Source organism: Mesocryomonas lacus, assembly GCF_055730105.2.
Genome location: NZ_JBUZWF020000005.1, coordinates 115344 through 170976 on the forward strand (window position 1 = coordinate 115344; position 55633 = coordinate 170976).

At 65.3% G+C, this 55633-nt stretch carries 52 protein-coding genes and 2 pseudogenes (2 of these 54 only partly in view); 27 read left to right on the forward strand and 27 right to left on the reverse strand.

Translation table 11 applies throughout. From position 1 onward, the window contains the following. From ACZLZQ_RS17680 to ACZLZQ_RS17690, 3 genes are all read left to right on the forward strand, one after another. A protein-coding gene (locus ACZLZQ_RS17680; protein WP_472950491.1) for a GntR family transcriptional regulator crosses the window boundary here: on the forward strand, positions 1 to 169 show its 3' end. The gene continues 530 nt to the left of window position 1, outside the view; the window shows 169 of its 699 coding nt (coding positions 531-699); its start codon lies off the left edge, out of view; its stop codon occupies positions 167 to 169. After that, complete coding sequence (locus ACZLZQ_RS17685) at positions 166 to 1482, forward strand: M20/M25/M40 family metallo-hydrolase (RefSeq protein WP_472950492.1); 1317 nt, start codon at positions 166 to 168, stop codon at positions 1480 to 1482. Before ACZLZQ_RS17680 ends, ACZLZQ_RS17685 begins: the two co-directional genes overlap by 4 nt. A 62-nt stretch (positions 1483 to 1544) precedes the next feature. Next, entirely contained in the window at positions 1545 to 1964 is a 420-nt protein-coding gene (locus ACZLZQ_RS17690) for a DUF3830 family protein (protein ID WP_472950493.1), read from the forward strand. 273 nt (positions 1965 to 2237) lie between these two features. Here ACZLZQ_RS17690 and ACZLZQ_RS17695 read toward each other — a convergent pair whose 3' ends face one another. Further along, positions 2238 to 2759 (reverse strand): SH3 domain-containing protein, encoded by a 522-nt coding sequence (locus ACZLZQ_RS17695; RefSeq protein WP_472936308.1) that lies wholly within the window; start codon positions 2757 to 2759, stop codon positions 2238 to 2240. 393 nt (positions 2760 to 3152) lie between these two features. On the opposite strand from ACZLZQ_RS17695, the gene ACZLZQ_RS17700 reads away from it, so the two are divergent. Continuing rightward, on the forward strand, positions 3153 to 4040 hold the full coding sequence (locus ACZLZQ_RS17700) for an alpha/beta fold hydrolase (protein WP_472950494.1): 888 nt from the start codon (positions 3153 to 3155) through the stop codon (positions 4038 to 4040). A 33-nt stretch (positions 4041 to 4073) separates the two neighbouring features. Here ACZLZQ_RS17700 and ACZLZQ_RS17705 read toward each other — a convergent pair whose 3' ends face one another. The 3 genes from ACZLZQ_RS17705 to ACZLZQ_RS17715 are packed head-to-tail and all read right to left on the reverse strand — an operon-like array spanning position 4074 to position 7015. Next, positions 4074 to 4736 (reverse strand): class II aldolase/adducin family protein, encoded by a 663-nt coding sequence (locus ACZLZQ_RS17705; protein WP_472950495.1) that lies wholly within the window; start codon positions 4734 to 4736, stop codon positions 4074 to 4076. Continuing rightward, the gene (locus ACZLZQ_RS17710; protein ID WP_472950496.1) at positions 4733 to 6016 is read right to left on the reverse strand and encodes a four-carbon acid sugar kinase family protein; all 1284 of its coding nucleotides are present in this window, start codon (positions 6014 to 6016) and stop codon (positions 4733 to 4735) included. Before ACZLZQ_RS17710 ends, ACZLZQ_RS17705 begins: the two co-directional genes overlap by 4 nt. A gap of 54 nt (positions 6017 to 6070) precedes the next feature. Next, positions 6071 to 7015, reverse strand: a complete 945-nt coding sequence (locus ACZLZQ_RS17715) for a DMT family transporter (RefSeq protein ID WP_472950497.1) — start codon at positions 7013 to 7015, stop codon at positions 6071 to 6073. A 74-nt stretch (positions 7016 to 7089) separates the two neighbouring features. Between ACZLZQ_RS17715 and ACZLZQ_RS17720 the strand changes: the two genes are divergently transcribed. The 7 genes from ACZLZQ_RS17720 to ACZLZQ_RS17750 all read left to right on the forward strand — a co-directional run bounded on the left by ACZLZQ_RS17720 (position 7090) and on the right by ACZLZQ_RS17750 (position 14863). Next, positions 7090 to 8325: an aminotransferase class III-fold pyridoxal phosphate-dependent enzyme gene (locus ACZLZQ_RS17720; protein ID WP_472950498.1), complete on the forward strand. Its 1236-nt coding sequence runs from the start codon at positions 7090 to 7092 to the stop codon at positions 8323 to 8325. A 94-nt stretch (positions 8326 to 8419) separates the two neighbouring features. After that, positions 8420 to 9130, forward strand: a complete 711-nt coding sequence (locus ACZLZQ_RS17725) for a GntR family transcriptional regulator (RefSeq protein WP_472936314.1) — start codon at positions 8420 to 8422, stop codon at positions 9128 to 9130. 168 nt (positions 9131 to 9298) lie between these two features. Next, a complete protein-coding gene (locus ACZLZQ_RS17730; RefSeq protein ID WP_472950674.1) occupies positions 9299 to 10855 on the forward strand; it encodes an ABC transporter substrate-binding protein in 1557 nt (518 codons plus the stop codon). A gap of 97 nt (positions 10856 to 10952) precedes the next feature. Beyond that, a complete protein-coding gene (locus ACZLZQ_RS17735) occupies positions 10953 to 11975 on the forward strand; it encodes an ABC transporter permease (RefSeq protein WP_472950499.1) in 1023 nt (340 codons plus the stop codon). Further along, complete coding sequence (locus tag ACZLZQ_RS17740) at positions 11972 to 12844, forward strand: ABC transporter permease (RefSeq protein WP_472936316.1); 873 nt, start codon at positions 11972 to 11974, stop codon at positions 12842 to 12844. The genes ACZLZQ_RS17735 and ACZLZQ_RS17740 overlap by 4 nt, the downstream gene beginning before the upstream one ends. Further along, the gene (locus ACZLZQ_RS17745) at positions 12841 to 13845 is read left to right on the forward strand and encodes an ABC transporter ATP-binding protein (RefSeq protein ID WP_472950500.1); all 1005 of its coding nucleotides are present in this window, start codon (positions 12841 to 12843) and stop codon (positions 13843 to 13845) included. Before ACZLZQ_RS17740 ends, ACZLZQ_RS17745 begins: the two co-directional genes overlap by 4 nt. Continuing rightward, on the forward strand, positions 13838 to 14863 hold the full coding sequence (locus tag ACZLZQ_RS17750; protein ID WP_472950675.1) for an ABC transporter ATP-binding protein: 1026 nt from the start codon (positions 13838 to 13840) through the stop codon (positions 14861 to 14863). Before ACZLZQ_RS17745 ends, ACZLZQ_RS17750 begins: the two co-directional genes overlap by 8 nt. Positions 14864 to 14947: 84 nt before the next feature. Here the strand turns inward: ACZLZQ_RS17750 and ACZLZQ_RS17755 are convergent, their stop codons facing one another. The 7 genes from ACZLZQ_RS17755 to urtA form a co-directional block, all read right to left on the reverse strand. Further along, positions 14948 to 15277, reverse strand: coding sequence for an FmdB family zinc ribbon protein (locus tag ACZLZQ_RS17755; protein WP_472950501.1), 330 nt, complete (start codon positions 15275 to 15277; stop codon positions 14948 to 14950). 1 nt (position 15278) lies between these two features. Continuing rightward, positions 15279 to 16511 (reverse strand): formamidase, encoded by a 1233-nt coding sequence (gene fmdA / locus ACZLZQ_RS17760; RefSeq protein ID WP_472936319.1) that lies wholly within the window; start codon positions 16509 to 16511, stop codon positions 15279 to 15281. Positions 16512 to 16568: 57 nt separating this feature from the next. Continuing rightward, positions 16569 to 17258, reverse strand: a complete 690-nt coding sequence (gene urtE / locus ACZLZQ_RS17765; RefSeq protein WP_472950502.1) for an urea ABC transporter ATP-binding subunit UrtE — start codon at positions 17256 to 17258, stop codon at positions 16569 to 16571. A gap of 10 nt (positions 17259 to 17268) precedes the next feature. Next, positions 17269 to 18015: an urea ABC transporter ATP-binding protein UrtD gene (gene urtD, locus ACZLZQ_RS17770; RefSeq protein ID WP_472950503.1), complete on the reverse strand. Its 747-nt coding sequence runs from the start codon at positions 18013 to 18015 to the stop codon at positions 17269 to 17271. Positions 18016 to 18026: 11 nt separating this feature from the next. Beyond that, positions 18027 to 19172: an urea ABC transporter permease subunit UrtC gene (gene urtC / locus ACZLZQ_RS17775; RefSeq protein WP_472950676.1), complete on the reverse strand. Its 1146-nt coding sequence runs from the start codon at positions 19170 to 19172 to the stop codon at positions 18027 to 18029. Between the two features lie 8 nt (positions 19173 to 19180). After that, positions 19181 to 20107, reverse strand: coding sequence for an urea ABC transporter permease subunit UrtB (gene urtB, locus ACZLZQ_RS17780; RefSeq protein WP_472936322.1), 927 nt, complete (start codon positions 20105 to 20107; stop codon positions 19181 to 19183). An 85-nt stretch (positions 20108 to 20192) separates the two neighbouring features. Continuing rightward, positions 20193 to 21464, reverse strand: a complete 1272-nt coding sequence (gene urtA / locus ACZLZQ_RS17785) for an urea ABC transporter substrate-binding protein (protein ID WP_472950504.1) — start codon at positions 21462 to 21464, stop codon at positions 20193 to 20195. Positions 21465 to 21775: 311 nt separating this feature from the next. Between urtA and ACZLZQ_RS17790 the strand changes: the two genes are divergently transcribed. Both ACZLZQ_RS17790 and ACZLZQ_RS17795 read left to right on the forward strand, forming a co-directional pair. Next, positions 21776 to 25147 carry a hybrid sensor histidine kinase/response regulator gene (locus ACZLZQ_RS17790; protein WP_472950505.1) on the forward strand — a complete coding sequence of 1124 codons (3372 nt, stop codon included), beginning with the start codon at positions 21776 to 21778 and terminating at the stop codon, positions 25145 to 25147. Next, positions 25137 to 26036 carry a response regulator gene (locus ACZLZQ_RS17795; protein WP_472950506.1) on the forward strand — a complete coding sequence of 300 codons (900 nt, stop codon included), beginning with the start codon at positions 25137 to 25139 and terminating at the stop codon, positions 26034 to 26036. The genes ACZLZQ_RS17790 and ACZLZQ_RS17795 overlap by 11 nt, the downstream gene beginning before the upstream one ends. A 718-nt stretch (positions 26037 to 26754) precedes the next feature. Here the strand turns inward: ACZLZQ_RS17795 and ACZLZQ_RS17800 are convergent. From ACZLZQ_RS17800 to ACZLZQ_RS17815, 4 genes are all read right to left on the reverse strand, one after another. Further along, complete coding sequence (locus tag ACZLZQ_RS17800; protein WP_472950507.1) at positions 26755 to 27225, reverse strand: DUF2269 family protein; 471 nt, start codon at positions 27223 to 27225, stop codon at positions 26755 to 26757. A 4-nt stretch (positions 27226 to 27229) separates the two neighbouring features. Then, complete coding sequence (locus tag ACZLZQ_RS17805; RefSeq protein WP_472950508.1) at positions 27230 to 28471, reverse strand: SDR family oxidoreductase; 1242 nt, start codon at positions 28469 to 28471, stop codon at positions 27230 to 27232. Further along, positions 28468 to 28893, reverse strand: coding sequence for a hypothetical protein (locus ACZLZQ_RS17810; protein WP_472950509.1), 426 nt, complete (start codon positions 28891 to 28893; stop codon positions 28468 to 28470). The genes ACZLZQ_RS17805 and ACZLZQ_RS17810 overlap by 4 nt, the downstream gene beginning before the upstream one ends. Positions 28894 to 28964: 71 nt before the next feature. Continuing rightward, complete coding sequence (locus ACZLZQ_RS17815; protein WP_472950510.1) at positions 28965 to 29489, reverse strand: GbsR/MarR family transcriptional regulator; 525 nt, start codon at positions 29487 to 29489, stop codon at positions 28965 to 28967. A gap of 269 nt (positions 29490 to 29758) precedes the next feature. Between ACZLZQ_RS17815 and ACZLZQ_RS17820 the strand changes: the two genes are divergently transcribed. Next, entirely contained in the window at positions 29759 to 30196 is a 438-nt protein-coding gene (locus tag ACZLZQ_RS17820) for a hypothetical protein (RefSeq protein ID WP_472950511.1), read from the forward strand. A 180-nt stretch (positions 30197 to 30376) separates the two neighbouring features. On the opposite strand, the gene ACZLZQ_RS17825 is transcribed toward ACZLZQ_RS17820, so the two are convergent. Next, positions 30377 to 31288, reverse strand: a complete 912-nt coding sequence (locus ACZLZQ_RS17825; protein WP_472950512.1) for a DMT family transporter — start codon at positions 31286 to 31288, stop codon at positions 30377 to 30379. A 318-nt stretch (positions 31289 to 31606) separates the two neighbouring features. Here ACZLZQ_RS17825 and ACZLZQ_RS17830 point away from each other — a divergent pair, with 318 nt between their 5' ends. The 3 genes from ACZLZQ_RS17830 to ACZLZQ_RS17840 are packed head-to-tail and all read left to right on the forward strand — an operon-like array spanning position 31607 to position 34645. Continuing rightward, positions 31607 to 32725 carry an ABC transporter substrate-binding protein gene (locus ACZLZQ_RS17830; protein ID WP_472950513.1) on the forward strand — a complete coding sequence of 373 codons (1119 nt, stop codon included), beginning with the start codon at positions 31607 to 31609 and terminating at the stop codon, positions 32723 to 32725. Positions 32726 to 32774: 49 nt separating this feature from the next. After that, positions 32775 to 33827, forward strand: coding sequence for a FecCD family ABC transporter permease (locus ACZLZQ_RS17835; protein ID WP_472950514.1), 1053 nt, complete (start codon positions 32775 to 32777; stop codon positions 33825 to 33827). After that, positions 33824 to 34645, forward strand: a complete 822-nt coding sequence (locus ACZLZQ_RS17840; protein ID WP_472950515.1) for an ABC transporter ATP-binding protein — start codon at positions 33824 to 33826, stop codon at positions 34643 to 34645. The genes ACZLZQ_RS17835 and ACZLZQ_RS17840 overlap by 4 nt, the downstream gene beginning before the upstream one ends. 80 nt (positions 34646 to 34725) lie before the next feature. Here ACZLZQ_RS17840 and ACZLZQ_RS17845 read toward each other — a convergent pair whose 3' ends face one another. The 5 genes and pseudogenes from ACZLZQ_RS17845 to ACZLZQ_RS17865 form a co-directional block, all read right to left on the reverse strand. Further along, positions 34726 to 35028: an ATP-binding cassette domain-containing protein gene (locus ACZLZQ_RS17845; RefSeq protein WP_472950690.1), complete on the reverse strand. Its 303-nt coding sequence runs from the start codon at positions 35026 to 35028 to the stop codon at positions 34726 to 34728. A gap of 155 nt (positions 35029 to 35183) precedes the next feature. Next, a pseudogene (locus ACZLZQ_RS17850) lies at positions 35184 to 35327 on the reverse strand (ATP-binding cassette domain-containing protein); the annotation flags it as partial. 202 nt (positions 35328 to 35529) lie between these two features. Beyond that, a pseudogene (locus tag ACZLZQ_RS17855) lies at positions 35530 to 36129 on the reverse strand (ATP-binding cassette domain-containing protein). Between the two features lie 2 nt (positions 36130 to 36131). Further along, complete coding sequence (locus ACZLZQ_RS17860) at positions 36132 to 36425, reverse strand: ABC transporter permease subunit (RefSeq protein ID WP_472950677.1); 294 nt, start codon at positions 36423 to 36425, stop codon at positions 36132 to 36134. A gap of 325 nt (positions 36426 to 36750) precedes the next feature. Next, positions 36751 to 37680 carry a LysR family transcriptional regulator gene (locus ACZLZQ_RS17865; protein WP_472950516.1) on the reverse strand — a complete coding sequence of 310 codons (930 nt, stop codon included), beginning with the start codon at positions 37678 to 37680 and terminating at the stop codon, positions 36751 to 36753. A gap of 106 nt (positions 37681 to 37786) precedes the next feature. Between ACZLZQ_RS17865 and ACZLZQ_RS17870 the strand changes: the two genes are divergently transcribed. From ACZLZQ_RS17870 to ACZLZQ_RS17880, 3 genes are read left to right on the forward strand one after another with little or no spacing between them, the layout of a single operon-like run. Next, on the forward strand, positions 37787 to 38542 hold the full coding sequence (locus ACZLZQ_RS17870; RefSeq protein WP_472950517.1) for an SDR family NAD(P)-dependent oxidoreductase: 756 nt from the start codon (positions 37787 to 37789) through the stop codon (positions 38540 to 38542). A 34-nt stretch (positions 38543 to 38576) separates the two neighbouring features. Then, positions 38577 to 39179: an NADPH-dependent F420 reductase gene (locus ACZLZQ_RS17875; RefSeq protein ID WP_472950518.1), complete on the forward strand. Its 603-nt coding sequence runs from the start codon at positions 38577 to 38579 to the stop codon at positions 39177 to 39179. Between the two features lie 59 nt (positions 39180 to 39238). Further along, a complete protein-coding gene (locus ACZLZQ_RS17880) occupies positions 39239 to 39643 on the forward strand; it encodes a limonene-1,2-epoxide hydrolase family protein (protein ID WP_472950519.1) in 405 nt (134 codons plus the stop codon). Between the two features lie 359 nt (positions 39644 to 40002). On the opposite strand, the gene ACZLZQ_RS17885 is transcribed toward ACZLZQ_RS17880, so the two are convergent. The 4 genes from ACZLZQ_RS17885 to ACZLZQ_RS17900 all read right to left on the reverse strand — a co-directional run bounded on the left by ACZLZQ_RS17885 (position 40003) and on the right by ACZLZQ_RS17900 (position 43424). Continuing rightward, a complete protein-coding gene (locus ACZLZQ_RS17885) occupies positions 40003 to 40764 on the reverse strand; it encodes an SDR family oxidoreductase (RefSeq protein ID WP_472950520.1) in 762 nt (253 codons plus the stop codon). A 207-nt stretch (positions 40765 to 40971) separates the two neighbouring features. Then, positions 40972 to 41955, reverse strand: a complete 984-nt coding sequence (locus tag ACZLZQ_RS17890) for a hypothetical protein (RefSeq protein ID WP_472950521.1) — start codon at positions 41953 to 41955, stop codon at positions 40972 to 40974. Between the two features lie 119 nt (positions 41956 to 42074). Then, positions 42075 to 42218, reverse strand: coding sequence for a DUF1127 domain-containing protein (locus tag ACZLZQ_RS17895; RefSeq protein ID WP_472950522.1), 144 nt, complete (start codon positions 42216 to 42218; stop codon positions 42075 to 42077). Between the two features lie 219 nt (positions 42219 to 42437). Then, complete coding sequence (locus ACZLZQ_RS17900; protein ID WP_472950678.1) at positions 42438 to 43424, reverse strand: DUF3616 domain-containing protein; 987 nt, start codon at positions 43422 to 43424, stop codon at positions 42438 to 42440. Between the two features lie 279 nt (positions 43425 to 43703). Here ACZLZQ_RS17900 and ACZLZQ_RS17905 point away from each other — a divergent pair, with 279 nt between their 5' ends. Further along, positions 43704 to 44003: a hypothetical protein gene (locus ACZLZQ_RS17905; RefSeq protein WP_472950523.1), complete on the forward strand. Its 300-nt coding sequence runs from the start codon at positions 43704 to 43706 to the stop codon at positions 44001 to 44003. Positions 44004 to 44067: 64 nt separating this feature from the next. Here ACZLZQ_RS17905 and ACZLZQ_RS17910 read toward each other — a convergent pair whose 3' ends face one another. Then, a complete protein-coding gene (locus ACZLZQ_RS17910) occupies positions 44068 to 44391 on the reverse strand; it encodes a thermonuclease family protein (protein WP_472950679.1) in 324 nt (107 codons plus the stop codon). Positions 44392 to 44683: 292 nt separating this feature from the next. Here ACZLZQ_RS17910 and ACZLZQ_RS17915 point away from each other — a divergent pair, with 292 nt between their 5' ends. Next, positions 44684 to 45679 (forward strand): DUF808 domain-containing protein, encoded by a 996-nt coding sequence (locus tag ACZLZQ_RS17915; protein ID WP_472950524.1) that lies wholly within the window; start codon positions 44684 to 44686, stop codon positions 45677 to 45679. Between the two features lie 1017 nt (positions 45680 to 46696). Here ACZLZQ_RS17915 and ACZLZQ_RS17920 read toward each other — a convergent pair. Continuing rightward, positions 46697 to 47029, reverse strand: coding sequence for a BLUF domain-containing protein (locus ACZLZQ_RS17920; RefSeq protein ID WP_472950525.1), 333 nt, complete (start codon positions 47027 to 47029; stop codon positions 46697 to 46699). Between the two features lie 1249 nt (positions 47030 to 48278). On the opposite strand from ACZLZQ_RS17920, the gene bcsN reads away from it, so the two are divergent. The 5 genes in view from bcsN to ACZLZQ_RS17945 are tightly spaced (at most 23 nt apart) and all read left to right on the forward strand, a layout consistent with a single transcriptional unit that may run on beyond the window. Further along, positions 48279 to 49199, forward strand: coding sequence for a cellulose biosynthesis protein BcsN (gene bcsN / locus ACZLZQ_RS17925; RefSeq protein ID WP_472950526.1), 921 nt, complete (start codon positions 48279 to 48281; stop codon positions 49197 to 49199). Then, positions 49193 to 51391, forward strand: coding sequence for a UDP-forming cellulose synthase catalytic subunit (bcsA, locus tag ACZLZQ_RS17930; RefSeq protein WP_472950527.1), 2199 nt, complete (start codon positions 49193 to 49195; stop codon positions 51389 to 51391). The genes bcsN and bcsA overlap by 7 nt, the downstream gene beginning before the upstream one ends. Beyond that, positions 51388 to 53841 carry a cellulose biosynthesis cyclic di-GMP-binding regulatory protein BcsB gene (locus ACZLZQ_RS17935; protein ID WP_472950528.1) on the forward strand — a complete coding sequence of 818 codons (2454 nt, stop codon included), beginning with the start codon at positions 51388 to 51390 and terminating at the stop codon, positions 53839 to 53841. The genes bcsA and ACZLZQ_RS17935 overlap by 4 nt, the downstream gene beginning before the upstream one ends. 23 nt (positions 53842 to 53864) lie before the next feature. Further along, a complete protein-coding gene (locus tag ACZLZQ_RS17940) occupies positions 53865 to 54899 on the forward strand; it encodes a family 8 glycosyl hydrolase (protein WP_472950680.1) in 1035 nt (344 codons plus the stop codon). Continuing rightward, positions 54896 to 55633, forward strand: partial view of a polyadenylate binding domain-containing protein gene (locus ACZLZQ_RS17945; protein ID WP_472950529.1) — the 5' portion only. Its footprint extends 1635 nt past the window's final position; 738 of the gene's 2373 nt are visible here — the first part of the coding sequence; the start codon lies at positions 54896 to 54898; its stop codon lies off the right edge, out of view. Before ACZLZQ_RS17940 ends, ACZLZQ_RS17945 begins: the two co-directional genes overlap by 4 nt.

Below are 55633 nucleotides of genomic sequence, written 5' to 3' on the forward strand. Positions count from 1 at the left end.
GCTCTACGAGCTCTCCGGCCTGCCCTCGCGCTTTCGGCCGGACACCGAGGAGCACATCGCGATCATCGACGCGATCCGCGCCGGCGACGCCGAGCGGGCGCGCGCCGCCATGCAAGGCCATATCCGCAGCCTGACCCAGGACGTGCTGGCCGCGATGGCCAAGCTATGACCCTCGACAGGGCCGTGCGCGATCGCATCGCCAGCGCATCGGCCGCCGCCGAAGCGGCCAGCGTCGACTTGCTGTCGCGGCTGATTGAGGTCGGGCGTGGCGGCCGCGAGGCGATCGATGCGCTGATCCTCGGCGAATTCGAGGCTCTTGGACTAACCGTCGAAACCCTAGATTACCGGCCCGAAGATGTTCCGCTGGTGTCGGAGTTTGCGGCGGCGACAGTGGATGCCGCCACCCCCGCGCGCTGCCTGATCGCCCGAACCGGCGACGCCGCCGCGGAAGGCGGGCGAAGCCTGATCCTGTTCGCCCATCCCGACCCCGAGCCCTTTCGTCCCGAGACCGCCTGGCGCCAGGATCCCTTCGCCCCGGCCATCACCAACGGCCGGATCTCGGGCTGGGGCGTTGCCGACGACCTCGCCGGCATCGCCATCCTGCTGCAGAGCGTCGCCGTGCTGCGGCAGGCCGGGCTCTCGCCCGCCGCCCCCTTGTCGCTGGTGTCCGCGCCGTCGAAGAGCCATCGCCGGGGCATTGCCGCCGCCCTGCATCACGGGCTCGACGCTGACGCCGCTATCTACCTGCACCCGGCGGAATCCGGCAGAGGCCTGGACGAGATCAAGGCCTTCGCGCCCGGACAGATCGAGTTCGCCGTGTCGGTGCGCGGCCTTCTGCCGGAGACGAACGAGCCGGCGCATACCGCCTTCGCGCATCTGGCCGTCAATCCGTTCGACGCCATGCTGCCCATCCTGGAGGAACTCCGGCGCCTCGACGCGGCGCGAGGGCGGACGGTGCGGCATTCCCTGCTGCAGGAGGCCATCGGCCGCTCGACCAACCTCTTCATCACCCATTGCGAGTACGGCGCGGTCGGCGGCTCGCCGCGCGTCGGACAGGCCTGCTGCATCCGGGCGGCCATCTCGCTGGTGCCGGGCGAGGCGCTGGAGGATGTGAAAGCGCAGATCGCCGCCGCGGTAAGCCGCGCGGCGGAGACGAGCGACTGGCTGAGAGAGCACCCGCCCGAGATTTCCTGGATCGCCGGCGTCAGCGCCGCAGAGACCGACCGCTCGTCGGCGCTCTATCGGCTCGTCGCCGGCGTGCTTGAAGGTGCCGGCGCGCGGCCCGTGGTCAATCCGCTGCACACGTCGAGCGACATTCGCAATCCGATCGTCCAGAGGGGCATTCCGACCGTCGGCTATGGTCCGCTCTGCGGCGGCCTGACCATGGCTGGCGGCCATGACGAATGGGTCGATCTGCCGGATTACCTGCGCACGATCGCTGTCACCGCCGAGATCGTCGCCGCCTGGTGCGGCACGAGATAGCCGGCCGAGCGTAGACGCATCACGTCCACCTTCCACCCATAAACTAAGCCCAGAAGGACAACATGACCATTCCCCTCAAGATCACCGCCGGCGGTTTCGTCTTCGACGCTCGCCTCGAAACCGAGCTCGCGCCCAAGACCTCGGCCGCCTTCCTCGAACGCATGCCCTTTGAGAGCCAGATCGTGCACGTGCGCTGGAGCGGCGAAGGCGTGTGGGTGCCGCTCGGCGACTTCGACTTCGGCGTCTCCTACGAGAACCACACGAGCTATCCCGCTCCCGGCCAGATCCTGCTCTATCCCGGCGGTATCAGCGAAACGGAAATCCTGCTTGCCTATGGCGGGGTCGCGTTCGCCTCGAAGATGGGGCAACTCGCTGGCAACCACTTCATCACCCTGACGTCCGGCCTCGATCAACTGCACGAACTCGGGACCACCGTCCTCTGGAAGGGCGCCCAGCCGATCCGCTTCGAACGCGTGGTCTGAAGGACCTCATTTCGATGAGCCGAGGCCGCCCGCCGTACTGAAGGAGCGCTCGAGATCGAAGGCGTCCATGTCGAGGCGCACGAAGCAGTCCACCTCCCGTCCCTCCAACGCGCCAATACCGGAAAGCGCGGTGGCTTCAATCGCAGCGACGAGGGCTTCGCCTGCCGATCACGGCATCTACCTGTATGCCTTCGCCCCAAACTTTTATGATGGCGTCGACCAGCAAAGAAGCACTGGGATGGCGGGCCTTCACACCCGCCATCCCAGGTCGGTTCAGTCGCGATAGAAGCGACGATCGTCCCGATCCCAGCGTCCACCGCGGCGGTCGCCGCGGTCCCAGTCGGGACGGCGATCCCAGTGGCGGTCCCGGTAGGCGCGCCGGCCGTCCCAACGGTCCCAGTTGCCGCGGTCGCGGTAGAACGACCGGTCGCGATAGTTGTCGTCCCAGTAGCGTCCGAAGGAGTAGCCAACGATCGGCGCACCGATACGGCCGACGACCTCGGGTCCGGTGTACCGGCGCCCGACGTCGACCACGGCGATGTAGTTTGAGGACATCCAGCCGCGGAAGCCACGGAACCCGACATCGCACCAGGAGCGGGTTTCCAGGCAACCGAACACGCGGACGTCCTCGCCGCTGCGAACGACGTCGACGGCAGGGTACTGCGTCGAGGGACCGGCGCGCAGGTTGACGTTGGTGGTGGCGATGGCTGTTGCCGTGGCGGCCTCGGCGGCATTGAAGCCTAGGACCGCAGCTGCGACGGTCATGGCAGCCAACAGGGTAGATTTCTTTCGCATGGGGGCGTCTCCGCAGTTCGTTTCAGAGCGAGCTTTAAGCCATACCGAACCTGAACCGTTCCCGAACAAAGGGCCGTGCTAGCGGCCGGTCCGCAGCCTCGTCGGTGATCCCCTTGAGCCAGCGTTCACCCCTCACTTGCGGGGGCACACCGCATAGCGACGGTCGGGATCGACGCCATTAACGAACTGGGGGTAAGCGCGACGAGGGCCGTCTTTCGCTAACGGGTTTGCCGGGAACAAAGGCCGGCAAACGGCAAAGCCCTGCACCACGTGGAGAGCCCAACGTCTTTAGGGAACGAAACGAAGGAAGCATCCTTCGTCTGTCACGCCCACGGCAACGCCGTCAAAACGGCTTCCTCAGGATCCGCGCAAGCGGTTCGACGACGAGACCCCATGCCCCAGACCCGTATCGTCGCCGTCGGCGACATCTCGCTTTCAGCTGGCGAATGCCCCGCAGATCCGAAACAGGCCGGCATGCCGCTGCTGTTCGTGCACGGTGCCGTCCAGACGCGCCACATCTGGGATGCGCAAATCGAAGCTCTGGCGGGTTCGCGTCGGCTCGTGTCATTCGACCTGCGCGGCCACGGCGAGACACCCCTTGGGTCTCGGCGCCTGTCCATCGAGCAGCTCGCCGACGACGCCCTGACGCTTTTAGACTCGCTCGGCATCAACCAGGCTGCGGTGTGCGGGATCTCGCTCGGCGGCATGGTCGCCCTCGAAATGGGGACGAGGGCGCCCGAACGGATCTCCTCCCTCATCCTCGCCAATACCCCGACCTCCCTCTCGTCAACGCCGTGGCTGCGGGAATTGATCGACTGGGCGGATCCGCAGGATCTCCTGCCCTTCACGTTCCGGCTCCTTGGTCAGAAGCGGACCGCCCGCATCGGCCTTGCGATCGCCTCGCGGTTGGTCGGACCCCATTGGGTCGGCAAGACGGCACGGCGCCACTTCATCCGCGGTTTTGCGACAATGGCGCCGGGGGCCATCGTGGCCACCTACCGCGCCATCGTCGATGCGCGCCCAGTCGACCCCGGCGCCCTCCATTGCCCGATCCTGCTCATCAAGGGCGATGGCGACGCTCCCTCGATCAATGCCCAGATGGACCATCTGGCCAAAGAATTGCGCCATGCCCGGGCCGAGACCATGGCGGCAGGCCACGTGGCCTCCCTCGACGATCCCCAAGCGTTCAACCGTTTGCTGATCGAATTCCTGGACCGCCACGATCATGCCGGAACGATCGCGGGGGAGCATAGCGTGGCCGGTCGACCTTTGGCCCCGTAGAGCGCCGTGCGTCCGGAAGGATGTACGGCTCATTCATCGGAAATTGGTCGGTCCTGGTTTGCCGTACCCATATGTGGTGTAAGTTTTCCGCACGGTGGCCATTTCGGCCTCCGTCAGTAAAACGGGATGCCCCACGGATTTCGCGAGCTGATACTGCTGGGCCAAAGTTTCCAGCTTCTCCGTCCGGGAAAAGGCTGTCTTCAGGTCCGGGCCCAGCGCGATCATTCCATGATTGGCCATGAGACACGCGTGGTAGTTTTGACCCAAAGTCGCCGAGACGACGTCGGCGAGCGCTTGGGAGCCGAAGACTTCGTACGGCGCACACGGTATTTCTTCGCCGCCGAAACCCGCGACCATGTAATGGAACGGCGGTATCGGTTTGCGGAGTGCGGAAAGCGCGACGCAGTATACCGGATGAGCATGCACCACGGCCTGAGCATCCGGTCTCCGAAGGTAGAGCGAGGCATGCAGCGCCCACTCGGATGATGGCTTCAGCGGGCCGGAGGACGCTCCGTCGAAGGTGACCGCCGCGATCTGTTCCTCCCGCATATCGAAAGGGTCGACGCCGGACGGTGTGATCAGCATTCCCTCTCCGAAGCGGACAGAGATATTGCCCGCCGTCGCATTCGACAGCCCCCGGGTGATGCACTCGCGGCTGTATTGAACGAGATCACGTCTCAGTTCTACTTCGTTCATGTCGTTTGCCCCCCCTCATGACCGAACGCATCGACGGCGCGCACGAGGACGTCCGGCGTACCGAGCTTGCCTGACTTCAGAAAAAAGCTCACGGGATCCGGCCCCTCCGCGACGCAAAAACCGCCCCCCAGCGCTCCGCGCGGCAGGGAGCGGACCTGCTGGATGCCGAGGGCGCCGACGATCGAACCGGACGTTTCGCCGCCCGAAACGACGAACCTGCGGATGCCGGCCGCGTGCAGCCGAGCGGCGATGCCGGCGAGCAACGTCTCCGCCTTGCGCGCCGCCTCCAGGCGGCCGAAACGGGCCTGCGCGTCCCGTATACCGGCTGCGTCCGCGCAGGTCGTGATCGCAAACGGGCGTTCGCCGATGTGCCGTGCGGCAAAGGCCATCGCCAAATCGATCCGCTCGCCTTCGGATCGGTCGTCCAGCAGGTCGATGCGCAAGACGGGATACGCCGCCTCGAAACTGGCGAGCTGGGCCTCGGCCACAGGACCGACGCTTCCGACGAGGACCGCGACGGGCCCTTCCGCGTGGCGAGGGAGAACCGCTGGGTCCCTCCGACCGCTGCAGTTGCGCAAGCCGAGGGCGATAACGAGCGCATCGCTGGCGACGATCGCCCGTGCGCCGATGGCGAGCTCAGCGCTGCAGTCGACGTCTCCTGCATCCACCGCGTCGCAGAGAACATGGCGATAGCCGTTCGCGACGAGGTTCTGGAGCACCAATCGGGCCGACTCCGGTCCCTTCGCCAAGGCTTCGTGCGGGATCAGCCCGACGGGGCTGCGTGTCTGCAGGGACAGGAAGCGCACGAGATTGGGATCGGGCATCGGCGTCACCGGATCGAAGCGCTTGATCGACTCGTTCACCAGGCTGCCGCGAACGAACATGTGGCCCTGGAACACCGTGGTGCCGAACTCGGGAAAGCCCGCGCTGATCAGCACGGGATTCTGGTCGTATCGATCCGCCAACAAGTCAGCGACGAGACCGATATTGCCCTCCGGCGTCGAGTCGAAGGTCGCGCAGGCCTTGTACGCCACCGTGGAGCAACCGAGGGCGTCCAGGACATCGAGCGCCGCCGATACTTCCGCCAGCGCGGCCTGCGAGGGCGAAAGACGCATTCGCCCGGCAATGACGACGATCGATGCCGGCGTCCGGTCTCTTTCGGCCGCGCGCGCGTCGAAGTAGACGGGACACTCGATCCCGGCCCGTTCAAAGAAGCTGGCGACCAAAAGGCCTCCGGTGAAATCGTCGGAAACGATGCCGTAGATTGGTTTCATCGACATGACGGCGCGGATGCGCTCTCCCTCCTCGTGTGATACCGGGTTGCGGCCCCGCGGCTAGCCTATGTCCGGCTTTCCGTTGGGGTTTGCTGGGGCAGCAAGCGAGACCCGGCAAGGGTGGATTTCCGCCCGTCCGGCCGGCGCGGTCCGGCACCAGCGCGGCAACAGGATCAACGCGACGCCGCCGAGGGCAAGGACCGATCCGACCGCCATCTTCATGTCGACATGGTCGCCGGTAACGGCGACGCCGAGCGCCACCGTCATCACCGGCATCATTAAGGTGAGCGGCGCAATCACGCTGGCGTCGTAGTTCTGCAGCAGCCGGTAATAGGCGGTATGGGCGATGATGGTGACGATCACCGCCGAGAACACCACGGCCGCGACCAGCGGCCGGCCGCCGGCCGCGAGATGGCCGAGCGGCGCCGGTTCGGTCGCCGCCGACAGGAGCGCCAGGGGTGCGATCGAGATGAGGCTGACCCAGGCCTGCAGCCGCAAGGGCGCGATTCGTGGCATCTGTTTCATCAGGATCGAGCCGAGTGAAAGCGCCAAGGCGGCGGCGAGCACAAAACTCGCGCCGAGCGAGGGCGTCACCTCGCCCGGCGTCCACATCACCGTCACCACGCCGATGAAGGCGACGGTGACGCCCAGCACGCGCTGCGCTGGCATCCGTTCGCCCAGCACCAGCACCGACAGGATCGCGGTGCACGGAATGCCGAACTGCACGACGATCGCCGCCGTCGACGGCGAGGCGTGCTGGAGGCCGAGGAAGAGCAGCCCGAAATGACCCGCCCCCATCAACAGGCCGACTGCCACCATCCGGCCAAAGGGTCTCGGGATCGGGCGGAGGTAGCGATGCAGGAGCACGGCCACCAGCACGAAACGCAACAGGGCGTAGAGCAGCGGTGGCGTGCCGAGGTCGGCGATGACGATGCGCCCGATGACGACATTGACGGCCCAGATGAAGCAGATCCCGACAAGACGGGCGAAATCGGAAGTCGGCATGGGGCCCATAAAGAGATTGCGCTGCGGCTTATGATATATCATATTTTCGGCGACCTCTAGCACCGGACGGCACCATGACGATCAATGTTCGCGAGACGAAGGATTCCCAGCTGCGCCGACGCGCCGAGGCCGTCATCCCCGGCGGCATGTACGGCCACCTCAACGTCAAGGGGCTTCCGGACGGCTATCCGCAGTACTTCGTCGCCGGCGAGGGTTGCCGCGTGACCGATGTCGATGGCCGCAGCTATCTCGACTTCATGTGCAGTTGGGGGCCGAACATCCTCGGCCATCGCCATTCAGAGGTCGAGGAAGCCGTGCAGAGACAGCTGGCGATGGGCGACTGCCTGAACGGCCCGACGCCGCATTTGGTCGAACTTGCCGAGCGGTTCGTGGCGCTCCTGCCGCATGCCGACTGGGCGATGTTCCAGAAGAACGGCACCGACGCCACCACCACCTGCGTGACGCTCGCCCGCGCCCGCACACAGCGCCGCAAGGTGCTGGTCGCCAAGGGCGCCTATCACGGCGCGGTTCCGTGGTGTTCGCCGTCGCTCATCGGTGTCACCGCCGAGGACCGCGCCCATATCGAAACCTATGTGTTCAACGATATCGAGAGCCTGGAAGCCGCGGCGAAAAAGGCCTCCGGCGATCTTGCGGCGATCGTCGTCTCACCCTTCAAGCATGATTTCGGCATCGAGCAGGAACTGCCGACGCCCGCGTTCGCCGCCAAGGTGCGCGAGCTTTGCGACGCCGCTGATGCCGCGCTGATCCTCGACGAGGTACGCTGCGGCTTCCGCCTCTCGATGAGCGGCAGCTGGAGCCAGTATGGCGTCGAGCCGGACCTCTGCTCCTGGAGCAAGGCGATCGCCAACGGCTATCCGCTCGCCGCCGTCACCGGCAACGACAAGTACCGCGCGGCCGCTTCGCAGATCTTCGTCACCGGCTCGTTCTGGTGCGGCGGCGCGGCGATGGCGGCAGCGGTCGCGACGCTCACCGTGCTGGAGCGCGAAAACGCGCCGGAGGAGATGCGCCGCGTCGGCCAGAAGTTCCGCGACGGGATCGCCGCGCAGGCCGCCCGGCATGGCTTGGCGCTGGTCAACAGCGGCCCCCCGCAGATGCCGCTGATCCTGTTCGACGGCGACGTCGACTATACCAAGGGCGCCCGCTTCACCCAGGAGACGCTGGCCCGCGGCGTATACCTCCACTACAAGCACAACATGTTCCTCAACCTCGCCCATACCGATTCCGATATCGACGAGGCGCTACAGGCGACGGACGAAGCCTTCGCTGTGATCGCTCGCGAATTCGCCTAACAGCGGTCCGCTCAGCCATGCGTGAGGGCCGAGAGCACCGCCGGAAGCCGCCTTCGCGCATCGGCTTTGCGCGGGCGTCGTTTGGAGGAATGAAATGTCGCATGCGGAAATGATCGCTTTCGAGCCGGTGGGCAATGCCAGCCTCAGCGATCAAATCTTCCATCAGCTGCGCGATCAACTGATGAGCGGTCAGCTGCTGCCGCATCAACGGCTGCGCATCCGCGAACTCGCGGCCAGCCTCGGCACCAGCGAGACGCCGGTGCGCGAGGCCGTGTTCCAGCTGGTCCGCGACGGGGCACTGGAGTTGAAGGCACGGCATTACATCCGCGTGCGCGGCTTGACGCTGCCGGAATATCTCGAAAACCGCGACATCCGTCTGCTCTTGGAACCGATGGCCGGCGAGCGGGCGCTGGCGCACATCACCGCATCCGAGATCGAGCGGCTCGCCACGATCCACCGCCAGCTGATCGAGGCCGAACAGACCGGCGCCTGGCGGGAGGCGATCACGGCCAACTACGCCTTCCACATCGGCCTGTACCGCCACTCACAGCTGCCGCATCTGATCGAGGTGCTGGAGCGGCTGTGGCTGCGCCTCGGGCCAATGCTCAACCATCTCTATCCGCACGGACATCCCCGCTATGCCGGCCGGCACCAGCACGAAAACATTCTCGACGCTTTGCGGCGGCAGGATCGGGCTGACCTTTCCGCATCCATCCGTGAGGACATGCTCGAAGGAGGACGCGGCTTCCTCAGCCGGCTCGAAGCGCTGACCAAGGATGGAAAGCTTACGCCGACGGGCGAGTGAGACGCCGGCTTTTGCATGAAAAATATGCAAAAGCGCGGCGACGCATTTAAGCAGCAGAAACCGAGTTGACATCCTCGTGTTCAGCCGTTTGATATATCCTGTATCAGCCCAACGGAGTGTGCCGCGATGACGACCCGAAGCTCGATCAAGTCCCGCATTGCCAGCATCATGCTGGGCGCCTCCCTTCTGGCTGCGCCACTGTCCACCGCACGGGCCGCCGACGAGGCGCTGGTCGTCGCCCGCAACATGGACGTCAACTCGCTCGATCCGGCCCGCGGCTTCTGCGACACCTGCCAGATCTACCTCTCGGCGGTCTACGAGACGCTGGTGACGCTTGGCGACGACAACAAGACGCTCGTCCCGAAGCTCGCCACCAGCTGGAAGGCCAATGCCGACCAGACCGAATTCACCTTCAACCTGGCGCCCGCCGCCGTCTTCGCCGACGGCTCGCCGGTGACGTCGGCCGACGTTGCCTTCTCGATGATGCGGCTGAAGAACATTAAGGGCGACCCCTCTTTCCTGATGGACTCGGTCACCGCGATCGAGACACCCGACGAAAAGACCGTGGTGTTCAAGACGAAGGAGCCGAATTCGGAATTCCTCGGCATCCTCGCGGCGTCCTATGCCGGCATCGTCAACAAGAAGCTGGCCGAGGCCAACGGCGCCAGCGCCGCTGACGATGCCGCGACGGCCGACACGTCGGATGCGTGGTTCTTCGCCAATTCCGCCGGCAGCGGACCGTACACACTGGAATCCTACACCGCCGACGCCGAGCTGCGCTTTGCCGCCAACCCGAACTACTGGGGCAAGAAGCCGGCGATCGCCGAGGTGATCATGAAGCAGACGGCCGACGCCGTGGCACAGGCGCAGATGCTGGAATCGGGCGCCGCCGACATCGCCATGCAGATCGACCCGGACACCGCCGCCTCGCTCAGCAATCCCGACGTGGTGCTCGACACCGTGCCGTCCTTCAACTTCCTCTATGTCGCGCTCAGCCCCGGCGCCAAGGGCAACACCACCCCGCTGACCAAGCCGATACGCGAGGCGATCGCGCTGGCCATCGACTATGACGCGATGATCGACTTCACCGTCGGCGGCAAGGGCAAGCTGCAGCCGGTCGCCATCCCCAACGGTTTTCCCGGCACCAGCGACCTGCCGATGCCGAAGGAGGACCTCGACAAGGCGAAGGCCCTGCTGGCGGAAGCCGGCGTGCCCGACGGCTTCACCATCGAGGCGCACTATCCGGCAGTCAACGCCTATGGCGTCGACATCTCGCTGATGATGCAGAAGGTGCAGCAGGATCTCGCCCGCATCGGCGTGACGATCAACCTGACGCCCACCACCTTCGCCGTCTGGCGCGAGGAGGTCGCCGGCGACGGAATCCCGATGACCGCCGTCTACTATGCCCCGGACTATTTCGGCTCGGCCCAGTACGTGCAGTATTTCTCGATGATCGAGGGCAATGCCTGGGCGAAGCGCGCCGGCGCAGGCAAGGTCGACGGCGTCGCCAACCCGAAGGAAGCCGAGCTGTTCAAGCAGGCGATGGCGGCCTCGGGCGACGCGATGGATGCAGCCTACAAAGCGATCGCGCTGGAGATGATCAACGAGAAGATCATCCTTCCGCTGGTCAGTCCCGACCTGGTGCTGGCCTCGCGCAAGGGCGTCAAGGGCGTTCGCTACAGCGCCTGCTGCAACCTCGCGCTCGACCAGTTGAGCCGCGAATAGTCGCGGCCGGCACGGGAGTCCATCGCCGGATCATTCGGCAGATAACCGACACAATGAAGGGTCCGCGGCGACCGCCGGGCCCTGGGCGGGAAACAGAATGTCGAGAACCATCCTGCGCCGCCTTTTGATGATGCCGCTGCTCGTCTTCGGCATCATCACCGTGGCCTTCCTGCTGTCGCAGTTCACCAAGGGTGATCCGCTGGCCTCGATCATCGGCGAGCGGCAGATGAACAATCCGACCATCGTCGCCGCCGCCAAGGCGAAGTGGGGCCTCGATCGCACCTTGCCCGAGCGCTACGCCATCTATGTCGGCAACCTTGCGCGCGGCGACATGGGCACGTCCTTCCGCACCAAGCAGCCGGTGGCGAGCGACCTCGCCCAGCGCCTGCCGGCAACGCTCGAGCTCGTCATCGCCGCGGTGATCGTCGGCGCCGTCTCCGGCATCGGCCTCGGCGTGCTCGCCGCCAAATACCGCGACACCATGGTCGATTCCCTGATCCGGGTGTTCGCGCTGATGGGCTCGTCCGTGCCGATGTTCTGGCTCGGCCTCCTGGTGCTCTTCGTCTTCTCGGTGAAGCTCGGCCTGCTGCCCGGCCCCGGCCGGCTCGATACCCGCACCGCCGCGCCGGAATTCGTCACCGGCTTCTTCACGATCGATACGCTGATCGCCGCTGATTTTGCGAAATTCCGCGAGGTGCTGTCGCATCTCATCCTGCCGGCGCTGGTGCTTGGCTGGACGGTGACCGGCATCGTCGCCCGCCTGGTGCGCGCCGCCATGCTTGACGTGATGGCCCAAGATTTTGTCCTCGCCGCGCGCGCCAAGGGCGCCAGCGAATGGCGGGTGCTCCTGAACCACGGCCTGCGCAACGCGCTGATCCCAACACTGACCATCCTCGGCTTCACCTTCGCCTATCTCATCACCGGCGCGGTGCTGACCGAGACGATCTTCGCCTGGCCCGGCATAGGCTCCTATGCTGTGGATGCCGCGCGCTCGCTCGATCATCCGGCGATCGTCGGCGTCACCATCGTCGGTGGCCTGTCCTTCCTCATCGCCAATCTCGTCACCGACGTCGCCTATGCCGCAGCGGATCCCCGCGTCCGCGTGGGAGGTGGGCGATGACCGTGCTGCCCGCCCTCCCCGTCATCGCCGCGGCACCGGTCCGCCGCCGCCGTTTCCTGCCGCGCTGGATCAGCGGACCGGTGCTTGTCGGCCTGATCGTCGTCGCCGCCTGGATCATCGTCGCCGTGACGATCGACCTCTGGTCCCCCTATAATCCCGTGACGCTGGCCGGCAAGCGGTTGCAGATGCCGAGCTGGCAGCACTGGCTCGGCACGGATTCGCTCGGCCGTGACGTGCTGGTCCGCACGCTCTACGGCGCCCGTTTCTCGCTGCCGATCGCCCTCTCGGTGCTCACCATCGCGGTGGCCATCGGCTGTGCGCTGGGCGCGATCGCCGGCTTTGTCGGCGGCGTTGTCGATGGGGCGATCATGCGGCTGGCCGACATCACCCTGTCCTTCCCGCCGATGCTGCTGGCCATGGCGATCGCCGCCTCGCTCGGGCCCGGTCTCGTCAATGCCGGGCTCGCGATGGTGATTGTCTGGTGGCCGGTCTATGCGCGGCTGATGCGGGCGCAGGTGATCACCGTGCGCTCGCTCGATCATGTCGAGGCGGCCGTCGCCACCGGCGTCTCCTCGCGGCGCGTCCTCTTGAAGCACATCGTGCCGCTGTGCTGGAGCCCGATCCTCGTCAACGCGACGATCGACGTCGGCCAGGTGATCCTCTTGATCGCCGGTCTCAGCTTCATTGGCCTCGGCGCCAAACCGCCGACGCCGGAATGGGGGCAGATGATCTCCGAGGGCGCGGCGAGCTTCTACAGCTGGTGGATCGCCACCGGGCCGGGCCTTGCCATCCTGTCGCTGTCGCTTGCCTTCTCGTTCATCGGTGATGGGATTCGCGACCTCCTCGATCCCCGGACCATGCAGTCATGAGCCCGCCACAGCTTCTCAGCGTCCGCGGCCTGCAGATCTCGCTGCGCCAGCGCGACCGCGACGTGCTGGCGGTCGGCAATGTCGACCTCGAGGTCGACCGCGGCGAAATCCTCGGCCTCGTCGGCGAGTCCGGCTCGGGCAAGAGCCTGTCCATGCTGGCAGTGCTCGGCCTGCTGCCGAAGAGCGCCGCCGTCAGCGGCTCGGTGCGACTGGATGGTGAGGAACTGCTCGGCCGCCCCGAGCGGGAGCTTCGAAAGATCCGCGGCAAGCGGATCGGCATGATCTTCCAGGACCCGATGACGGCACTCGATCCGGTAATGACCGTCGGCGCGCAGCTGATCGAGGGCATTCGCATCCACGAGCCGCAACTGTCGCGGCGCGCGGCACGGCTCCGCGCGATCGATCTGCTCGGCCAGGTGGCGATCGCCTCGCCCGAACAGCGCATCGACCAGTATCCGCACGAATTCTCCGGCGGCATGCGCCAGCGCGTGGTGATCGCCATGGCCATCGCCAATGATCCGGAACTATTGATCGCCGATGAGCCGACGACCGCGCTCGACGTCACCATCCAGGCGCAGATCGTCGAGCTGCTCGATAAGCTGAGGCGCGAGCGCAATCTCGGCCTGGTGCTGATCACCCACGATCTTGGCCTTGTCGCCGGCCTCGCGGACCGGGTGACCATTCTATACTCCGGCAAGATCGTCGAGCGCGGCCCGGTGCTCGACGTCTTCGCCCATGCGCGGCATCCCTATACAAGCGGCCTGTTGCGGGCGATGCCTTCGTCGGACGACACGCCGGAGCGTCTCGTGGCGATCAACGGCACGCCACCCTCGCCAGCCGACCGGCCGAGTGGCTGTGCCTTTCATCCGCGATGCCCCGTTTCTCTTCCGCTTTGTGCGCAAGAGGAGCCAAACTTCCACTGGTTCGGCCCCAGCATGGCCGCCTGCCATCGCGCCGGCGAGTTCGACCTGCCGCTGACGGAGGCCGCCCGTGTTGGCTGATCCACGCAAGACGACCACAACAACGCCAGCTGCAATCGAACCGGTTCTCTCGGTGCGCAACCTCACGGTCGAGTTCCCGATCCGCAAGGGGCTGATCATCGAGCGACAGGTCGGCGCTGTGCAGGCCGTTTCGGACGTCTCCTTCGACCTCCACCGCGGCGAGACGCTCGGCCTCGTCGGCGAATCCGGTTGCGGCAAGTCGACGCTCGCGCGCAGCGTCATCCGCCTCGTCGCGCCGACCGCCGGCGAGATCCTGTTCGGCGGCACGGACCTCGTAAAGCTTTCGCCGGCCGAGATGCGGCCGCACCGCCGCCGGCTGCAAATCGTCTTCCAGAACCCCTACGCCTCGCTGCACCCGCGCATGACCGCCGGCGAGATCATCGGCGAGTCCTTGCGCGGCCTGACCCTGAGCGTCGACGACAAGAAGAGCCGCGTCACCGAGGCGATGCGGCGCGTCGGCCTCTTGCCGGAGCACTACGACCGCTACCCCTTTGCCTTTTCCGGCGGCCAGCGGCAGCGCATCGGCATTGCCCGGGCGCTGGTGCTCGGGCCCGACGTGATCATCCTCGACGAGCCGGTCTCGGCCCTCGACGTCTCGATCCAGGCCGGCGTCCTCAACCTGTTGAAAGACCTGCAGGAGGAGCTCGGCCTCTCCTACCTCTTCATCGCCCACAACCTCTCGGTCGTCCGGCACATTTCGACCCGGGTGGCGGTAATGTATCTCGGCAAGATCGTCGAGACGGCGCGACGCGACGATCTCTACGCCCGGCCGTTGCATCCCTACACGGCAGCGCTGCTCTCGGCGGCTCCGCTCGGCGATCCCGTGCGCGAGCGCCAGCGCACGCGGATCGTCCTCGAGGGCGACGTGCCGAGTCCCGCCAGCCCGCCTTCCGGATGCCGCTTCCGAACCCGCTGTCCCAGAGCGCAAGCGCTCTGCGCGGCAACAGAGCCGCCGCTCGCCGAACTGTCGTCCGGCCATAGTGTTGCCTGCCATTTCCCGCTCATCGCATCGCTTTGAGCTGTAACGGGCCAGACGATCGTCCACGTTGGCGTCTGCTCGCCCCGTGGACGTTAAAGTTCTCGTGAGTGCATCACTGTCGCATCAGTGGCTGATCATCCACGGCCGTTTTCCGGGAAAGCCCTTCGCCGCATTGGCAGCGGCGGGGATGAGGCCTTTGGGCTTCGGGCCGCAACAGCCGCAGCCGGCGCCATGGCCTTTCGAGGCAAGCTTCGGTGCGTTCGCGCTGCGCTCGTTGGTCGCCTGCGCACTGCGGCGGCCGGCGTCCATGTTGGCGATGCCGGGGGCGGTCAGGATGACGCGGCGCGCCTCGGCGCCGCAGCCGGGGCATTCGGAGGGCTCGGCCGCCGCCGCCATCGGGCGGAGGCGGGTGAAGCTGCCGCAGTCCCGGCAGGAATAGTCGTAGAACGGCATCTCAGAGATCCGGTGCCAGCGGCATCTGCACCGAGCCATCGAGGAACTTCTTCGGGCCGTCGGCGCCCGGCATGATGTCGAACTCGAAAATGTCGGTCGGCAGCCAGAGCGTGGCGCAGGCGTTGGGAACGTCGACGACGCCGGAGATGTGGCCCTGCACCGGCGCGGTGCCGAGGATCGAATAGGCCTGCGCGCCGGAATAGCCGAAGTTTTTGAGGTAGGCGATGGCGTTGAGGCAAGCCTGGCGATAGGCGACCTGGACGTCGAGGTAGTGCTGGGTGCCGGCCTCGTCGACGGAAATGCCCTCGAAGATCAGGAAGTCGTCATAGCGCGGCACGATCGGCGACGGCCGGAAGATAGGGTTCTTGATGGCGTATTTCGCCATGCCGTCCTTGATCAGCGTCACCTTGATGTGCAGCCAGCCGGCCATTTCGATGGCGCCGCAGAAGGTGATCTCGCCATCGCCCTGGCTGAAGTGCAGGTCGCCCATCGAGAGGCCGGCACCGTCGACATAGACCGGGAAGTAGATCTTCGAGCCGCGCGACAGGTCCTTGATGTCGCAATTGCCGCCATGCTCGCGCGGCGGCACGGTGCGCGCGCCCTCGGCCGCCGCCTTGTCGCGCGCCTCGCCCTTCAGCTTGCCCATGTGGGCGCTCGGGCCGCCGTCCGGCAGCGCCGCCAGGATCGGCACGCGGTCCGGATCGGTGTCGAACAGCGCCTTCTCGCGGCTGTTCCAGGTATCCAGCATCTTCTGGTCGGGCAGGCAGCCGATCAGGCCGGGATGGATCAGGCCGGCATAGCGCACGCCCGGCACATGCCGCGACTTGGTGAACATGCCCTCGAAATCCCAGATCGACTTCTGCGCCTCGGGATAGTGCTCGGTAAGGAAGCCGCCGCCATTCTGCTTGGAGAAGAAGCCGTTGAAGCCCCAGAGGCTGTTGTCGAAGGTGCCGATGTCGAGGATGTCGACGACGAGGAGGTCGCCCGCCTCGGCGCCCCGGACGCCGATCGGGCCGGACAGGAAGTGCACCTGCTTCAGGTCGACGTCGCGCACGTCGGCGGCGGAATCGTCGTTCTTGATCTGGCCGCCGGTCCAGTCATAGGCCTCGACCTTGAAGTCGTCGCCGGGCTCCACCCAGACGGCCATCGGGATATCCGGGTGCCAGCGGTTGTGGATCATCTCGTTGTCATAGGGCGAGGTGTCGAGATCGACCTTGATGAGGGTGTCGGTCATGGCGCGGCTCCTGCTGCTGATGGTCCTGATGGGGTTTGGGGGAAGCGACTGCCGGGGTCAGACCGACAGGAAACGGGCGATGCGGGCCTCGTCGACCTTGGCGATCGGCTCGTCGTGGACGAGTTCGCCATTCTCGAGGACGAGCACCCGGTCGGCGATCTCCAGCGCGAAGGAGAGCACCTGTTCGGAGACGACGATCGACAGGCCCTTCTCGTCGCGGATCTTCTTCAAGGTGCGGGCGATCTCGCGGATGATCGAGGGCTGGATGCCTTCGGTCGGCTCGTCGAGCAGCAGCACCTTCGGCCGGGCGGCGAGCGCGCGGGCGATGGCGAGCTGCTGCTGCTGGCCGCCGGACAGGTTGCCGCCGCGGCGCTTGCGCATGTCGAGCAGCACTGGGAACAGTTCGTAGATATCGTCCGGCACGTCGCGTTCGCCGGTGACGGTGAGGCCGGTCTCGATGTTCTCGCGCACCGTCATCGCCGAGAAGATCATCCGGCCCTGCGGCACGTAGCCGATGCCGCTCTTCACCCGCTCGTGGCTCTTGGCGCGGGTGACGTCGGTGCCACCGACTTTGATGCTGCCGCCGGTCGCCGGCACAATGCCGATCAGCGACTTCATCAGCGTCGTCTTGCCCATGCCGTTGCGGCCCATGATGGCGACGATCTCGTTCGGCGCGACGGCAAAGTTCAGCCCGTGCAGGACCTCGCTCGAGCCGTAGGCGGCATGCAGGTTGGATACGTGGAGCATCGCGTTCGCCTCAATGTCCGAGATAGACGTCGACGACCTTCGGGTCGGCCTTGACGTGCGCCATGGTCCCCTCGGAGATCACCCGGCCCTGGTGCATCACGGTGACGCGGTGGGCGATGTCCTCGACGAACTTCATGTCGTGTTCGATGACGATCACCGATCGGTCGGCGATGATCCGGTGCAGGAGTTCGGCCGTCTTCACCCGTTCCGACACGCTCATGCCGGCGACCGGCTCGTCGAGCATCAGGAGTTCGGGGTCCTGGATCAGCAGCATGCCGATCTCCAGCCACTGCTTCTGGCCGTGGCTGAGGAATTCGGCACGCCGTTGCAGGTGGTCGGAAAGGAAGATGGTCTCGGCGATCTCCTCCACCCGGTCGCGCACGGCGGCGTCGCGCTTGAAGGTCAGCGCGCCCAGCACCGAACGGCCGCGGGGATAGGAGATCTCAAGGTTCTCGAAGACGGTGAGGTCGTCGTAGATCGACGGGTTCTGGAACTTCCGGCCGACGCCGGCATGGACGATCTGGTGCTCCTTCATCGCCGTCAGCTCCTTGCCCTGGAAGCGGATGGAACCGCTGGTGGCGCGGGTCTTGCCGCAGATGAGATCGAGCGCCGTGGTCTTGCCGGCGCCGTTCGGCCCGATGATCACCCGGATCTCATTCTCGTCGACGTAGAAGGACAGATCGTCGACCGCCTTGAAGCCGTCGAAGGAGACGGTGAGGCTCTCCACCGCCAGCAGAAAATCGTTCTCGGTCGGCATCGGCCCGTCTCCTATTCTGCGGGGGTGCCGGCGGGCGCGACGGCCTCGCGGCCAGCCGTCGGGGCAGCTGCGCGGCGGCCCAGCAGGCGCTTCAGCCGCGGCTCGACATGGGTGGTGTAGAGACCGGCGAGACCGCTGGGGAAAGCCAGCACCACGGCGATGAACAGCGCGCCCATGGCGAACAGCCAGAGCTCGGGGAAGCTCTCGGAAAACGAGCTCTTCGCCCAGTTGACGAGGAGCGTGCCGTAGACCGCGCCGATCAGCGACAGCCGGCCGCCGACGGCGCAGTAGATCACCATCTCGATCGAAGGCACGATGCCGATCAGCGTCGGCGACATGAAGCCGACCTGCAGCGTGAACATCGCGCCGCCGACGCCGGCGAGCGCCGCGGCGAAGCAGAACACGAAGATCTTGAAGCCGGCGACGTCGTAGCCGGAGAAGCGCACCCGGTCCTCCTTGTCGCGCAGGGCGACGAGGATGCGGCCGAGCTTGGAGGCCCGCACGACCATGGCCAGCGCAATGGCCCCGAGCAGAAGGAGGGCGTTGACGAAGTAGAGCGCGAACTTGGCCTCGTCGGTGCGGATGTCCCAGCCGAGCAGCGTGCGCAGGTCGGTGATGCCGTTGACGCCGCCGGTATAGCCCTGCTGGCCGATGATCAGGATCGTGAGGATCGCGGCGATCGCCTGGGTGATGATGGCGAAGTAGACGCCGCCGACCCGCCGCGTGAACATGGCAAAGCCGATGATGAAGGCGAGAACGGCGGGCACCAGCACGACGGCCGCGAGCGTCAGGCCGAAGGAGTGGAACGGCTGCCAGAAGAAGGGCAGCTCGGTGACCTGGTTCCAGTCCATGAAGTCGGGAATGCCGGGGGTCGACTGGATGGCGGTGGCCTCGGGCGTCGAGGCCTCGAGCTTCAGGAACATCGCCATGCAGTAGCCGCCGAGGCCGAAGAAGATGCCCTGGCCGAGGCTGAGAATGCCGGCGCTGCCCCAGCACAGCACCAGGCCGACGGCGACGAAGGCATAGGTCAGGTACTTGCCGAAGAGGTTCAGCCGGAACACGTCGGTGAGACCCGGGATCAGCAGCAGGAGGACGGCAGCGAGGAGCAGGAAGAAGGTGATCTCGGTCCGGTTTCCGCCGGGCAGGAAGCGTCGCATCGCGGTTTTCATCGGCGCACCTTGAGGACGAAGAGGCCTTGCGGCCGGAGCATGATGATCCCGACGACGGTGAGGAGCGTCAGCACCTTGGCCATCGAGCCGGAGAGGAAGAATTCGAGCGTCGACTGCGCCTGGGAGATGGTGAAGGCCGAGGCGACGGTGCCGAGGAGGCTCGCCGCGCCGCCGAAGACGACGACGAGGAAGGTGTCGACGATGTAGAGCTGCCCGGCGCTCGGCCCGGTCGAGCCGATCATGGTGAAGGCGCTGCCGGCGACGCCCGCAATGCCGCAGCCGAGGCCGAAGGTGACGCGGTCGACCTTCTCGGTATCGATGCCGACGGCGCCCGCCATCACCCGGTTCTGCATGACCGCGCGGACCTGCGAGCCCCAGCGCGATCGGAACATCACGAGATAGACGAGGAAGGTGATGAGGAGCGTGATCGCCATGACGATGAGGCCGTTGATCGGCACCTCCACCGTCTCGCTGAGCTGCATCGAGCCCATCATCCAGTCCGGGAGCGTGACGCCGACCTCGCGTGCGCCAAAAATGCTGCGGAAGGCCTGCTGCAGGATCAGCGACAGCCCCCAGGTCGCCAGCAGCGTGTCGAGCGGGCGCTTGTAGAGGAAGCGGATCAGCCAGTGCTCGACCACCATGCCGAGCGCCCCGCTGGCGAGGAAGGCGAGCGCCATGGCGATGAAGAAGGAGATCCCCATCAAGGCGGGCGCGAAGGCCTGGAAGAAGCTGGAACAGAGATAGGTGACATAAGCGCCGAGGATCATGAACTCCCCGTGCGCCATGTTGATCACGCCCATCTGCCCGAAGATGATGGCGAGCCCGAGCGCCATCAGGACCAGCACCGAGAACAGCACGAGACCCGCAAAGCCCTGCATGATGAAGATCGAACTGAGCTCGCTCCAGCTGTATTCTGCGAACATGCACTGCTCCTGAAGGAAGGATGCGGCCGCTTCGGGCCCGAACTGCCCGGTCCCGCAGGGGCGGAACCGGGCTGCCTATCCGGCTTTACTGGTAGCCCTCCGGGAACGGGTCGGGCTCCATCAGGTCGGGCGTCTCGTAGACCAGCTCGTACTGGCCATCGGCCTTGGCGTGGCCGATGCGGGTCTTCGACCAGAGGTGGTGGTTCGGGTGGATCTTGACGTAGCCTTCCGGCGCCGTGGTCAGCTCGATCCCCGGCGAGGCTTCGCGGATCTTGGCGATGTCGAAGCTGCCGGCCTTCTCGACCGCGGCCTTCCAGAGCCAAGGGCCGAGATAGGCGGCCTGGGTCACGTCGCCGATGACGATGTCGCTGCCCCATTTCGCCTTGAAGGCCTCGACAAAGGCCTTGTTGTTGGGGTTGTCGAGGCTCTGGAAATACTTCATCGCGGCATAGGCGCCGACGATGTTCTCGCCGCCGATACCGCGGATCTCGTCCTCGGTGACGGAGATCGTGAGGACCAAGGGCTTTTCCTTGGTCATGTCGATGCCGGCGGCCTTCAGCTGCTTGTAGAAGGCGACGTTCGAGCCGCCGACGACGATGGCGTAGATGACGTCAGGCTTCTTCAGCTTGATCTTGTTGATCACCGAATTGAACTGGGTGTGGCCGAGCGGATAGTAGTCCTCGCCGACGACCTTCATGCCGAGATGGTCTTCGATGTGCTTGCGGGCGATCTTGTTGGAGGTGCGCGGCCAGATGTAATCGGAGCCGAGGAGGTAGAAGCTCTTGGCGCCCTTCTCGCGGGTCACCCAGTCGAGGCCGGCGAGGATCTGCTGCGTCGCTTCCTGCCCGGTGTAGATGACGTTCGGGCTCTCCTCGAGACCTTCGTAGAAGGTCGGATAGTAGAGCATGCCGTCATACTGCTCGAACACCGGCAGCACCGCCTTGCGCGAGGCCGAGGTCCAGCAGCCGAACACAGAGGCGACCTTGTCCTCGACCAGGAGCTTCTTCGCCTTTTCGGCGAAGGTCGGCCAGTCGGAGGCGCCGTCCTCCTGGATCACCTGGATCTTGCGGCCGAGCACGCCGCCCATGGCGTTGATCTGGTCGATGGCGAGCTTCTCGGCTTGGACCGATCCGGTCTCGCTGATCGCCATCGTGCCGGTCACCGAATGCAGGATGCCGACGGTGACGGTGTCGTCGGTCACCGCGAGCTTGGTCGTGTTGACCTCGGCGGTCGGCTTGGCCTGCGCCCATGCCGCGCCCGGCAGCATGGCGGCCAATGCAAGGCCGGCCGAGCCGAGCAGCAGCCGTCGCCGCAAAGGCGAACGCAGCCCAGCTGAAATCGTCGTCGGGTCTTTCATGGCATACCCCTGTTGAGTGATCGGTCGGGAAGCGGCGATCGGTTGACGTCGTGGATCATCCGCCGCAATCTCGCATCGCAACATACGTTGAATTACGTATTCCGATTTCTTGCCCAACAACGAAGATGCAGACCTTCGGCCCCTACCGACCGCTGGATACACATGTCTGGAGGAAGGATGCCGTTTGCTTTGCCAGGACAACCACGAAGAAAGTTAGTTGCGCTGCAACAACCGTCTGCCAACGGGTCAATTAGGGCCGATCACCTGAACGGGCGCACGCCTGTGTGGGCACGTCTTGCCGTTGCATGCCGATGACGGAGTTCTCGACAGCGCCACAGCGTATTCTTCGGGTCCGCCGAAGCTATAACCAATGGGTCGCCAACGAGACCCTCGAGGATTACGCGCTGCGCTTCACCGCCAAGCGCGGGCGGCGCTGGTCGCCCTGGCAGCTGGCGATGACGGCCTGCGGCGGCATCTCCTTCCTGGCGCTGGAGGCGATCGGCGGGACGCTGACGCTGCATTTCGGCTTCGGCAATGCGGCGATCGCCATCCTCGTCGTCGCCGTCCTGATCTTCGCCGCCGGGCTGCCGATCAGCTTCTATGCCGCCAAATACGGCGTCGACATCGATCTCCTCACCCGCGGCGCCGGCTTCGGCTATCTCGGCTCGACGGTGACGTCGCTGATCTACGCCTGCTTCACCTTCATCTTCTTCGCCATCGAGGCGGCGATCATGGCGATGGCGCTGGAGATGATGCTCGGGCTCCCGCTCTGGGCCGGCTACGTCGTCTGTGCCGTCGCGGTGATCCCGATCGTCACCCACGGCATCTCCCTGATCAGCCGCTTCCAGGCCTGGACCCAGCCGGCCTGGCTGATCCTCAACATCGCGCCCTTCATCTTCCTGGCCTGGCAGGGCGCGATGCCGATCGCGCAGTGGACGAGCTATCCCGGCAGCCGCGGCGCGGCCGACGGCAGCTTCGACCTCATCCTGTTCGGCCATGCGACGGCGATCCTCTTCGCCCTCACCGCCCAGATCGGCGAGCAGGTCGACTTCCTGCGCTTCATGCCGAGGCGCACGGCCGCGACGCGCATCTCCTGGTGGGCGGCACTGATCGCCGGCGGACCGGGCTGGGTGCTGATCGGGGCGGCGAAGATCTTCGCCGGCTCGCTGCTGGCCGTCCTCGCCGTCAGCGTCGGCATCCCCGCGGCAGAGGCCCAGCACCCGACCGAGATGTACCGCGTCGCCTTTGGCTACGTCTTCTCGCAGCCGGCGCTGGTGATCGCGGCGACCGGCATCTTCGTCGTGGTGGCGCAGATGAAGATCAACGTCACCAATGCCTATGCCGGCTCGATCGCCTGGTCGAACTTCTTCTCGCGGCTGACCCACAGCCATCCCGGCCGCGTGGTCTGGCTGGTGTTCAACGTCGCGATCGCGCTGTTGCTGATGGAGATGGGAATTCTACGTGCGCTGGAGGAAATCCTCGGCCTCTACGCCATCCTCGCGGTGTCCTGGGTGGCTGCGCTCGTCGCCGACCTCGTGATCAACAAGCCGCTCGGCCTCTCGCCAAAGCACATCGAATTCAAGCGGGCGCATCTCTACGACATCAACCCTGTTGGCTTCGGCGCGATGGCCGCCGGCATAGCCGTCGCCTGCCTGGCCCATGCCGGGCTGTTCGGTCAGACGGCGAGCGCGCTCTCGGCCTTCGCCGCGCTGATCACCGCCTTCGTCGTATCGCCGTTGATCGCCCTGGCCACGCACGGCCGCTACTACATCGCCCGCAAGCCGCGCGAGGACTGGGCGGGCTTGCCGACCATCGCCTGCTGCATCTGCGAGCACCATTTCGAGGCCGAGGACATGGCGTCCTGCCCCGCCTATGGCGGCCCTATCTGCTCACTTTGCTGCTCGCTCGACGCCCGCTGCCATGACATCTGCAAGACCGACAGCCGGATCCGCGAGCAGATCGTCGGCGCCCTCCGCCGCAACGTCTCGACGCGGCTGGCTGCTTTCGCCGATTCACCACGCGGCCACTACCTCGCAATCTTCCTGACCATGCTGACGATCACCGGCGGCATCTTGCTGCTGATCGGCTTCCAGGCGACGCTCGACAACCCGCACGACGCTTCGACGGTGACGGCGATTCTTTTGCAGATCTTTGCTGTTTTCGTGATCGTCGCCGGCGTCGCCTCCTGGCTGTTCGTGCTGGCGCATGCCAGCCGCCGCGTCGCACAGGAGGAGTCGAGCCGCCAGACACAGCTCCTGACCCAGGAGATCGATGCTCACCAGCGCACGGATGCCGAGCTGCAGCGGGCGAAGGAGAAGGCCGAAGCGCACAGCCTGGCCAAGACGCGCTTCGTCGTCGGCATGAGCCACGAGCTGCGCACGCCGCTGAACTCGATCCTCGGCTTTGCCCAGATCCTTGAACAGGACGCCAGCATCCCGAAGAAGCGGCGCGACGGCGTCAAGGTGATCCGGCGCAGCGGCGAGCATCTCGCCGGCCTGATCGACGGGCTGCTTGATATCTCGCGGATCGAAGCTGGCAAGCTGCAGGTCTATCGCGACCAGATCGCGGTCGGTCCGCTGCTGACGCAGATCGTCGAGATGTTCCGCCTGCAGGCACAGGGTGCCGGCATCGGCTTCCAGTTCGACGTCGACGGCGCGCTGCCGGATTTTGTCCGCGGCGACGAGAAGCGCGTGCGGCAGATCCTGATCAACCTCCTGTCGAACGCCATCAAGTTCACAGAGTCCGGCACGGTAACACTGCGCGTGCGCTACCGCAGCCAGATCGCAGAATTCAGCATCGCCGATACCGGCTGCGGCATGCCTGCGGCGGATCTCGAGCGCATCTTCGAGCCTTTCGAGCGCCTCCACGAAAGCGCCCGCAATGTCCCCGGCACCGGACTCGGCCTGACCATCACCAAGCTGCTGACCGAAATCCTCGGCGGCGACATCCGCGTGTCGAGCTTGCCGGGCCGGGGCAGCACCTTCACCGTGCGGCTGTTTCTCTCCTCGATCAGCACGGCGCCGATCGCCCTGCCGCAGCAGCGCATCGTCGGCTATGGCGGCCGGCGCATGACGATCCTCGCCGTCGACGACGAGCCGGCACACCGGCAACTGCTAGAGGAAATTCTCTCGCCGCTCGGCTTCACCGTGCTGACCGTCGAGGGCGGCGCCGCATGCCTGAAGCTGGTGCCGCTGGCCGAGCCCGACCTCCTCATCGTCGACATTACCATGCCCGGCATGAACGGCTGGGAACTCGCGGCCCGGTTGCGCGGGGACGGCGTCGCCGCCCCGATCGCCATGCTCTCGGCCGACGCCCGCCCGGCCTCGCCCGACATGCGGCTCTGCGACGATTGGATCGGCAAGCCGCTGGCTGTGCCGCTGCTGCTCGAAAGCGTGCGCCGCCTGCTCGGCCTCGTCTGGATTCACGAGGACGCGGTGTTTGGTGCGGCAACGCTCGGCGAGGTCGAGCTCGAGCCGTTCGAAATTCCCGACCCGGCCGATCTCCGCGACCTCGTCTCGCTTCTTCAAATCGGTTTCGTCAGGGGAATCCATGCCAAGCTCGACGACATTGCGGGGCGTCAGCCTCGAACCCAGCGTTTCGTCGGCCGTGTCCGCGCCCGCGTGGACCGCTTCGATCTCGACGCCTGCCTCGGCTTTATCGAGGGGTTCGGCGATGAGGTCTGAGGCGGGGGAAGCCCGCAAGATCGCGCTGGTCATCGACGATTCGCCGGAGACGATCGAACTGCTGACCACGGCGCTCGAGGAAAGTGGGCTGACCGTTCTCGTCGCGCTCGACGGCGACAAGGCCATCGCCATCGCCCGGCGCATCACGCCCGACGTCATCCTGCTCGATGCCGTGATGCCGGGCATGGACGGTTTCGAGACCTGTCGGCGGCTGAAGCAGGACGAATCGCTGGCCCATGTGCCGGTGATCTTCATGACCGGACTCAGCGAAACCGAGCACATCGTCCACGCCTTCGCAGTCGGCGGCGTCGACTATGTCACCAAGCCGATCGTCATCGAGCAGATGCTGGTGCGCATGCGCGTGCACCAGGAGAACGCCCGCATGACGCGGTCGGCGCGGTTGGCACTCGACACCTCCGGCCGTTTCCTGCTGGCGGTCAACCGCAGGGGCTCCGTGCTCTGGATGACGCCGCAGGCGCAAAGGCTTATGCTCGGCGAGAAGCCTGACGACGAGCTTGCGCCGCCCACACTCAAGGCCGAGCTTGATCGCCTTCGCGACGGCCGGGGCGCCCATCATCCGGACAATCCGCAGCTGATCTTCGCGCTGCTCGGGCAGATCGACTCGGACGAATTCCTGCTGCGCCTGTCGCGGGCGAAGGACGACGACACAGACACTGCGACCCTGCAGGAATGTTTTGCCGTCACCGCAAGAGAAGCCGAGGTCTTGCTCTGGCTAGCGCGCGGCAAGTCCAACCGCGACATCGCCGATATTCTTTCACTCCGCCCGCGGACGGTCGACAAACATCTTGAAACTATCTTTCGCAAGCTCGGCGTCGAAAATCGCACCGCAGCCTCATCCCTTGCGACGAGCCGTCTGGCCGAGCGTTAGCAATTTTCGGCGGCGGCCCCTTGGCAATGCGGTGCCGGCGCTTTTCGGTGAGGTCTCGGCACGCGAGATCGCACGCCAGGTATTGAACGCAGCAGTGGTAAGCGAGCCCGTGCCGGCGTTGCCCGCCACCCCCGAAACAACTTGTGGCGGAGGGGGACACTCCGCCAGTTACGCCAAAACCCATATATTCCGGCGCTTCGAGACCGGACGCGTTCGGATTACGATACACGGCACGATACACGGCACGATACACCACCCGATACACGGGGCCCATAGTCGTTCAGATGGCGAGACGTGCAGGCCGAATTCGTGGCGAGTGAAGTCGATGAGATGCGGAAATGACTCCCGCCGTGAGAGTCCCTTGCTGAGCCACAGACCGAGATCGGAAGTGACCTCGTGCTCGTAGCTTGGACGGCCATTTTTGAGGGTTCGCACCGGGATCAGCCATTCGGGAAACCGCCGTAGCGGCGCCGGAAATCATTTCCGGGGCGGGTGGCTATGCTAACTTTTAGCTTTTCTATTCGTTCTCCAGGGGACGGACAGGCAGCTTTCGGAGCAAGGTCCCGGATAGCTACCGTTCTGCTCACGACCCGAACCAGCAGTCGATGGTGAAGCGCCCTCGGGCCGAAAGCGGTCTGTCCGCTTCTGGGCTGCAGACGTGAGATGCCGCGAACGTATCCGGGGACGATGTATCAGCGCTGAGGCGCGACCGTCGCACTCAGCCGAAGGGCTTCTCGATCATCAGGTGAAAGATCACGAGGACGGCGCCGAAGGCCGGCCATCCCAGCGCGAACCACCAGCGGAAGAGCCGGTGGTAGGCCGGCGGCAACGGCTCGCCGGCCCTTGCAGCCTCGACGGCCAGATCGCGCATGCGCAGTTGGATCCAGACGACGGGAAGCCAGCAGACGCCCGCGAGGGCATAGAGGAGGATCGAGACCCAGAGCCACCGGTCCCAGAAGCTGTAGCCCATAGTGATCGCCATCGTCGCGCCGGTGAGCGGTTGGAGGATGACGGCGGGGGTCGTGAACAGCCAGTCGGCTTTGACGACATTGCGCGCAACGAGCGCGATGCCGCCGACCTCGCCGCTCCGATGGGCCATGACCATCTGGAATGCGGTACCGATGCCGGTTCCGAAGATGACGGTCGCGCCGACGATGTGGGCGTATTTGATCCAGAGATAGCCGTCCATGATGTCACCGCTTCGGAAGCTGAATGAGGAGGAAGGTCGCCATGACGATGGGGATGTTCTTCATGAGCTGGCCGAGCGGATCGGCCCAGGCGGATGGCACGATTAGGGTCGCGAGCGCCGTGTAGAGGAGGACGGTCAGCACCTCTGCGGTCGCGGCCGTTCGGCGATAGCGGCGGACGAGCGTCAGGAGCCCCAGCGCGACGTCGAACAGCCCGCCGCCGAGCACGATGGCTGAGGCCAGCCAGCCGCCGATGCTCGCCTCTGCGAGGAGAACGCGGCCGCTCTCCATGTTCGCGAGCGCCGTCAGGCCCGATGCGATCCAGAACAGGCCGAGCGACAGCCAGAGGCCTTCCAGCCAGGGAGCCAGCGCCGCCATCCTCCGTTCCGAAGGGGTTGCCGGGTGGCGGGCAAGGCCTTGCGCGAGGTCGGACGGCCGGGTCCGCGTCAGGCGCGACAGGGTCTCCGGATCGCCGTCCGCGCCGCTCGCGAGCATTGCTGCCATGTCCTCGTTGACGAGCGGCAGGCGCAGGAAGGACGCGGCTCGCACGATGAAGGACATCGGCAGCCTGAAAACGAGCCGAGGCGTGACGCCCAGCCAGCGCCCAAGCGCATCGACATAATCGTCGAGGACGATCGGGCCCGGCCCGACCGCGTCGACGGTCGCCGGCAGCGTCTCTTCGCTTTCCAGGATATCGGCGATCGCCGCCGCAAGATCGTCCACCAGGATCGGCCGGATCGGGCCGCTGGTGATGCGAGGCCGGATCGGGAAGGCGGCGAGGGCGGCGAGAAAATCCATGCTGGATCCGCCCGGACCATAGACGAGCGAGGGACGCAGGACCGTCCAGCCCGGCTTCTCTTGACCGAGTACGGCCCGCTCGCCCTCGGCCTTCGTGCGCAGGAAGGCCGTCGGGGCATCGAGGCTCGCGCCGATGGCGGAGACGAGGACGAGGTGCCGGATTCCGGCGCCGGCCGCGGCCTCAGCGACTTGGCGCGGCAGCTCCTGATGAGCCTCGATCATGTCCGCGCCGCCGAGTGCGCCGGTGGCGATGACGACGGCGTCGAGGCCGCCGAGATGCGCCGACCAGTCGAAGGCTCCAGGCCGGATCGTCACCGACCCGGGGAATCCGAGGCGGTCGAGCTCCTCGCGACGGCGGCCGAAGGCACGAACGCTATGACCTCGCGCCTGAAGCTCTCGTGCGACATGGCGACCGATGAAGCCGGTCGCTCCGATGAGCCCGATCTTCATGAGACAGGCCCTGTGCTCGCGTCCTGGGGGACCACATCCTGCCGGGTTGCGGCCTGCCGGATCGAGCGCGCGCGTTCATCCTGCTGGAGGTCGAAGAGCCGGCTCGAGGGCTTCCAGAGGGCGAAGCCGAACACCATAAGCGCCGCCATCAGGGCCGCGGCGGACCAGAAGACGCAGTTCTGGAGAAACAGCGGATCGTAACGGCCGTTGTCACTGGTGGTCATGGTGAAGCTGACGGCGAGGACCGGCGAGAGCATGAGGATGATGCTCGTATAGGTCGTCCAGAAACGGGCTCGCTCCTCGGTGCCGCAGAGATCGACGATCACCCGGAGGAGCGGGCGGTAGAGAATTGACACGACCAACCCCGCACTGGCGCAGGAGATGAAAAGAGCGACCAGGAAAAGGACGGCGTCGAAATGCATGGGTTTTCCTTTCTTCGGTTAATTCTGTAAGAAGAGAAAAATCAGGGCGAAGAGCGACCTTCTTTTTGGCCTTATCGCCGGATGAAGGCAGCGATGCTGCTGCCGAGTTTCACGATGCGGTACAAGGTAGAGCGCGGAAGTCGGCGCACTTGGTCGTACCAGCCGGACAGGTCGTCCAGGAACGTCGCCATGCTCTCTAGACGCTCGCGCGTGACCGGATCGCTGGCGCCGCCCCGATCCAACTCGTCGATGCAATCGCGCAGCATCGTCAGCGCGGGATCGATCTCCCGCCGTTTGCGCTCTTCCGCGATCCTCAGCATGATCTCCCAGGGGTCGATCTCAGCCTTGAAATGATCGCGGCGATCCCCGCGCAGATGAACCACTTCGACGAGCTGGTAGGTCTGCAATTCCTTCAGACTGTTCGACACATTGGACCGTGCAATGGCCAGGGCGTCGGCGATCTCGTCCGCCGGCAGGGGAGACGCCGACAGGTACAAGAGCGCATGGATCTGGGCCACGGACCGGTTCACGCCCCACCGAGACCCCATCTCGCCCCAGTGCAGGACGAACTTTTCCATAGTTGGTGTGAGGAGCATTACGGTCTCTCATTTCTGTTGAGACAGAAATTACCGAAACCGAGCGTGCTGTCAAGCGGTTCGATGCGGTGGAGCGTTCACGGGGCCGATCACGTGTTGCACAACAAGTTTCAAACAAAGGCACCGGAAAGTTGCTGTTCCGCTAGCGACCCATCGCTGTCTTCGAGGCCTAACAAGGTCGGGCCCCACGAGCGGACATTGCTGGCAGGTCGATTATCTGGCCCAATAGGTGAAACCGTTTCGCAACGGGGAGAAGATAACCTCTACATATGAAACGCCGTTGGCTGATCCTCTTCTCCGTTGCTCTCATTGCCGGCTTTGCGGTAGCGATACCAACCGTGTTATGGCGGCTCGACCGAGAGCCTATGCTCGACCAACTGCCGCCACGCTACCAGACCGAGTCTGTCGACATCTGGCGCGGACCCAGAGGTTTCACCGACTTCTCAATGTGCATGCGCGTGGACTTGAGCCCGGAGGAGGTGACCGAGTTCCTGCCGAAGTTCTTTGACCGATCCTCAATCGGCGTGTCGGTCGCCCCGTCGCAGGTAGAGACTTCGTGTCAGGCGCCCTTCTGGCCTGCGCAGTTTGAAACCGAGACCATTGCCTTCGAAGAGGGCTATCCGCCACAGTTAAAATGGGGACCCGACAGCGGCAGTGGCGCTGTGTATGAAAGGGGTCTCCTGTATTTCTGGTCGTATTCATGGTGACAGAGCGTCTGCTTCCGACGTCTCCATTCAGAAAGCAGATGATCCGCTTTCCACCCTCGCCAGCCCTGTGACTACGGTCGCGACGCAGCCCCTTAAGCGTCCTTTTGTATGGTTTTGGGAGGTCACGGGGTCCATGAGGTGCGCTGTGATTTTGACGACCGAAGCTTGCATCCGTTGCGATCAGCCACGGCTTTTCTTGCGTCCCGGAAGAGCGACGTAGGACCCAGCCAGGATCAGCGGCAAGGCCATCAGGAAGGCCCAGCCCGGAACTTCGGCGAAGAAGACGACCCCCGCCCCTGCCGCCCAAAGGATTGAGAGATATTCGAAGGGCGCCAGAGCGCCCGCTTCGGCGTGCCGGAAGGAAAGCGTCATCATGATGTGGGCGAAGCCGCCGGCAACGCCGGCGCCGACCAGCAGAGCGACCTGGGGCGGGCTGGGAACGACCCACCCCGCCGAAAGGGTCAACAGGCCGCCGGCGGCCGATACGACCGCGAACCAGAAGGCGATCGCGCCCGCCTTCTCGCCCGCCAGCGTCAGGCGACGGACCTGGATCAACGCTCCCGCCGTCAGGAACGCCGTCACCAAGCCCAGAACGAAGCCGAGAAGCGCCCCCTCGGAGAATGTGCCGGACAGCGCCGGGAGGCAGAAGGCAGCACCGCCGCCGAGGCCCAGGGCGACACCGCCGATCCGCTCTCGGCTCAAGCCTTCGCCCAGCAGAGCCCAACCGAGAAGTGTCAGCATCACCGGGGCAAGGTAGGACAACAAGGTCGCTTCCGCGAACGGCAGGAGGCGGATCGTGGCGAAGGAGGTGAACATCGCGCAGGCACCGAGAAGCGCACGGGCGACGTGACCGAAAGGCTGGCGCGTCGCGAGACCCCGCGGGAAGTCGCCCGACCAAGTGAGAAATATGACCAAAGGCAGCAGCGCCACCGCCGATCGGAAGAAAACAACCTGACCGAGCGGCACGGCGTCGCCAAGGGCCTTGATGCAGACACCCATCGCCGCGAAGGCCAGCGTGGACCCGATGCGCAGCACGATGCCGAGGTTCTCGCGGCTGATCGGGTTGCGAACCTCCTCGCGCGCTGCGCTCATTTGCTGCCCAGATCGACGAGCGGGCCATCGAACCTGACGCCCACGTCCACCAATGGCCTGATGTAGCGGCCGTCCGCTCCTCGCTCCCCCCCTGGGTTCACGGCCCGATCACCGTAACGGTTCGAGATGGAGATGGGCATTGCGTGCGACTCCGTCGGCAGCAGTTCAATCGAGGGCAGTACACCAATCCCGGCGGAACTCCGATGTCGAACCATGCGAGCTCAGTCAGATTGGCATGGTTCTAAAGTATACTGGTTGCCTCATATTATAGGGCGGCGTAGATCACACACACCCGAAATAACGCTCCCGGAGTCCACTGTGATCAAGTCCCTGCGGCACATCGCGACCACGACCCTCGCGGTGTTCGTTCTGACCCTTGCCACACCGACGCCGGGGAGCGCAGAGCCCCAGACGTTCACCGACGTCGTCGGGCGCAAGGTCACCGCCGACCTGCCCGCCAAGCGGGTCGTCCTCGGCTTCTACTTCGAGGACTACATGGCGATCGGCGGGGAGAAGGCTTTCGATCATGTGGTCGGCCTTTCGCGTGAGGCATGGGTGGGCAAGGTCCCCGCCAACTGGGCCATGCACTTGGCTCAACGCCCCTCGCTCGCGGAAATTCCGGACGTCGGGGAAATCGACGCACAGACTTTCTCCGTCGAGAAGGTGCTCTCCCTCCAGCCGGATCTCGTGGTCTTGGCCGAGTGGCAGTACAAGGCGCTGGGGCTCGACGCCGAGCGCATCGTGAACGCGGGCATCCCCATCGCCGTCGTCGACTACAATGCGCAGACTGTGGAGCGCCACGTCGCGTCGACGCATGTCCTCGGCGCCATCACGGGTGAGGAAGCGCGGGCGGACGAGATCGCGGACTTCTACCAAGGGGCTATCAAGGACGTCGCCGACCGGATCGCCAAGAGCGGCCAGCCCAAGCCGAAGGTCTACACTGAGTTCGGCAACAAAGGGCCATCCGAGCCTTCCTTCACCTATGGCAAGAACATGTGGGGCGCGATCGCGACCGCGGCCGGCGGCGACAACATCGCCGCTCCCTTCGTGGAATGGTGGGGTGTCATCAATCCCGAGCAGGTCCTCGCCGCCAAGCCCGATGCGATCTTCATCTCGGGTCGCGAGAACAACAGCAATCCGACCGCCCTCTCGATGGGGCAAGGCGTCGGATCGGACGAGGCGCACGAAAAGCTGAAAGCCTTCGAGGGCCGCCCGGGCTGGGCCGAGCTTCCCGCCATTCGCGAAGGCCGGCTCTACGGAGTCTACCAAGGCGCCTCACGCACCTTGTCAGACTTCGCCATGGTGCAATTCATTGCCAAGCAGCTCTACCCAGCCGCCTTCGGCGACGTCGATCCGGTCGCCAACTATCTCGCTTACTACGCGAAGTACCTGCCTGTGACACCGCAGGGCACTTTCGCGATCACCGTACAGAACTGAAGATCGTGAAAGGACAGCGCATCCCACCGTCGGGCATGATGGACAATCCATGACACCCGCTTCGCCCCATGCCGATGCGATCGCCAACCACCGCCGCCGGGAGCGACGCCGCTGGCGGGCCATTGCGATCTTCGCCCTGATCACCGCCGCCAGCTTCGTTCTGGACGTCGCAACCGGTCCGTCGCTCCTGCCCCCCGGAGAGGTGTTGCTGTCGCTGACCCGGCTTGGCGAGCGCGCCGCCATGACCGACACGATCGTCTGGGATCTCCGCCTGCCCATGGCGCTCATGGCGATCAGCGTGGGGGCGGCTCTCGGTGCCGGCGGCGCCCAGATGCAGACCATCCTCGACAACCCGATGGCCAGTCCCTACACGCTCGGCATGGCCGCCGCCGCCGGCTTCGGCGCCGCGCTGGTGCTGGCTTTCGGTGGCTTCGGGCTCGACGCCATGATCGCCGTGCCCGTCGGCGCCTTCGTATTCGCCATGCTGGCGGCCCTGTTCCTGTTCGCGCTCGCCTCGATGCGGCGGATCCGCGGCGACACGATCATCCTCGGTGGCATCGCCCTCCTCTTCCTGTTTCAGTCGCTCCTGTCGCTGGTGCAGTTCCTGTCCTCGCCCGAACTCTCGCAGCAGATTCTGTTCTGGCTGTTCGGCAGCCTGACCAAGGCGACATGGCCGACCTTCTGGCTGACCACAGGGGTGACCGCCGTCTGCGGCCTGCTCTTGTGGCGCGACTCGTGGAAGCTCGCGGCTCTGCGCATGGGCGAGACACGGGCAACGAGCCTTGGCGTCGATGTCCGGCGGCTGCGCATGAAGGTCCTGGTGATCGTCGCGATCATGACGGCGACGGCAACCAGCTTCGTCGGCGTGATCGGTTTCGTCGGTCTCGTAGCCCCGCACATTGCGCGGATGAGCGTCGGCGAGGACCAGCGCTTCCTCCTGCCCCTGTCCATGATGTGCGGCGCCCTCCTCCTGTCGACCGCGTCGGTCCTGTCGAAATCGATCGTGCCCGGCGCCCTCTTCCCGGTGGGCATCGTGACGGCCATCGTCGGGGTGCCGTTTCTCCTGTGGCTGATCTTCGCGCCGCGCAGGAGCAAGCGATGATCCGGCTGGACAAGCTCGCAGTGTCGCGGGGCGGGCAGACGATCCTCGAAGATGTCAGCGCCACGCTGGAGCGCGGTCTCGTCCACGCGGTGATCGGTCCGAACGGCGCGGGCAAGACGACCCTTCTGCGCGCGCTGTTCGGCGAGCTCCCCTTGTCGGCCGGCGCGGTCGAACTGAGCGACCAGCGAATGGGCCCCGGACGCCAGACATCCGCCTTCCGCAAGACCTGGCGTGACGCATTGGCCTACATGCCCCAGGACAACAGCGCCGACCTCGCGATGACGGTCCTTGAGGTCGTGGTGCTGGGACGTCTTGGACGGCTGCAATTCCACGTCGATGACGAAACGCTGAGCGCCGCGATGGCGCGTCTGGAAGCGACCGGGATTAGCCACCTCGCCGATCGTGAGATCGGTTCGCTCAGCGGTGGCCAACGACAGATGGCGATGTTCGCGCAGGTTCTCATGCGCGATCCTCTCGCCATGCTTCTCGACGAGCCCGTCAGCGCGCTGGACCTGAAGCATCAGATTGGGCTTCTCGACGTCGTGCGCGACGAAACGCTCGCCAAAGGTCGCGTGACGGTCGTCGTGTTGCACGACCTAAACCTCGCCTGCCGATATGCCGACAACCTCCTGATCGTCGCGAAGGGAACGCTCTGGGCATCTGGCCCGCCACGAAGCCTCGTCACCGCCGACTTGATCGGTTCGGTCTATGGCGTCGAGGTGGAGGTGCTGCACGACAGCGTCGGCTCGCCCGTGGTGCAACCAAGAGGACGGGCTGTCACGTCAGCGGCTCGGATGAAACAGATGGCGGCGGAGTGAGGGTTTCCGCATCGTGCGAGGCATAACGCTCCCTCGGCGACCAATCCTGTGTCGCACCGAGTTGCCTGCTGCGGCTTCCGTCACCGATTGCCGATGCGAAACCTTGAACCACTAATCCTGCCCACCAGCGCCTCGTCATGGCTGATCGCAAGGATGCCGATCGAGCGGGCCGCGGCGAAGGCAAGGAGCCTTGTCCAGATTTCCGCCTGCCCGATGGCATCGAGGGCGCCGGTGATCTCGTCGGCGACGAGATAGCGTGTTCCCGGAGCGAGCGAGCGCAAGATCGACACCCGTTGCAATTGACCGCCAGAGAGCTCGTGCGGGTAGCGGTCGAGCCAGTCCCGGGAGATGCCGAAAGCCTCCCGGTCACGGTCGCCGGGCATCCAAGACTCATTGAAAATGCGGCCGATCCGCCAGCGGGGTTCATCGCAAGGATTGGCGTCTGTGGCAGGAGCTGGACTGGGCGGAAGCCAGTTGCGGGAAGCGACGCTCCGCCGACGGGGACGTCGCCTGAGCGCGGAACGAGATGGCCTGCGAGGATCCGCCCGAGCGTAGTCTTTCCGCAGCCCGACGGGCCCGACAGTCCGAGGATTTCGCCGGGGCGGATCGTCAGGCTCACGCCGCCGAGGACGGCGGGGCCTCGCCGCCCGTGACCGAAGATCAGGTCGCGCGCCTCAAGCATCTACCCCTCCGCCTGGACGGAGAAACCGTTCTCCGGCATAGCGCGCCACAAGACGCGAGCGTAGGGCAAACGAAGCTGGGCGCCGTCACCGGAAAGGTTTTCCGCCGCCTCCGCCCCGAGAAGAGCACCCTCTCTCATCACCGCCGCCCGATCGGCGCAAGGGACGGCCGAGGCCAGGTCATGCGTCACCACGATCACCGCCTTACCGCCATCCGCGAGCCCGCGAGCCCGCGAAGGTGTCGCAGGACGATGGCGGCGTTGCCGGGTCGAGCCCATCCGTCGGTTCGTCGGCAATGACGAAATCGGCCTGACCGACCGTTGCCATCGCCATCAGAACGCGGCGTGCCATTCCGCCTGAGAGAGCATGCGGGTAGGCATGTGTTACGCCGGCCCGAAGGCCGAGTCCTAGCAGGGCCCAGGCGGAGGCTCCGCTGATCGGCTTCGTGCCAGGCCCGAGCGTTCAGCGGCCCATCTCACTTGAATTCCAACCCGGGTCAGAGGATCGAGATGGGAGATCGACTGGAACAAGCGCGATCCGGCGCCCTCGCAAAGCCCGCAGGGTTGCACCGTCGAGCATGCGCCTTTCGAAACGGACTTCGCCCTCGACAGAGGCATTAGGCTTAATGATGCCAAGGACGGCATGTGCAAGCAGGCTCTTGCCCGCTCCGGACGACCCGACGACCGCGAGAAGTTCGACGGCGACGAAGTTCGAGCTGATGTTTCTAAGGCACGTGATCTCACGGCGACGTAGAATTCCTTCGTAGCGACGGAAGCGGATCGTGAGGTTCTCGATCTCCAGCATCGTCAGTCATGCCCGGAGCGCGGGTCCGCCCAGAGCGGCACGCCCCCGCCGATGGCGTCGAAGCAGAGCACGAGGGCGAGAAGCCAAAGGCCAGGGAACACGCCGAGCCACCACTTGCCCGCGCCAAGATAGCGCATCGCGTCCGAGAGGATGATCCCAATGGCGGGCTTCGAAGGCTCCAGACCGAAGCCGAGGAAGGTCAGTCCGGCCTCGTGCAGGATCGCATGCGGGAAGAGGAGGACGAGGCAGACGAGGAGCTGCGGCACGAGATGCGGAAGGACGTGGTGGCGCGCGATGTAGCGCTATGGTTTGCGAAAGGCGCGCGACGCCTCGACATAGCCGGATGACCGAACCTGGAGGAGTTCGCCCCGAAGTATCCGGGTCAGCCGCGGCCAGTGCGTGAGCGCGACTGCGACGGCGACGGCGCTCGTGCCGCGCTGATTTCAATGCTCGTCGTTGAGACGCACAGCGACCTTTCTCGACCATCCTGCACTGTCGGTAGGCAATAAACAGGTTGAATGGATAGATGGCGTTCACCTGGAGGCCAGGTCGATTGCGGCTCAGTCTCGGCGACCGAGAGCGAGTCGCATTTGCGGAGTCTCGCGGCAAGCGATTGCTCCGTCACGAGAGGCTTCCCGCAAATTTCCTCGCAAGCTGTCCGGCCGTGAAGGCCTCCCCGACGAAGTCGACGAAGGCGCGGGTCTTGGCCGGCAGAAGCTCGCGGTTGGCATAGTAGAGGGAGATCGCCCCGGCGTCCGTGTACCAGCGTGGCAGTAGGCGAAGGAGCCGTCCGTCCTCGAGTTCGCTCGAGACGTCCGGCATGGCCAGAAGCGCAATGCCGAGGCCGAGCATCGCCGCCTCCCGGATCGCGCCGAAGTCGTCGAGGACAATGCGTTCGGTGAGAACTGCGACCATCTCTGTTCCAGCGGAATTGCGCATGGACCAATGCATCGTCCGCCCTGTCCGCCGCGAACGCATGACGATGCCCTCGAAGGCCGCAAGCCCCGCCGGATCGGCAGGCGCCGTGCGGTCCGCAAGGTAGACGGGCGAGGCGACTGCGACGAGGTGCGCCGGGGCCAGTGTCTTGGCGACGGTCCCGGGCGACAGGTCGAAGCCTCCTCCGATCGCCACGTCGTAGCCGTCGGCCACCAGATCGACGGGGCGGTTGTCGAAGTGCCACTCCGGCCGAATCTGCGGGTATCGTGCGAGGAACGCCGGAAGGTGGGGCAGGATGTATCGAAGACCCAAGGTCGGCGGCAGGCTGACCTTCAGGACGCCGCTGGGTTCCTGCGATGCGGCCGAGGCGTCCGCGATCGCAGCCTGAACCGCATCGAGCCCGCTCGAAACGGACGCCAGGAAGCGTTCGCCGCCTTCGGTCAGCGTCAGGCTACGCGTGGTGCGCTGGAAGAGCCGGATACCGAGGGTACGCTCCAACGTCGAGACGTTGCGGCTGACGGCGGCGGGCGTCAGCGACAGGCGGCGCGCCGCCTCGGAAAAGCTCCCGGCGTCCGCGCTTCGCACGAAGCTTTCGAGGTTTGCCAACGTTTCCATGACCGCACCACCTTCAAGACCTGCTTGAAACTCTGACGCAACATTAGTGGCTAATGCGCGCGCAGTCTCCGGGGCATCTTCACGCCATCACAACGGAGCCAGATCGATGACGCATTCGCTTCCCCTCTCCGGCAAGGTTGCCCTTGTCACCGGCGGTTCCCGAGGCATTGGCGCGGCGATCGTCCGACGCTTGGCGCGGGACGGCGCCGACGTCGCCTTCAGTTATGCGGCCTCCGCCGAGCGCGCGGAGGACCTGGTCCGCGAGATCGAGGCATCGGGGCGTCGCGGTCTGGCGGTGCAGGCGGATCAGGCGGTTGCGAGCGAGGTTCAGGCTCTCGTGCGCCACGTCCATGCCGCCCTCGGCGGGCTCGACATCCTCGTCAACTCGGCCGGCGTCTTCGTCACCGGGATGGTAGGCGATCCGGATGCCGATCTCGCCGCCTTCGAGCGGCAGATCGACGTCAACGTGAAGGGCGTCGTCACTGCCGTTCGCGCCGCGGTGCCGCTGATGGCGGATGGGGGGCGCATCGTCTCCATTGGCACGACGGGCGCGGTCCACGTTCCCTTCGCCGGAGCCGCCGACTACGTCGCAACCAAGGCTGCGGTCGCCGCCTACGGGCGCGGCTGGGCCCGCGACCTCGGCCCCCGCAATATTACGGTCAACACCGTACAGCCGGGCGCGATCGACACCGACATGAACCCGGCCGACGGCGCCTTCGCCGAGACTCTGAAGGGGCTCGCGGCGCTCGGTCGCTACGGGCGGCCGGAGGACATCGCGGCGGCCGTCGCGTTCCTCGCCGGTCCCGACGCAGGCTACATCACCGGCGCGACGCTTAACGTTGACGGCGGACAGTCCGCCTGACTTTCGCTTCCCCCGTTCACGACAGGAGTTCGTCATGCCCAGCATCGGTATCATCGGCGCCGGCCAGATCGGCCACGCCATCGCAACCGCACTCGCCCGAAGGTCCATCCCGGCGACCCTCTCTAACAGCCGAGGCCCGGAGAGCCTCAAGGAAACAGCCGCCGGCATCGGACCCGCGATCAAGGCCGGCACGCGCGAGGAGGCGGCCTCGAAGGACATCGTCTTTCTTGCCGTGAACTGGTCGAAGCTGCCGGGGGCCGTTTCCGGGCTTCCCGGATTCGGCGGCCGCATCGTCGTCGACGCCAACAATCCGATCGAGGCGCCACTCTTCAGGCTGGCCGATCTCGGCGGGCGGCTGTCCAGCGAGATCGTTGCCGATCTCGTGCCCAGTGCACGCCTCGTGAAGGCGTTCAACCATCTGTCGCCACAACTCGTGGCGGGCGATCCGCAGGCAGAGGGCGGTCGACGCGTTCTGTTCTACTCGGGCGACGACGATGCCGCCAAAGCCGAGATCGCAGCTCTCATCCAAAGTCTCGACTTCTTCGGGATCGATCTCGGCCCGCTCGCGGTGGGCGGCCGGCTCGCTCAGTTTCCAGGCGGTGCTCTCCCGAGCCACAATCTGGTCCGGTTCGACTAACCGCCCGTCTTCCATCAATCCCCGGCCTTTCGGCCTCCGCCCCAAAGCGAGACCTCGCCATGACGACGCTCACACAAGAATCCACCGAACTCGCCCTCGTCCGGCGGTTCTTCGACCTCATCAACGACGACCGTTTCGATGCCGCGATAGACCTCTTGTCGGAGGATGTCGTCTATCACAACATCCCCATGCCAGAGATGCGGGGCCGCGAAAGCGTCCGTCAGTTCCACAAGGGCTTTGGCGTCGGCAGCCGCATCCGGGTCGACTGGCGGCTCATGCACATCGCGGCGGACGGCGACACCGTTCTGACCGAGCGCCTCGACCTCTTCACCGCCGACACAGGCGCTCGGATCGACCTTCCGACCATGGGAAGCATGCGGATCGCCGACGGCACCATCGTGGAATGGCGCGACTACTTCGATCTCGCCAGTTTCGAACGACAGGCGGTTGCGATGCAGACGTGACACGTCGGGACGCCGCCAATTGTCGCTTATCCTCATCTAGTGCCTGCACTAGGGCGCAGAGCGCTTCGGCTGTCGGAAGTTGCTTGACCACGCACGAGGTTGCGATCGGACCTTGGCGGTGCCGCAGGGATGCAGGAGGCAGCCAAGGTTCGCGTCGACCTCAAGGGCACCGCACTGAGTGCGGTACGCCCGGGAGAGTTTGCTTTTAATTTGGACTTTGCCGGAGGCTCTGGCATGAGGCGCAGGCTCGCCGCAATCGTCAAAGGCCAATACCGACCCAAGAAAGTCGTTCCGTGCATTGCCGGAATGTCTTGCAAGCAGACACTCCGGCTATGGCGATGCAGCGTGGACGCGTGGCCTTAGGCGAGGCGCACCGAAATCCCGCCATCCGCCAGCATTGGACTTCCCGTCACGAAGGATGATCGGTCGGACAGGAGGAACAACGCCGCTTGCGCGATTTCCCGAGCATCGGCCATTCGCTTCATCGGATGAAGGTTGGCGACGAAGTCGAGGATGGGCGCGTTGCCCTCGCCGCCGGCTGGCGTGATTGTGCCGCCAGGCAACAGGGCGTTGATGCGGATGCCTTCGGCGGCGTACTCCGCAGCAAGAGCCCGCATCAGACCGATCTGCCCCGCCTTGGAAGCCGCATAGGCACTCATTCCGGCCAAACCGCCATTGCTGTAGCCAACGAACGACGACGTGAAGACGATCGAACCGGAGCGCTGCTTTCTCATGACAGGGATTTGGGCCTTTGCGGCGAGGAACGCGCTCGTGAGATTGACGGCGATGATATCGTTCCAGTCGGCCAAAGGCATGTCGGCGGCAGGCGCCATTTCGCCAACGATCCCAGCATTGTTGAAGGCACCGTCCAAAGTGCCGAATTGATCGAGCGCCAGGTCGACCAGCGCTTGCGCATACGCCTCGTCCTTGACGTCGCCAGGCAGAAAGATGGCTGCTCCCACTCCGTCCAGGGCAATCTCGGCCGTTAGCTCTTTTAACTCGGTGCTGCGGCGCGCTCCTAGAACCAGGTTAGCGCCTTCGGCAGCGAAGAGACGTGCCGCCGCAGCTCCGATACCGCTGCTTGCCCCGGTCACGATGATCGTCTTGCCGAGTATTTCCATGATGTACCCCTGCGAGCCATATCAGCCCGAGGAACCAATTCTCCATCTCGGCCTCGGCAGCCACCCGATTTCCGAGCACGCTCCTTTCCGAAGCCTACGGTTCGGTCCGCTCTGACTTGGTCGGTCGATTTCCGCCGTCTCCCAAAATTCGATGGAAGCGGACAGTCGGCAAACCACCCGTTCCAGCCGTTTGGAATCGAACCGGGGTCAGAGTGCGAGGCTGAACTGTGCACTTGGCAAACCGAGTTCCACAACCATCCGGCCTCGCAGAGCTTCCGAAAGTAGGGGGTCGAGACCTAGGTCTTCGCGGATCAAACCGTGTCGCCAGCGATGCGCAGACCCCGGATGGGGCCAGGGCGGACAGTCGACGATCGGGTACCAGCACACGCCCTCGACCCCCGCGCCCCTCTCCTGCGCCCATTCGACCTCCGTCAGCACGTGCTCCAGCCAACGCCGTTTGTCGAACCCGGGAAAGCGCCGACGCTGCGCGCGGTGACCGTCGTGCCAGCTCGTTTCGGAAACAAGGATCGGAAGCCTGTACCGCCGCCAGCTTTTCAGGATCGCCCGGCCGAGTGGCGCCCGCGCCGTGTGCGGGTACGAGTTGATGCCGACGGTGTCGACGACGCCGGCGGCCACCAGCCTGTCGACCGCCGCGAACTGGCGCTCGCCGATCCCGTTGATCGGGTCGCAGGCAAGCAGCCGTACGTCCCCGTGGTAGTCGCGGGCGGTCCGCGCCATGACGATCGCCATGTCGACAGCTTCCTCCCAAGGCATGCCCGCCAGCATCGGATAGATCGATGGCTCGTTGACCGGACAGAGGCGCAGCGGCCGGCTGGGATCCGCGGCACGGGCCACGGCCATGGCATGGGCCACTGGATCCGGCGGTCGGTCGAAATGCGCAAGGTCCCAGGTGACCTCCATTCCCGACGCCTCGGCAAGCCGCAGGCGCGGGATCGGGTCATGCCGCCAAGGCAAGCCGTCCCGGGCGTGGCGAAGACCGTGGGACCGGGCGATGGCGTAGTGCTCCCCCATGCGGTCATCCGGCAGGTGCCGGGTCGTAAAGAGAAGATCGTGGTTCGACCAGGCGAGATGGCCAGACTCGAACCCGGCCCACAAAGGGATGCTCATGCGCTCGGCTGAGCAGCTTGGCGAGAACTGGTCAAGGCCGCCAGCACGCCCCTGAAACAACAACACCCCCGCCGGGGGAGGACCGACGGGGGTGTCAGGGTCGGCCTTCGCGGCGGGAGGAACCGCAGGGCCTATTCGCGTAGGGTCCGGGAGGAACGACCGCCGCAAAATCCTTGAATACGTTAGCGGACCGACTGCCGAGCCAGCTCTGGAATGTCCGCGCGCGAGATGCCGAGATCGGCGAGTTCGCGCTGCGAGAGACGGTTCAGTTCGTTGGCAGTGTTGCGGTACTGGCGCCAGGTGTTGAAACGACGAGCGATGCTCATAGGAGTATCCTTTGGTGGCGGCTTCTCATCGGTGGAAGCCGTTTCGGTTGGTCTTGTTCGACAACCGGAATGTAGGCTCCCGAGGCCGCCAGCAGGAGCGCCAAGATGGCATGGCAGCCCCGGCGTTCTCGGCTATGTCGCCACTGCGAAACAGCAATGCAGGATCAGATGGACACACCGCCGCCCCTCACCACCGCCGAACCTATCATCGGATAGCGATCAGTCCGGCAACTCGAAAAGGTCGGCAAGGAAGGTCGCAGGCCCCCCCGCAAAGCGTGCGGGCGCGGGACTGTCACACAGGACCAGGATCCGCTCCTTTCCCCGTTCCCTGCCCCAAAGCGCCAAGCCTTCCGGATGGTCCACGCCCCTTCCATAGGGCAGGTCGATCAAGCGTTCGGGATGGTGAACCGCCACCGTGCCCGCTCCGGACGCCGGCTCGTTGACCCAGTTCCGCCAGACATACAGCGCGCACGGACCCGACAGGCTAGACGTCGGCCCCGCGAGGATCAGCAGGTCGTCGCCCCGCCGCTTGAGGTCGCGAATGCCGAGACCCTCCAAGTCGAGAAGACGTTTCATCGCGGGCGATGGCAGCTTCAGCGCTCCGTCCGCTCCCGCATCGATCACGACCTCCAGAAGAACCGCGTAATCGCGAATGACGGGTCCGCGCATCCCGAGCGCAAGACGGCTGCCGGACACCGCGATTCCCTCGATGTCGACGCCGCCCTCCTTCGCCGGGATGCGCGTGAAAGGTTCGAGAAGAGGGTCGAGGCGCAACATCTCGGCCAGCTTGTTGCCGTGCTTCGTCTGCTTGAGCATTCCGGCATGACGGTCTCCGTCCGAGCGGGCCGGATAGAATGTTCCAGGTGCCTCGGTCCGCTCGACCAGCGGTATCCGAGCGAGGACGCAGCGTGGCCGCGTGTCTTTCAAGTCCGCCAACTTGGCGAGTTCAATCGGCACGTCTGGAATCTTGTCCGGCTTGTTGCGGGCTCTGGCGTGGCTCCCGACGATCCAGAGCCAGCCGCTTTCCGCCGACAGTCCCTCGATGTCGACCTCCTCCCCCGGCTTTCGGAGATCCAACAGGTCCGCAAGCTCGTATCGATCGTGGGCAGAGAAGCCACCTGCGGCATCCAGCGTAAGGGTCTCGAGGACAGCCATCTCGTCACCCGCGACGAAGAGGGTGTTGCCGACGCGGGTTCCGGCCGACAGGTTGTGCTTCGGATCCTCCCCGTCACCGGCTCCGCTCCGAGACTGAGGGTGACCTGGCCGACTGGCGCGGCCGCAGCGGGGTGACCGTGTCCGGAATCATTCATGCGGATACCTCTTTCATCGATCGGGCATCAGCGCCGACGGGGTCAGGCTATTGGATGCCGTTAGCAACCTTGCGGCCGCGCTGTCTTGACGGAGAGGATTGCGGTATGGCCTCAAACTCAAAGCTCTTCGCGCTTACGAATGCCTGGCTACCTTAAACTAGGATGATCCATTGCAATGACGAATATCTATCGCCTCCGCGGATCTCGGCAGAACCCAAATCAGCCGGAACGGCAGTGGTTTACGGTCTTCATGTTCTATGACGACCTTGAAGCGGTAATGCAGGTGGAAGCACGGTCGCAGGAGATGGCCGAGCGCGAGGCAATCGACGCCTTCATTGAGGATCTCGACGACGAAGACGATTTCGACGACGAAACGGACTCTGCCACCATTCGCGCAGCGATATCATATCGGACATATATTGGTTCTTTGAAAGAGGAGCCGCCGGCAAGGGCGCAGACAAAGGTCGGCGGATAGCTTCCTGTCGATCATGTCTCCCGCAAAGCAATAGCTAGTCGCACCACACGTTGCCGCGGTTCGGCTAGGGCCGGGCCAACCTCTTTCTCGTCAGCGCCTCACCAACGTCGCGACCGTCGACCAGCTTGAATGCCACCAGCTGCCGGCCGTAGCGATCGTCTTTGCCGCGGCTGATCGCAAAGCCGTCGGACAACAGGTCCACCATCCGCTTCTTCGCCTGCTCGCCGGTCTCGCGTTCCGCGGCACATTCCGGCTTGCCGATCTCAGGGGCGTCGACGCCCTCTAGGCGCCACTGGCGGCCGTTGAGCCAGCCGCTGCCACCGTCGATGACGCAGGACCCGCTCGGAGGCGCCCGCAGGCCGCTGTTGGGAGGTGGCATCGCGACCATCACCAAGCCTGTGGTCGTCGGCGAGCCGCGTGGCGCGGGTGCGCGCTCGGACTGCTACGGCGCGGACTGCCGTGCCGCCTCTTGACCGAACAAATCTTTCAGGTCGACGTTCTTCAGCACAGCCGGTCCACCAGTCACGACGACGATCAGCAAGCTGAGCCATTTCACGAGACTTCATCGTCTTTGCAGCCTGTTCCGGCTCATGCCACCTGCCCATGTTCTGCGGCTTCCTGGCATGGCGTTTGCCGATCGCGGCAGCTATGCCAGCAATGTGGTTCGAGGAGAATTTGACGTGAGTGTTGGCCTGATCGCACTGTTGGATGACGTTGCGGCCCTGGCGAAGGTCGCGGCAGCGTCGCTCGACGACGTCGCCGCCCAAGCCGGAAAGGCCGGCATGAAGGCGGCCGGCGTCGTGATCGACGATGCGGCCGTCACGCCGCGCTACATCGTGGGTTTTGCCGCCGACCGAGAACTGCCGATCATCGGCAAGATCGCCCTTGGTTCGCTGCGCAACAAGCTCCTCTTTCTCCTGCCGGCGGCGCTCGCCCTCAGCGTCTTCGCGCCCTGGGCCATCACGCCGCTGCTCATGCTGGGCGGCGCCTATCTCAGCTATGAGGGCGCGGAAAAGGTCTACGAGGCGCTCTTCCCGCACAAGGCCCACGCCCACGAGGCGAAGCTGACGGCAGAGCCGCTGGATCCCGCCGCCCTGGAAAGCCAGAAAATCGCCAGCGCGATCAAGACCGACTTCATCCTGTCAGCCGAGATCATGGCGATCTCGCTTGCCTCGCTGCCCGCCGACAGCCTCTGGATGCAGGGGGTGATCCTGGCGGTCGTCGGCATCGGCATAACCGCCGTGGTCTATGGCGGTGTCGCGCTGATCGTGAAGGCGGACGATGTTGGCCTTGCCATGGCCGCCAACCGCTCTGCCGGCGGCTTCGGCAGCCTGATGCGCGGCACCGGACGCGGGATCGTCGCCGGCATGCCGGTCCTTCTGCGCATCCTTGGTATCGTCGGCACGGCGGCCATGATCTGGGTCGGCGGCGGCATTATCGTGCACGGGCTCGAGGGCTATGGCGTCACGGCCCCGGCGCATGTGATCCACTCAGCTGCCCTCGCTGCCGCCGCACTGGTGCCTACGTTGAGCGGCGCGATCGAATGGATCGTCACCGCGGCGGGCTCCGGCGTGGTCGGACTGGTCGTCGGCGCCGCGTTGATCCCGGTGACGAGCGTCGTCTTCGCTCCGATCGTCAGGGCTATCGGTCGTTGGCGCTCCGATCGCGCCAAATGATCAAATAGCCGCCAAGTCCCGACTACAGATGCGCCGGCTTTCCCTCCCGCTCGATCATTTCGACGTGCCGGCACATGCTCGGGACCAAGTGCTAGGCCAAGAGCCTCGCGGCCTCATCATGTGCCGGTGAGCGGCGCCTGCGCGGGGTCTCAGCAATCAACGTGAAGGTCGAGGCGGCCAACTCTCGCAAAGCTAGCAGCATCGCGGAGAGAGCCGTGTGCTGCGGCCGCGTGTGGTTGTCGTCGAAGCGCAGGATAGGTGCGATGTAGTCAGATCGCTGACCCATGAAGCAGATGCCATCTGCCTCACCCGACCGAGAGGTAGGAGGGAACGGGCGGCCAAGCATTCGGCTGGTGTCATCATGTCAGGACGCTAGCCTGCCAGTTTAAGGGCTGCAACGGGGTCGAATGTCTAGCCTGACGACGAAGCCGTCGAGGATGGCCCCGAGGACCGTCCGTTAGCAATGAGTGATGAAGTTCGACATACGGTCGCAACGCTCTGCGGCGCGGATCGGAGAGTTGCCGAGGGTGAAGGCGTAGTCTTGGACGGATTAGATGCCGTTGGACTTGGCTGCGTCAAAGGCCACCTCCCCCCCACGAGGACTACTAGCGCTCTCTACGACCAGAACTCCTCATACCGTCGTATGCTCAGTAGCTACTTGAACTTCTCCCGATCCGCCTGCAATCTCAGGTGGAGATGACGCGAGAGGAGGTTAGCAATGGACGTATTGATCGGCTGGCTCCCGTTCCGTGCTGCGAAAGAAGAATATAACCATGAAGGGCTTTCTCCAGCCCGAGGTGTGATGATTGGCTTGGCGTTGTGTGCGGTTTTCTAGCTAGGAGCTCTCTACCTGTTTTTCGGCTAGGCGAGCCTAGGCTGCCCGACGTGGCTCCGACCGGCCTCGGAAGACCGAGACTTCTTCTGGATCATCGTCGACAGCGGGAAACAACATCGCGCCGTATGCGGCGCGGATGACCGTGCAGCAGCGAAAGGCACGCTAAACCAGCGCCAATGCCGTCACCAGCCGTCTACGGTAAGCAGCATCGACGTCATGGACTTTCGAACCATGCCCCAGTCGGCGAAGCTGGTCGCTGGAATTCCATGGTGATCAATCACAACAATGCCGTAGTGCCGGGGGTCTGCCGAGATTCGCAGGAACAGTGCGTCGATCTCTTCCGGAGGACCCTCCAAAACCTGCATTACCTGGCGCCCATCCACGGCGAGGATCCCTGTTATTCCCCGAGCGCTATTCGACGCGGCAGACCAAGCTACGATCAATGCCAGCTCGTCAGGCTTCGGGTCGTCTGCAAACGTGCTGGCGTAGCGCAACCGGGTTAGCATCGTGTCCATGGGGGAAGGTTATCCTATCTCCATGAAATTATGTGGGAAAATCGCCCAAGTCGAGGAACCGTTAGGAGAAATGCGGTATTAGGTGGATGCAACCTAAAGACAGGTACCGAGACAGTGTGCAATTCGCATTTGCCAAAAGCCGTCGACTATCCCGTGCACACGCTTGATACGCTGGATGACAGATGCCTCTGGGCACTCATCGCTGAGTGCGCAAATTGGCAGGCGGATCAAATGGCGATGCAAGAACAGATCAGCAGTCCGCCTGCGAGGACGGAGTGGAGGACGCTAGTCTCGGCTGAAATTGATAAGGTTACCTATATCCATCGCCGGCTCGTGGAGGTTCAATCCCAACGTGTTAAGTAAGAGGCTATAGAGCAGCATTCATGCAGCTAGTGTTTGTACAAGTTCGCGCAGTTTTCGCCTGACCAGCTCATCCATAATTTCTGCGAGCCGCCTGATGGCTTCCCACCCATGTCGGAGATGATTCCCGGCAGCACGGGCCGTAAGCTTCCTGTCCGCTTCCGTGGCGCCTCTGCAAATGGCTGCCGTTAATCAGACGAGCCTTCCAATGTCTCCAGAGTCAAAGAAGCTTATTTGCTAGGCTAACATCCAAGCCTCGTGGAGTGGTGTTTATCAAGCACCTATTTGGAGTTCCTCGTTCTGGCTGTTTGATCAGCTGTTATCGCCATCATGCACACGATGGTTGCTGGGGGTCTTCGTCGCAGATCTCGAACTTTGCTGCGGCCTTCCACAGGTCGGGCTTGGGGCATTCAGCTTTAGGCACTCTGGCATGCCTCCTAGGACCGCGGTCCCGAGATGTGGGCCGTGTCTGAAATTGTGGCAGAGGTTTTCGGCCAGCGCCCACGAATAGGATCCCAAATGCTACCATCGCCGCTGCATCGAGGGCGCAAGTGTTTTGGACATCGCACGCTCAGCTAGCCCAGTTATTGCCAAACCTGCCCACTGAACCTTTAACATTTTCATTGCCTTAGCTATACCGACGCTAGTTTGACACAAGTTGGGAGATTTAGACCAGAGGTGTTGGCCAGCCAAAGGTAGTCAAAAGGCTATCTCCAATAGAGTTGAGCGGCGGTGACCCAGCTGCCTCAACCTGTTGTAAAAAGAGATCGCGCATATGCAGGATGGTGGATGGCTTAGGAATATTTTGGCATTTGCAAGACGTCACCCGCGGCCACGTTCGTACCTTTCTCTCACGGCACTGCTCGCGGGCCTGTCTGGCTGCGGCAGCATGGGCCAGCCGATGCAAGGCTCCGGTGTCAGCACGGTTCCGCTCGAGGCCGCCTTCGTGGTGCCGCCGCCGGGCGGGCCGGCCATGGTCGACATCATCGAAACCCGTTATCCGAATGCCACCGAGCAGCGCATCCTGCTGGTGGGGACGGCCGCGACGCCCGGGCAGAACTATCTGCAGGTGCGGTTCTTCGGCCCGGTCGGCACCACCGGCAGCGGCCGCACGGCGCTGAAGGACAAGCCGCTGGCGACCACCAACTTCCGCAGCGAACTCGTGAAGGAATTCCCGGGCATCGCGATGAAGCGCGCGGGTGTCTACGTGCAGAACCGCTACGGTCCTTTCGGCTATGCCGTGGGGCAGAGTGGCGGCGATACCTGCTTCTACGGCTGGCAACGCATCGCCTCGACCAGCACCACCACGCTGCTCCTGCGTTCGCGCGGCGTCATCCAGCTGCGGTTGCGGCTGTGCCAGGCCGGCGCCAGCACGGAACAGCTTCTGGCGGTGATGTACGGCTTCTCGATCAGCAGTTTCTTCAGCGATATCAGCTGGAACCCCTACGACCAGACCGCTCCGACCGATGCCTCGCTCGGCGGACTGGGAGCACCGGTCTATCCGACAAGCTCCGGAGCGCCGGAGGCGGCCTGGGAACAGGAGGAGCCGGCGCCGGCGGCCCGGCCCGTAGTCGCAGCGCCGCGTCGCTCGGCAGTGCGCGCAGGACCGGCGCCCGTCGTCGCGACGCCCGCACCGCTGCCGGCACCGATCGGCCCGCAGGTCCCGCCGCCACCCGGCATGGGGCCTGGCATAGCGCCCGAGCCGGGTAGCACGTCGCTTCTGGGACTGTCGTCGGCAGCCGCTGGCGCAGCGGCGCCGGTGCCGCCGCCGCCTTGCATGAACCCTTCGACGGGGGCATCCGCATGCTGAAGTTTCTGATCGCCCTTCTCTGGGCCGCGACCGCCGCCATCGCCCTCATCGTCGTCACGCTGCCGATCAGCCTGCAGTCGCAGTTGATCGCCGTGGTGCTGGTGCTCGGGCTGATGATGCTGTTAAAGGTGCTGAAGCTCGACGGCATCTGGCGCCTCGTGGCGCTGGCCCTCGGCACCGCTATCGTACTGCGCTACGTCTACTGGCGGACGACCAGCACGCTGCCGCCGGTCAACCAGCTGGAAAACTTCATCCCCGGCCTCCTGCTGTATCTCGCCGAAATGTACAGCGTGGTGATGCTGTCGCTCAGCCTGTTCGTGGTCGCCGCTCCGCTGCCGCCACGGCCGATCCGGCCGCAAGTCGACGGCGACACCTTGCCGGCAATCGACGTCTTCGTGCCGACCTACAACGAGGACACCAAGCTGCTCGCCAACACGCTGGCGGCGGCGCTGTCGATGAACTATCCCTCCGACCGGCTGAAGGTCTGGCTGCTCGACGATGGCGGCTCGCTACAGAAGCGCAACTCGGCCGACGTGAAGGAGTCGCAGACCGCCGAGAAACGCCATGCCGAGTTGCAGCAGCTCTGCCTCGACCTCGGCGCGACCTACCTGACGCGCGCGGTCAACGCGCACGCCAAGGCCGGCAACCTGAACAACGGCATGCAGCATTCAACCGCGCCGCTGATCGCCGTGTTCGACGCCGACCACGCCCCGGCGCGCGATTTCCTGCTGGAGACGGTCGGCTATTTCGAGGAGGACCCGCGGCTGTTCCTGGTGCAGACGCCGCACTTCTTCCTCAATCCCGATCCGCTGGAACGCAACCTGCAGACCTTCGAGAAGATGCCGTCGGAGAACGAGATGTTCTACGGCATCATCCAGCGCGGGCTCGACAAATGGAACGCCGCCTTCTTCTGCGGGTCGGCCGCGGTGCTTCGGCGCGAGGCGCTAGACGAGACCGGCGGCTTCAGCGGCATCTCGATCACTGAGGACTGCGAGACGGCGATCGAGCTGCACTCGCGCGGCTGGAACAGCCTCTACGTCGACAAACCGCTGATCGCCGGCCTGCAACCCGCGACCTTCGCCAGCTTCATCGGCCAGCGCAGCCGCTGGGCACAGGGCATGATGCAGATCCTGAGGTTCCGCTTTCCGCTGTTCAAGCGCGGCCTCTCGCTGCCTCAGCGACTCTGCTACATGTCCTCGACCCTGTTCTGGCTATTTCCGTTCCCGCGCGCGATTTTCCTCGTCGCGCCGCTGTTCTACCTTTTCTTTGACCTGCAGATCTTCACCGCCTCGAGCGGCGAGTTCCTCGCCTATACCATCGCCTACATGGCGGTGAACCTGATGATGCAGAACTACATGTATGGCAGTTTTCGCTGGCCCTGGATCTCGGAACTCTACGAATACGTCCAGACCGTGCACCTGCTGCCGGCGGTAATCTCGGTCATTCTCAACCCCCGGAAGCCGACGTTCAAGGTGACGGCCAAGGACGAATCCGTACTCTACAACCGGCTGTCCGAGATCTCGATGCCGTTCTTCGTGATCTTCGCCGTCCTTTTGGTCGGCGTCGGGGTTACCGTCTACCGGGTGATCGCCGAGCCGTATCGTGCCGACCTGACGCTGATGGTCGGAGGCTGGAACCTCCTCAACCTGTTCATCGCCGGCTGCGCCCTCGGCGTGGTGTCGGAACGCGGCATCAAGAGCCAGTCGCGGCGGGTCACGGTCAGCCGGCGGGCCGAGGTGCTTTTCGGCGAACACGTCTTCCCGGCGACGATCGACAACGTCTCCGTCGGCGGTGCCGGGCTGAGGGTCTTCGGCGCCACGCCGCAAGACCTCCTGAAGGGCTCGTCCGCGGCGCTCCGCTTCAAGCCGCATCAGTCGAGCGAGACGGTGGTGCTGCCGATCCTCCTGCGCGCCGTTCAGAAGGAGCCGGGCGGACTGGTGATCGGCTGCAGCTATGTGACCCAGAAAGCGACCGACCATTTCCTCGTCGCCGACCTGATCTTCGCCAATTCCGAGCAATGGCGCGATTTCCAGCTCGGGCGCCGCTACAATCCGGGCCTGCTGCGGGGCACGCTGTGGTTCTTCGGCATGTGCGTCTTCCAGACCTATCGCGGCCTGAGCTATCTCGTCCGCGGCAAGAACGGTCACCGGGACAGCGCGGCGCTGCCGGTGCCGTCGGGAGCCCTCAAGTGAGGTCCCTGCCGAGTGTGCTGTGCCTGCTGCTGATGGTAGGAGCGGCCGAAGCGCAGGCGCCGTTCGACATGACGCCCGAGGGGCCGGCCAGCCCGCCAACGCGAACAGCTCCAGCGGCGACACCGACGACACCCATGCCAGCGCAGCTGCCATCGGTGCAGCCCGCGACGCCGAGCCGGGCGCCGCAGACCCCCTTGATGCCGCGCCCGGCGCCCGCGTCGCCACCCTCGTCAACGGCCGGCTCAACGCCAGCGCCGCGTGCGCCGTCCGCAGCGCCAGCCGGTGCTGCCGCGAAAACCGCCGCCGCCGGTTTCCGTCGATACCTCCTGCCGATCGAGGATTTCGGGCTCGCCGGCGAAATCCAGCGGCGCAGCTGGTCAGTCTACCTCACCCCCGAGCAGGCGGCCTCGAATGCAACGCTGCAGCTTGGCTTCCAGAATGCGATCTTCGTCGCCCCGGAAGCCTCCCACCTGCGCGTCGTCATCAACGATGTCGGGGTCCTCGACCAGACGGTCAACGCACCGGACAGCGTCGTCGACGTCTCGGCGCCGCTGCCGGCCAATCTCCTGCGGGCGGGCGCCAACACCATCCGCTTCGAGACGGACCTGCGCCACCGCACCGACTGCACGATCCAGTCGACCTACGACCTCTGGGTCGACATCGACCCGGCACGCACCTTCCTGGCCTTCCAGAACCAGGACGCCCGGCTACCACGCCGGCCCGAGGATGTGCGCGCGATCGGCCTCGATGCCACGGCCAAGACGACGTTCAACATCGTCGTGCCGGTGGGCGACCTCGGCCCCGCCTCGGCGCCGCTGATCAAGCTGTCGGAAGGCCTTGCGCTGATTGCCGACATGCCGAACCAGTCGTTCGCCGTGACCCAGGCGAGTATCCCGGCCAGCGCCGACGGCGCGCTGACGTTGATCGTCGGCCCTGCGGAAGAGCTGGCCAGCTTCATGCCGCAGCTGCCGGCCCTGGCGAGCCGCGAGCCCACCCTCAGCTTCATCGACTTGCCAGGGGCGGGCGGACGGGCGCTGCTCCTGAGCGGCCCGACCTGGCGCGACGTCGAGACCGCGATCCAGCGAATCATCGAGCCGACGGACAGGCCGCTGGCGATCTTCCGCAGCGAACTGTCCAACCCCGCCTGGCGCGTGCCCGGCGCCCCGCTGCTGTTCTCCAAGGCCAGCATCCCGTTCTCGGCGCTCGGCGTCGCCAGCCAGGAGTTTGCCGGTCGGCGGTTTCGCACCGAGTTCACCGTGGCCGTTCCGCAGGACTTCTACGCCCAGGCCTATGGCGAGGCGCAGATCCTGTTCGACGCTGGCTACACCAAGGACGTCCAGCCGGGCAGCCATCTCGACATCTACGTCAACGACAACATCGCCACCACGCTGCCGATCGGCGGCAGTTCCGACGTGCTGCTGGAGCGCTATCCGGTGCGGGTGACGATGCGCAACTTCAAGCCGGGCAGCAATACCATCGCCGTCGAGGCGGTGCTGCAAACCGCGGGAGATGCGGCGTGCCTGCCCGGCACCAGCGCCGGCACCACCCGGCGCTTTGCACTGTTCGACAGCTCAAGCTTCGAGATGCCGGATTTCGCCCGCGTCAGCCAGCGGCCGAACCTTGCCGCCACGCAAGGCACCGGCTACCCCTACAGCCGCAGTGCCAAGCCGGTACCCTTGTTCATCGACCGGGCAGGACCGGAAAGCCTCTCGGCCGCCAGCACGCTGCTGGCGCGGATGTCGGTCGCCGGCGGCAGGCCGATCGCCTTCGACATCCAGTGGTCGCCCTCGGACGCCGCCGCGCGCGACGCGCTCTTCGTCAGCACCTCGCAGCAGATCCCGGCGGGCATCCTGTCGCGGGTCGGCGTCTCCGAGAGCATCCGCACCGCCTGGGGTCAGGAGAGCGTCCGCACTGCCCCGCCGGCAGACCAGACGACGATCGAAACCTGGCGCGAACAGGTGAGCCCGGCGATCTGGCAGCGGCCTTTCACTGCCCTGACGCGCTGGCTGCGCGACGATTTCGCGATCGCCCCGGAAGCCTTCCGGCTGACGCCGACGCCGGAAGTCGAGTTCCTGCCATCGCCGAGCGTCGGGCTGGTGGTGGCGCAGGGCGCGAGCCCGCTGGACGACAAGATCTGGACCGTGGTGACGGCCCCGAACGGTCCAGCGCTGATGGATGGCGTCGCGGCGTTGACGACGCAACAGAACTGGAGCGAGCTCGGCGGCCGCGTCACCACCTACGAGGCGGGGACCGGCAGCTTCAAACGGCTGGCCGTCAATGCGCCGACACTGGTCCAAACGCAGCCCTGGTCGTTCGGCAACATGCGCCTGATCGTCGCGAACTGGCTGTCGGAGAACGTCCTCTCCTACGCCATGCTGCTGGTTGCCGCCTCGGTGCTGCTCGGGCTGACGACAACGGCGATCACCGTCGTGCTGGGACGGCGCAAGTGAGGCGCCTCGCCCGCCGGCTGAAGATGGCGGCCGGGCTTGCCGGCATGCTGGCATTGAGCGCGGTGCCGGGGGCAGCCCTGGCGGCGAGCTCGATCCCGGCCGAGGCCTGGGCGGCATACAAAGCGAAGTTCGTTTCCGCCGCCGGCCGGGTGATCGACGATGGAAACGGCCAGATCAGCCATAGCGAAGGCCAGGGCTACGGCCTGCTGCTGGCCTATCTCGCAGACGACCCTGCGGCCTTCGACAGCATCTGGACCTTTACCCGGACCGAACTCCTGCTGCGCGACGACGGGTTGGCGGTCTGGAAATGGGATCCCGCGGCGACCCCGCACGTGTCAGACAGCAACAATGCCAGCGATGGCGACATTCTCATCGCCTATGCCGCCGCGCTCGCCGGTGCGGCCTGGGCACGGGACGACCTGACCGCCGCCGCCACGGCGATGGCCAAAGCGCTCGGGCCAATGGTGATCGAGCGGCAGGGGCTTTCGCTGCTGATGCCGGGTGCCGCCGGCTATGGCGCCAAGGAGCGGCCGGACGGCCCGGTCATCAACCTCTCCTATTGGGTGTTCGAGGCCTTTCCGGTGCTGGCGAAGCTGGCGCCCGGGACCGACTGGAAGAAGCTCGAAGCGGATGGCCGGACGATCCTCGCCCAATCCATGTTCGGCCCGCGCAAGCTGCCGCCGGAATGGCTGTCGATGAAGACCCGGCCGAAGCCGGCCGACGGTTTTCCCGCCGAGTTCGCCTACAACGCGCTGCGCATTCCGCTCTACCTCGTGCGCGCCGGCAGCACAGATCGCGCCGTGCTCGCCCCGCTGCGCGACGGTATGACCGGCGAGGACGGAAGCGTGTCGATCGTCACGCTCGTCGATGGCACGGTTAGGGAAAGGTTAACGGACGCCGGCTACATTATCCTCCCAGCCCTTGTCGCCTGCGTCCTCGACAAGCAGCCATTACCGCCGGCGCTGAAGGTCTTCGTGCCGACGCTTTACTTCCCGTCGACCTTGCATCTCCTTGCCCTGTCCTTCCTGTCCGAGCGACATCCGGAGTGCCTCGCGTGAAACTCTCCACGGTCCTCGCTGTCGCCGCCGGCTTCTTCGTCGCGGACGTCGCGCTCCCCGCCGGCTTCCGGACGCTTGAAAACCTGACGAGCGGCTGGCTGGCGACATCGGCCATGGCCGGGGTGGAACAGGAGAACCCGGTGCCCGCGGTATCGGCCCCCGACGGCACGACGGCGCGCATGGCACGCTTCGTCGCACCGGCGATGCGGATGGCCGAGTTGGACACGGCGGCGCAAGCACCGGCCCCGGCAGCACCGGCAGCAGCAGCAGCAGCGCCGACCGCGACGACCGCCGAGCCGGTCGTCGACGAGACGGCACTGCGCTATTTCGCCCGCGAAGGCGACGCGCGGCGGCTGGAGACGGAGATCGCTCGCCTGAAGGCGCTCTATCCGAACTGGACGCCGCCGGCGAACCCGCTCGAGATTCCCGACGCAGGCGACGTCCAGCTCGACGCCTTGTGGAAGCTTTATTCCGAGGAGCGCTATGCCGAGGTGCGCGCCGCCATCGCCGCGCGTCAAGCTGCCGAACCCGGCTGGCAGATGCCGCCCGACCTGCTGGAGCGGCTGGCCGTTGCAGAAGCCCGGCTGCGGCTGATCAACGCGTCGAACCTGCAGCAATACGACACCGTGGTGCGGGTGGCAGCGGAGACGCCGAGCCTCCTCACCTGCAGCGAGGTCGACGTTCTCTGGCGCCTCGCTCGCGCGTTTTCTGAAACCAAGCGACCCGAGCGGGCG

Coding starts and splice junctions, on each gene's coding strand:
- ACZLZQ_RS17685 (WP_472950492.1), top strand. CDS start 166: ATGACCCTCGACAGGGCCGTGCGCGATCGCATCGCCAGCGCATCGGCC.
- ACZLZQ_RS17690 (WP_472950493.1), top strand. CDS start 1,545: ATGACCATTCCCCTCAAGATCACCGCCGGCGGTTTCGTCTTCGACGCT.
- ACZLZQ_RS17695 (WP_472936308.1), bottom strand. CDS start 2,759: ATGCGAAAGAAATCTACCCTGTTGGCTGCCATGACCGTCGCAGCTGCG.
- ACZLZQ_RS17700 (WP_472950494.1), top strand. CDS start 3,153: ATGCCCCAGACCCGTATCGTCGCCGTCGGCGACATCTCGCTTTCAGCT.
- ACZLZQ_RS17705 (WP_472950495.1), bottom strand. CDS start 4,736: ATGAACGAAGTAGAACTGAGACGTGATCTCGTTCAATACAGCCGCGAG.
- ACZLZQ_RS17710 (WP_472950496.1), bottom strand. CDS start 6,016: ATGTCGATGAAACCAATCTACGGCATCGTTTCCGACGATTTCACCGGA.
- ACZLZQ_RS17715 (WP_472950497.1), bottom strand. CDS start 7,015: ATGCCGACTTCCGATTTCGCCCGTCTTGTCGGGATCTGCTTCATCTGG.
- ACZLZQ_RS17720 (WP_472950498.1), top strand. CDS start 7,090: ATGACGATCAATGTTCGCGAGACGAAGGATTCCCAGCTGCGCCGACGC.
- ACZLZQ_RS17725 (WP_472936314.1), top strand. CDS start 8,420: ATGTCGCATGCGGAAATGATCGCTTTCGAGCCGGTGGGCAATGCCAGC.
- ACZLZQ_RS17730 (WP_472950674.1), top strand. CDS start 9,299: ATGCTGGGCGCCTCCCTTCTGGCTGCGCCACTGTCCACCGCACGGGCC.
- ACZLZQ_RS17735 (WP_472950499.1), top strand. CDS start 10,953: ATGTCGAGAACCATCCTGCGCCGCCTTTTGATGATGCCGCTGCTCGTC.
- ACZLZQ_RS17740 (WP_472936316.1), top strand. CDS start 11,972: ATGACCGTGCTGCCCGCCCTCCCCGTCATCGCCGCGGCACCGGTCCGC.
- ACZLZQ_RS17745 (WP_472950500.1), top strand. CDS start 12,841: ATGAGCCCGCCACAGCTTCTCAGCGTCCGCGGCCTGCAGATCTCGCTG.
- ACZLZQ_RS17755 (WP_472950501.1), bottom strand. CDS start 15,277: ATGCCGTTCTACGACTATTCCTGCCGGGACTGCGGCAGCTTCACCCGC.
- fmdA (WP_472936319.1), bottom strand. CDS start 16,511: ATGACCGACACCCTCATCAAGGTCGATCTCGACACCTCGCCCTATGAC.
- urtE (WP_472950502.1), bottom strand. CDS start 17,258: ATGCTCCACGTATCCAACCTGCATGCCGCCTACGGCTCGAGCGAGGTC.
- urtD (WP_472950503.1), bottom strand. CDS start 18,015: ATGCCGACCGAGAACGATTTTCTGCTGGCGGTGGAGAGCCTCACCGTC.
- urtC (WP_472950676.1), bottom strand. CDS start 19,172: ATGCGACGCTTCCTGCCCGGCGGAAACCGGACCGAGATCACCTTCTTC.
- urtB (WP_472936322.1), bottom strand. CDS start 20,107: ATGTTCGCAGAATACAGCTGGAGCGAGCTCAGTTCGATCTTCATCATG.
- urtA (WP_472950504.1), bottom strand. CDS start 21,464: ATGAAAGACCCGACGACGATTTCAGCTGGGCTGCGTTCGCCTTTGCGG.
- ACZLZQ_RS17790 (WP_472950505.1), top strand. CDS start 21,776: ATGACGGAGTTCTCGACAGCGCCACAGCGTATTCTTCGGGTCCGCCGA.
- ACZLZQ_RS17795 (WP_472950506.1), top strand. CDS start 25,137: ATGAGGTCTGAGGCGGGGGAAGCCCGCAAGATCGCGCTGGTCATCGAC.
- ACZLZQ_RS17800 (WP_472950507.1), bottom strand. CDS start 27,225: ATGGACGGCTATCTCTGGATCAAATACGCCCACATCGTCGGCGCGACC.
- ACZLZQ_RS17805 (WP_472950508.1), bottom strand. CDS start 28,471: ATGAAGATCGGGCTCATCGGAGCGACCGGCTTCATCGGTCGCCATGTC.
- ACZLZQ_RS17810 (WP_472950509.1), bottom strand. CDS start 28,893: ATGCATTTCGACGCCGTCCTTTTCCTGGTCGCTCTTTTCATCTCCTGC.
- ACZLZQ_RS17815 (WP_472950510.1), bottom strand. CDS start 29,489: ATGCTCCTCACACCAACTATGGAAAAGTTCGTCCTGCACTGGGGCGAG.
- ACZLZQ_RS17820 (WP_472950511.1), top strand. CDS start 29,759: ATGAAACGCCGTTGGCTGATCCTCTTCTCCGTTGCTCTCATTGCCGGC.
- ACZLZQ_RS17825 (WP_472950512.1), bottom strand. CDS start 31,288: ATGAGCGCAGCGCGCGAGGAGGTTCGCAACCCGATCAGCCGCGAGAAC.
- ACZLZQ_RS17835 (WP_472950514.1), top strand. CDS start 32,775: ATGACACCCGCTTCGCCCCATGCCGATGCGATCGCCAACCACCGCCGC.
- ACZLZQ_RS17840 (WP_472950515.1), top strand. CDS start 33,824: ATGATCCGGCTGGACAAGCTCGCAGTGTCGCGGGGCGGGCAGACGATC.
- ACZLZQ_RS17845 (WP_472950690.1), bottom strand. CDS start 35,028: ATGCCCGGCGACCGTGACCGGGAGGCTTTCGGCATCTCCCGGGACTGG.
- ACZLZQ_RS17865 (WP_472950516.1), bottom strand. CDS start 37,680: ATGGAAACGTTGGCAAACCTCGAAAGCTTCGTGCGAAGCGCGGACGCC.
- ACZLZQ_RS17870 (WP_472950517.1), top strand. CDS start 37,787: ATGACGCATTCGCTTCCCCTCTCCGGCAAGGTTGCCCTTGTCACCGGC.
- ACZLZQ_RS17875 (WP_472950518.1), top strand. CDS start 38,577: ATGCCCAGCATCGGTATCATCGGCGCCGGCCAGATCGGCCACGCCATC.
- ACZLZQ_RS17880 (WP_472950519.1), top strand. CDS start 39,239: ATGACGACGCTCACACAAGAATCCACCGAACTCGCCCTCGTCCGGCGG.
- ACZLZQ_RS17885 (WP_472950520.1), bottom strand. CDS start 40,764: ATGGAAATACTCGGCAAGACGATCATCGTGACCGGGGCAAGCAGCGGT.
- ACZLZQ_RS17895 (WP_472950522.1), bottom strand. CDS start 42,218: ATGAGCATCGCTCGTCGTTTCAACACCTGGCGCCAGTACCGCAACACT.
- ACZLZQ_RS17905 (WP_472950523.1), top strand. CDS start 43,704: ATGACGAATATCTATCGCCTCCGCGGATCTCGGCAGAACCCAAATCAG.
- ACZLZQ_RS17910 (WP_472950679.1), bottom strand. CDS start 44,391: ATGGTCGCGATGCCACCTCCCAACAGCGGCCTGCGGGCGCCTCCGAGC.
- ACZLZQ_RS17920 (WP_472950525.1), bottom strand. CDS start 47,029: ATGGACACGATGCTAACCCGGTTGCGCTACGCCAGCACGTTTGCAGAC.
- bcsN (WP_472950526.1), top strand. CDS start 48,279: ATGGGCCAGCCGATGCAAGGCTCCGGTGTCAGCACGGTTCCGCTCGAG.
- bcsA (WP_472950527.1), top strand. CDS start 49,193: ATGCTGAAGTTTCTGATCGCCCTTCTCTGGGCCGCGACCGCCGCCATC.
- ACZLZQ_RS17940 (WP_472950680.1), top strand. CDS start 53,865: ATGGCGGCCGGGCTTGCCGGCATGCTGGCATTGAGCGCGGTGCCGGGG.